General features: G+C 46.2%; 51 protein-coding genes, 1 tRNA gene and 2 pseudogenes (1 of these 54 running past the window's edge). 46 read left to right on the top strand and 8 right to left on the bottom strand.

All coding sequences use genetic code 11. The annotated features are described in order from the left end of the window. The 34 genes from HMPREF0106_RS12555 to HMPREF0106_RS27435 form a co-directional block, all read left to right on the top strand. Positions 1-729: the 3' portion of a tyrosine-type recombinase/integrase gene (locus HMPREF0106_RS12555; protein ID WP_009039969.1), read on the top strand. The gene continues 483 nt to the left of window position 1, outside the view; only the last 729 of its 1,212 coding nucleotides appear in the window; the start codon falls outside the window, past its left edge; its stop codon occupies positions 727-729. A gap of 560 nt (positions 730-1,289) precedes the next feature. Beyond that, a complete protein-coding gene (locus HMPREF0106_RS12560; RefSeq protein ID WP_009039968.1) occupies positions 1,290-2,345 on the top strand; it encodes a transcriptional regulator in 1,056 nt (351 codons plus the stop codon). 123 nt (positions 2,346-2,468) lie between these two features. Next, positions 2,469-2,906, top strand: a complete 438-nt coding sequence (locus tag HMPREF0106_RS12565; protein ID WP_009039967.1) for a hypothetical protein — start codon at positions 2,469-2,471, stop codon at positions 2,904-2,906. A gap of 286 nt (positions 2,907-3,192) precedes the next feature. Next, on the top strand, positions 3,193-3,621 hold the full coding sequence (locus tag HMPREF0106_RS12570) for a BT0820 family HAD-type phosphatase (RefSeq protein WP_009039966.1): 429 nt from the start codon (positions 3,193-3,195) through the stop codon (positions 3,619-3,621). A gap of 60 nt (positions 3,622-3,681) precedes the next feature. Next, entirely contained in the window at positions 3,682-5,223 is a 1,542-nt protein-coding gene (locus HMPREF0106_RS12575) for a lipopolysaccharide biosynthesis protein (RefSeq protein WP_009039965.1), read from the top strand. Further along, positions 5,220-6,422, top strand: a complete 1,203-nt coding sequence (locus tag HMPREF0106_RS12580) for a Coenzyme F420 hydrogenase/dehydrogenase, beta subunit C-terminal domain (RefSeq protein WP_009039964.1) — start codon at positions 5,220-5,222, stop codon at positions 6,420-6,422. The genes HMPREF0106_RS12575 and HMPREF0106_RS12580 overlap by 4 nt, the downstream gene beginning before the upstream one ends. Continuing rightward, positions 6,419-7,579 (top strand): polysaccharide pyruvyl transferase family protein, encoded by a 1,161-nt coding sequence (locus HMPREF0106_RS12585; protein ID WP_009039963.1) that lies wholly within the window; start codon positions 6,419-6,421, stop codon positions 7,577-7,579. The genes HMPREF0106_RS12580 and HMPREF0106_RS12585 overlap by 4 nt, the downstream gene beginning before the upstream one ends. Before the next feature lie 30 nt (positions 7,580-7,609). Beyond that, positions 7,610-7,786, top strand: a complete 177-nt coding sequence (locus HMPREF0106_RS12590; protein ID WP_009039962.1) for a glycosyltransferase — start codon at positions 7,610-7,612, stop codon at positions 7,784-7,786. 10 nt (positions 7,787-7,796) lie between these two features. Then, complete coding sequence (locus HMPREF0106_RS12595; protein WP_085931308.1) at positions 7,797-8,741, top strand: glycosyltransferase family 2 protein; 945 nt, start codon at positions 7,797-7,799, stop codon at positions 8,739-8,741. Further along, complete coding sequence (locus tag HMPREF0106_RS12600) at positions 8,738-9,904, top strand: acyltransferase family protein (protein WP_009039960.1); 1,167 nt, start codon at positions 8,738-8,740, stop codon at positions 9,902-9,904. Before HMPREF0106_RS12595 ends, HMPREF0106_RS12600 begins: the two co-directional genes overlap by 4 nt. 23 nt (positions 9,905-9,927) lie before the next feature. Further along, positions 9,928-10,860 (top strand): glycosyltransferase family 2 protein, encoded by a 933-nt coding sequence (locus HMPREF0106_RS12605; protein ID WP_011107074.1) that lies wholly within the window; start codon positions 9,928-9,930, stop codon positions 10,858-10,860. 14 nt (positions 10,861-10,874) lie between these two features. Next, positions 10,875-11,300 (top strand): glycosyltransferase family 2 protein, encoded by a 426-nt coding sequence (locus HMPREF0106_RS0124645; protein WP_050427865.1) that lies wholly within the window; start codon positions 10,875-10,877, stop codon positions 11,298-11,300. A 64-nt stretch (positions 11,301-11,364) separates the two neighbouring features. Continuing rightward, on the top strand, positions 11,365-11,841 hold the full coding sequence (locus HMPREF0106_RS0124640; RefSeq protein WP_011107076.1) for a hypothetical protein: 477 nt from the start codon (positions 11,365-11,367) through the stop codon (positions 11,839-11,841). An 8-nt stretch (positions 11,842-11,849) separates the two neighbouring features. Next, a complete protein-coding gene (locus HMPREF0106_RS12610) occupies positions 11,850-12,785 on the top strand; it encodes an SP_1767 family glycosyltransferase (RefSeq protein ID WP_011107077.1) in 936 nt (311 codons plus the stop codon). Positions 12,786-12,787: 2 nt separating this feature from the next. Further along, entirely contained in the window at positions 12,788-13,768 is a 981-nt protein-coding gene (locus HMPREF0106_RS12615) for a glycosyltransferase family 2 protein (protein WP_225011882.1), read from the top strand. After that, positions 13,768-14,748, top strand: coding sequence for a glycosyltransferase family 2 protein (locus HMPREF0106_RS12620; protein WP_009039956.1), 981 nt, complete (start codon positions 13,768-13,770; stop codon positions 14,746-14,748). The genes HMPREF0106_RS12615 and HMPREF0106_RS12620 overlap by 1 nt, the downstream gene beginning before the upstream one ends. Next, on the top strand, positions 14,745-16,037 hold the full coding sequence (locus tag HMPREF0106_RS12625) for a hypothetical protein (protein ID WP_232286779.1): 1,293 nt from the start codon (positions 14,745-14,747) through the stop codon (positions 16,035-16,037). Before HMPREF0106_RS12620 ends, HMPREF0106_RS12625 begins: the two co-directional genes overlap by 4 nt. Beyond that, a complete protein-coding gene (locus HMPREF0106_RS12630; protein ID WP_009039954.1) occupies positions 16,037-17,161 on the top strand; it encodes a glycosyltransferase family 4 protein in 1,125 nt (374 codons plus the stop codon). The genes HMPREF0106_RS12625 and HMPREF0106_RS12630 overlap by 1 nt, the downstream gene beginning before the upstream one ends. 52 nt (positions 17,162-17,213) lie before the next feature. Beyond that, the gene (locus HMPREF0106_RS12635) at positions 17,214-18,335 is read left to right on the top strand and encodes a glycosyltransferase family 4 protein (RefSeq protein ID WP_009039953.1); all 1,122 of its coding nucleotides are present in this window, start codon (positions 17,214-17,216) and stop codon (positions 18,333-18,335) included. Between the two features lie 7 nt (positions 18,336-18,342). Further along, entirely contained in the window at positions 18,343-19,458 is a 1,116-nt protein-coding gene (locus HMPREF0106_RS12640; RefSeq protein ID WP_009039952.1) for a glycosyltransferase family 4 protein, read from the top strand. A 20-nt stretch (positions 19,459-19,478) separates the two neighbouring features. Then, positions 19,479-20,501, top strand: coding sequence for an MraY family glycosyltransferase (locus HMPREF0106_RS12645; RefSeq protein WP_009039951.1), 1,023 nt, complete (start codon positions 19,479-19,481; stop codon positions 20,499-20,501). Continuing rightward, positions 20,491-20,778, top strand: coding sequence for a PqqD family protein (locus tag HMPREF0106_RS12650; RefSeq protein ID WP_009039950.1), 288 nt, complete (start codon positions 20,491-20,493; stop codon positions 20,776-20,778). The genes HMPREF0106_RS12645 and HMPREF0106_RS12650 overlap by 11 nt, the downstream gene beginning before the upstream one ends. Positions 20,779-20,849: 71 nt before the next feature. Next, a complete protein-coding gene (locus tag HMPREF0106_RS12655) occupies positions 20,850-21,980 on the top strand; it encodes a nucleotidyltransferase family protein (protein WP_009039949.1) in 1,131 nt (376 codons plus the stop codon). Further along, entirely contained in the window at positions 21,977-22,918 is a 942-nt protein-coding gene (locus HMPREF0106_RS12660) for a hypothetical protein (RefSeq protein ID WP_009039948.1), read from the top strand. Before HMPREF0106_RS12655 ends, HMPREF0106_RS12660 begins: the two co-directional genes overlap by 4 nt. A gap of 38 nt (positions 22,919-22,956) precedes the next feature. Next, positions 22,957-23,742 carry a polysaccharide biosynthesis/export family protein gene (locus HMPREF0106_RS12665; RefSeq protein WP_009039947.1) on the top strand — a complete coding sequence of 262 codons (786 nt, stop codon included), beginning with the start codon at positions 22,957-22,959 and terminating at the stop codon, positions 23,740-23,742. Between the two features lie 15 nt (positions 23,743-23,757). Further along, positions 23,758-26,097, top strand: a complete 2,340-nt coding sequence (locus HMPREF0106_RS12670) for a GumC family protein (RefSeq protein WP_009039946.1) — start codon at positions 23,758-23,760, stop codon at positions 26,095-26,097. Positions 26,098-26,147: 50 nt separating this feature from the next. After that, complete coding sequence (locus tag HMPREF0106_RS12675; protein WP_225011880.1) at positions 26,148-26,306, top strand: hypothetical protein; 159 nt, start codon at positions 26,148-26,150, stop codon at positions 26,304-26,306. Between the two features lie 52 nt (positions 26,307-26,358). Then, complete coding sequence (locus HMPREF0106_RS12680; RefSeq protein ID WP_009039944.1) at positions 26,359-26,559, top strand: hypothetical protein; 201 nt, start codon at positions 26,359-26,361, stop codon at positions 26,557-26,559. Between the two features lie 26 nt (positions 26,560-26,585). Next, entirely contained in the window at positions 26,586-28,754 is a 2,169-nt protein-coding gene (locus HMPREF0106_RS12685; RefSeq protein WP_232286778.1) for a hypothetical protein, read from the top strand. 69 nt (positions 28,755-28,823) lie between these two features. Further along, entirely contained in the window at positions 28,824-31,361 is a 2,538-nt protein-coding gene (locus tag HMPREF0106_RS12690) for a fimbrillin family protein (RefSeq protein ID WP_009039942.1), read from the top strand. Positions 31,362-31,475: 114 nt separating this feature from the next. Continuing rightward, positions 31,476-32,678 (top strand): OmpA family protein, encoded by a 1,203-nt coding sequence (locus HMPREF0106_RS12695; RefSeq protein ID WP_032851338.1) that lies wholly within the window; start codon positions 31,476-31,478, stop codon positions 32,676-32,678. Between the two features lie 338 nt (positions 32,679-33,016). Further along, on the top strand, positions 33,017-33,268 hold the full coding sequence (locus HMPREF0106_RS12700) for a hypothetical protein (RefSeq protein ID WP_009039940.1): 252 nt from the start codon (positions 33,017-33,019) through the stop codon (positions 33,266-33,268). A gap of 27 nt (positions 33,269-33,295) precedes the next feature. Further along, on the top strand, positions 33,296-33,562 hold the full coding sequence (locus tag HMPREF0106_RS27440; RefSeq protein ID WP_015532628.1) for a hypothetical protein: 267 nt from the start codon (positions 33,296-33,298) through the stop codon (positions 33,560-33,562). 102 nt (positions 33,563-33,664) lie between these two features. After that, positions 33,665-33,994 carry a hypothetical protein gene (locus HMPREF0106_RS27435; RefSeq protein ID WP_009039939.1) on the top strand — a complete coding sequence of 110 codons (330 nt, stop codon included), beginning with the start codon at positions 33,665-33,667 and terminating at the stop codon, positions 33,992-33,994. Between the two features lie 66 nt (positions 33,995-34,060). Here the strand turns inward: HMPREF0106_RS27435 and HMPREF0106_RS27820 are convergent, their stop codons facing one another. Next, positions 34,061-34,942 carry a transposase gene (locus HMPREF0106_RS27820; protein WP_032851336.1) on the bottom strand — a complete coding sequence of 294 codons (882 nt, stop codon included), beginning with the start codon at positions 34,940-34,942 and terminating at the stop codon, positions 34,061-34,063. Continuing rightward, entirely contained in the window at positions 34,915-35,538 is a 624-nt protein-coding gene (locus HMPREF0106_RS27815; protein ID WP_011107083.1) for a transposase, read from the bottom strand. Before HMPREF0106_RS27815 ends, HMPREF0106_RS27820 begins: the two co-directional genes overlap by 28 nt. A 117-nt stretch (positions 35,539-35,655) precedes the next feature. Between HMPREF0106_RS27815 and HMPREF0106_RS27065 the strand changes: the two genes are divergently transcribed. After that, positions 35,656-36,057: a RagB/SusD family nutrient uptake outer membrane protein gene (locus HMPREF0106_RS27065; protein ID WP_032851334.1), complete on the top strand. Its 402-nt coding sequence runs from the start codon at positions 35,656-35,658 to the stop codon at positions 36,055-36,057. Positions 36,058-36,267: 210 nt separating this feature from the next. Continuing rightward, on the top strand, positions 36,268-36,438 hold the full coding sequence (locus HMPREF0106_RS27060; protein WP_015532627.1) for a hypothetical protein: 171 nt from the start codon (positions 36,268-36,270) through the stop codon (positions 36,436-36,438). Between the two features lie 118 nt (positions 36,439-36,556). Here the strand turns inward: HMPREF0106_RS27060 and HMPREF0106_RS12705 are convergent, their stop codons facing one another. Together HMPREF0106_RS12705 and HMPREF0106_RS12710 are read right to left on the bottom strand one after the other, a co-directional pair. Next, entirely contained in the window at positions 36,557-38,224 is a 1,668-nt protein-coding gene (locus tag HMPREF0106_RS12705) for an ABC transporter ATP-binding protein (RefSeq protein ID WP_032851328.1), read from the bottom strand. Further along, the gene (locus HMPREF0106_RS12710; protein WP_225011876.1) at positions 38,215-38,592 is read right to left on the bottom strand and encodes a S24/S26 family peptidase; all 378 of its coding nucleotides are present in this window, start codon (positions 38,590-38,592) and stop codon (positions 38,215-38,217) included. Before HMPREF0106_RS12710 ends, HMPREF0106_RS12705 begins: the two co-directional genes overlap by 10 nt. A 568-nt stretch (positions 38,593-39,160) precedes the next feature. Here HMPREF0106_RS12710 and HMPREF0106_RS28270 point away from each other — a divergent pair. The 3 genes and pseudogenes from HMPREF0106_RS28270 to HMPREF0106_RS12720 all read left to right on the top strand — a co-directional run. After that, positions 39,161-39,406 (top strand): annotated as a pseudogene (locus HMPREF0106_RS28270) (DDE transposase); the annotation flags it as partial. A gap of 232 nt (positions 39,407-39,638) precedes the next feature. Continuing rightward, on the top strand, positions 39,639-39,929 hold the full coding sequence (locus tag HMPREF0106_RS12715; protein ID WP_009039935.1) for a helix-turn-helix domain-containing protein: 291 nt from the start codon (positions 39,639-39,641) through the stop codon (positions 39,927-39,929). Positions 39,930-40,180: 251 nt separating this feature from the next. After that, positions 40,181-40,268, top strand: a tRNA-Ser gene (locus HMPREF0106_RS12720). A gap of 88 nt (positions 40,269-40,356) precedes the next feature. Here HMPREF0106_RS12720 and nuoE read toward each other — a convergent pair. Genes nuoE through nuoF form a run of 3 tightly spaced genes read right to left on the bottom strand, consistent with a single transcriptional unit; the run spans position 40,357 to position 44,540 of the window. Beyond that, a complete protein-coding gene (gene nuoE / locus HMPREF0106_RS12725; protein ID WP_004305841.1) occupies positions 40,357-40,833 on the bottom strand; it encodes an NADH-quinone oxidoreductase subunit NuoE in 477 nt (158 codons plus the stop codon). A 19-nt stretch (positions 40,834-40,852) separates the two neighbouring features. After that, positions 40,853-42,619 (bottom strand): NADH-dependent [FeFe] hydrogenase, group A6, encoded by a 1,767-nt coding sequence (locus HMPREF0106_RS12730; protein WP_009039934.1) that lies wholly within the window; start codon positions 42,617-42,619, stop codon positions 40,853-40,855. Positions 42,620-42,632: 13 nt separating this feature from the next. Further along, entirely contained in the window at positions 42,633-44,540 is a 1,908-nt protein-coding gene (nuoF, locus tag HMPREF0106_RS12735; RefSeq protein WP_008774971.1) for an NADH-quinone oxidoreductase subunit NuoF, read from the bottom strand. 163 nt (positions 44,541-44,703) lie between these two features. On the opposite strand from nuoF, the gene HMPREF0106_RS12740 reads away from it, so the two are divergent. The 7 genes from HMPREF0106_RS12740 (at position 44,704) to HMPREF0106_RS12770 (ending at position 57,192) form a co-directional block, all read left to right on the top strand. Further along, entirely contained in the window at positions 44,704-47,457 is a 2,754-nt protein-coding gene (locus tag HMPREF0106_RS12740; protein ID WP_009039933.1) for a heparinase II/III family protein, read from the top strand. Between the two features lie 240 nt (positions 47,458-47,697). Then, complete coding sequence (locus tag HMPREF0106_RS12745; protein WP_004305849.1) at positions 47,698-48,243, top strand: DUF3575 domain-containing protein; 546 nt, start codon at positions 47,698-47,700, stop codon at positions 48,241-48,243. A gap of 26 nt (positions 48,244-48,269) precedes the next feature. Further along, positions 48,270-50,303, top strand: coding sequence for a tetratricopeptide repeat protein (locus HMPREF0106_RS12750; protein WP_009039932.1), 2,034 nt, complete (start codon positions 48,270-48,272; stop codon positions 50,301-50,303). 24 nt (positions 50,304-50,327) lie between these two features. Continuing rightward, positions 50,328-52,694, top strand: a complete 2,367-nt coding sequence (locus HMPREF0106_RS12755) for a hypothetical protein (RefSeq protein ID WP_009039931.1) — start codon at positions 50,328-50,330, stop codon at positions 52,692-52,694. Positions 52,695-52,913: 219 nt separating this feature from the next. Continuing rightward, positions 52,914-54,284, top strand: coding sequence for a DUF5690 family protein (locus tag HMPREF0106_RS12760; RefSeq protein WP_009039930.1), 1,371 nt, complete (start codon positions 52,914-52,916; stop codon positions 54,282-54,284). A 13-nt stretch (positions 54,285-54,297) separates the two neighbouring features. Beyond that, entirely contained in the window at positions 54,298-55,443 is a 1,146-nt protein-coding gene (locus HMPREF0106_RS12765) for an OprO/OprP family phosphate-selective porin (protein ID WP_004305856.1), read from the top strand. Between the two features lie 336 nt (positions 55,444-55,779). Further along, positions 55,780-57,192, top strand: a complete 1,413-nt coding sequence (locus tag HMPREF0106_RS12770; RefSeq protein ID WP_004305858.1) for a glycosyl hydrolase family 28 protein — start codon at positions 55,780-55,782, stop codon at positions 57,190-57,192. 219 nt (positions 57,193-57,411) lie between these two features. On the opposite strand, the pseudogene HMPREF0106_RS12775 reads toward HMPREF0106_RS12770, so the two are convergent. Beyond that, positions 57,412-57,671, bottom strand: a pseudogene (locus HMPREF0106_RS12775) (ISAs1 family transposase); the annotation flags it as partial.

Genomic DNA, 57,671 nt, shown 5'->3' with positions numbered 1-57,671 from the left:
TACGAGGCATGGCTGGAATCGGGCGGGGTTTCCATGAATACCATTTCCTTTTACATGCGTAACTTGCGGGCGGTATATAACCGTGCCGTGGAGAAGGGGCTTACTGTCCAGCGTTTCCCTTTCAAACATGTCTATACCGGAGTTGAGAAGACTACGAAACGGGCGGTACCCCTGCATGTGATAAAGCGGCTCAAGTCATTGGACCTGTCATTTGAGCCCGCAAAGGCTTATGCGAGGGACATGCTACTCTTCAGCTTTTATACAAGAGGAATGTCCATGGTCGATATGGCGTTCCTGAAAAAGAAGGATCTTAACAACGGCATCCTCTCATACCGGCGGAAGAAAACCGGCCAGCAGCTCCTTATAAAATGGGAGCCGTGCATGCAGGAAATCGTGGACCGTTACAACATCCCCGGATCCCCGTACCTTCTTTCCGTTATCGACAGACCGGGAACAGATGAGAGGAAACAATATATCAACGCCTCCCACCGTATCAACAGGCATTTGAAAGTTCTTGGGAAGGAACTGGGGATGTCCGTCCCCCTGACCCATTACGTGGCGCGCCATTCCTGGGCCAGCGCGGCCCGGAGCAAGAACATCCCGATTTCGGTGATCAGCGAGGGTATGGGACACGATTCGGAGACAACAACGAGGATCTACCTGGCCTCGCTGGATACCGCCACCATTGACAGGGCAAACAAGTTGATTTTGAAATCCTTGCAGATATAATAGAATATTGAACAAAAGGATATTCAGGAGGAATTGGAGTTGACTCCGTTAAAACCATAGACTTTGTCATATCATTATTAATGTATATGCCGCAAAATTAGGAACTTCTAATCTGGTATACTATGCGTCATCGCGGAGACCTTTACAATAATGTTGAGTAAAAATTGTCGTCTCTTCATAAGAGATGTATAATTGAATGCAAAAATACACAAAATATTGAGAATAACCACAAAAATGAACAAATAATGGGAATAAAATATGGACTGATCCTTGAAACTGCCAAACAGGCTGTTGAGCAAAGAGTTTCCTAGAAGAAAGCAAAGTGCTTATTATCAGATTGTTTTATTCACATGTATCACATTATACATCTCTTATGAAGAGAGGGAGCTATAGAACACTTGCTCAAAAAAGAATGGGACGGTTCTGTTGCACATTTTTTACACTTAAACGGATACATTTATGGACGGAATATTAAGTTTTGTTTATAAATTAAAACTGATCGGGCGACAGCTGCCAGATGGCACAACACGGATCAAAGACATAAATTAGTTTGAGCGACGATGTCACTGTATAGTACAGAAACTCAACCTAACGCCATGGGGGGCAAAGCGGAGAACGGACCAGAGACGATTTCTGATCCGGAGGTAAAGAAATATACCGGAAACAAGGAGATAACATCCTGGTGCTATTTGTTTATCCATCATGCCAAAGTAGAAACTGTGAGCAAGAAATTGCAAACAGAACAATACCGTATCTTTGTTCATAAGAGTATCGTCTATAAACGTGGGAACAAGCGGATAAAGAAAGAGGAACAGGCAACCATTTCCGGCCTTGTCTTTATCCAAGGTGACGCTAACAGGATTCAAAAATTCTTAAAAGAGAACTTTTTCAATTTATATTTAGTGAAGGATTGCAGTACCGGAGAAATAGCCGCCATACCTGACAGTGTGATGCAACCTTTCATGCGGGTGTCGGAAGTTATTCCCACCCGTATCCGTTTCATGCCCCACTCCTTTGATTATTATTCTGTGGGGAATCCTTTAGTCCGGATTACTTCCGGTATCCTTTCCGGCCTTGAAGGATATCGCATCAGAATCTCTCGTGACAAGTGCCTGGTCACTTCCATTGGAGGAATGACAGTGGCCATTGGAGGCATATATAAGGAGAGTTTCGAGAATCTGGACGAATATGTCCGTCTGCGGAGGAAGCAGCTGGAAAAAATCAGGCAATCATCGTATGTCACATTCACACCGCTTCAAAAGGAAATAGACGGCTGTTTTTTTACACCCCAAAATCAATTGGATATAATGGGCATGGCGGAAAATCTCACGCCGTGGGTTACAAGGATGAAATCCGATATGGTAAAAAAGAACTTTGATGAAGCGGTGGAAATAGCGTTCTTCCTGCTTGAAGAAACAGGAAGCTATTTCCGGAGTATATATTACGATTCCCATATCGGAGACATGAAAGACATGATGATAATATGTGAAAAAGCGGATCAAATTCTGGTGTCTGTTATAAACTGCATGGATATATCTGTGGATTTGAAGGAAATTGTAGAAACCGGACGGGAGTCGCTGGCTATTCGATATCCGTTTCTGCCGATAGAATTGTAGATGGTAATTATAAGTAAAGTTTTAAGTACTACATTTTTTTTATTTGATGTCAAAAAGTAGTATAAACTGTTATTGGTATACTCGAAAAGTATTCATGTTTCTATTGACAATTCTTTTAAACATATGAAAAATGACTCATTTTTAGATAAAGTTATTGGATCACTCCTTTCACAAAATTTTCAAGTAGATTCAAATGCTTATACTTATGGTTTAGTAAAGGGTAAAAATGATTCCTTCTCTGGGAAAGTGATTGACGGCATAGATGTAGCCAAAAGCATACTTGCTATAGCTCAAATTTTTGGTTCCCCAATTGATTCTGATTGTGCTGATTTTAAAACGATTTTTAATGGAGAAGGTTTTAAGAAAGATTTAAAGGCTTTGTATTCTATGACAGATGCCGTGCTTTACAAATTTATATTAGGACAACCTTTAATTGTAGGAGTAGTGAAAGCAGACAGTTTAACGCATAATGAAATCTATGATATTACTGATAAATTCGATAAAGCAATTCTTGGTTTTAGGAAATACACAGCGCGTATGAAATGGACTAAATGTCGGTAACCGGAATACTTTTGTTTTTATTTTACGATAAAAATAAAGCAAATAGCTATTGTTTATGTGCACAACAGAATTGTAAAAGATGGCATTTCTGGAAAAAAACATAGACACTAGGTTGGGCGATCGATATTAATAGTAAGAATATTATAAAACATAAAGGAATTCCTTTCCTTATAGGCCCTATATTGGATACAAAAAAATTTCAGAATGACTTGTTTGGAAAATAAAAAAGGATGTTCACCAATGTTGTTTCTTGCTTATATTTTAACAATGATGACCAATTCAACTAATGAGGATAGCTATAGATTTTGACGGAACGATTGTGGAACACAGATATCCGCGGATAGGGAAAGAGATTCCTTTTGCCATTGCCACCCTGAAACAGTTGCAGACCGAACGGCATTTGCTTGTTTTATGGACGGTGCGTGAGGGGAAACTGCTTGACGAGGCGGTGGACTTCTGCCGCAAGCGCGGATTGGAGTTTTATGCTGTCAATGCAAATCATCCGGAAGAAGAAGTGAGAAACGATATGACCAGCCCTTGCAGGAAAGTCGTGGCCGACTTGTACATTGATGACTTGAATGTGGGGAAACTGCCCGACTGGGGAGCTATCTATGAGATGATACATAATCGGTGGAGTTATGAACGCTATTTGAATGAAATTCATGGCTTTGAGAAACAGAAAAAGATTTCCATTTGGAAACGGATATTTAGGTAATAATTTACAGATTGTAGATTCGTCGTCAGATAAGTTCTTTCTGCTGTCATTTAGATGCTAATGACCACACAATCGGAAAACACGAGGCGCATAGCCAAGAACACGCTGATGCTCTACGTGCGTATGCTATTCAGCATGTTGGTATCGCTTTATACATCGCGAGTGGTATTGAACGCATTGGGAGTGGAAGACTATGGCATATATAATGTTGTAGGCGGGTTTGTGGCCATGTTTTCATTGGTTTCCTCCTCCTTGTCATCGGCAGTAAGCCGTTTTCTCACTTTTGAGTTAGGCAGGAAAAATGTGGAACGGCTTAAATTGATGTTCTTCACTTCCTTGTCCATTCACATCATATTGGCACTGGCAGTAGTCCTTGCGGCGGAAACCGTCGGTTTGTGGTTCTTGAATACCCAAATGACCATACCGGCCGATCGGCTTCATGCAGCAAATTGGGTATTTCAGGCCTCCGTCTGTTCATTTGCACTGGGATTGTGCAGTACGCCGTTCAACGCCTCGATCGTATCGCATGAGCATATGGGTACTTTTGCCAAAGCGGGAATCATGGATGTGATGCTGCGTTTGCTGGTGGTATTGTTTATAGCCTGTCCTTCGTGGCATTTTGACCGTCTGATAATCTATTCGTTGCTATTGGTTCTTGTCAGTATCTCTTTGCAGTGCTTTTATTTGTATTATTGTGGCAGACATTTTGAGGAATGCCGGTGGCGTTTCAGTTTCGACCGTCCATGTTGGAAAGAGATGAGTTCGTTCGCGGTATGGAACTTTATTGGTTGTACCGCCGGATTGTTGAAAGGGCAGGGTGTCAATGTGTTGCTCAATATCTTTGTCGGTCCGGTACTGAATGCCGCCCGAGGCATAGCCGACCAGGTAAATGCTGCGATCTGCTCGTTTTCCGGCAATTTCATGATTGCCCTGAATCCTCAAATCACGAAATCATACGCTTCCGACAATCGGGAGTATACAATGTCATTGGTAGAGCGCGGTTCCCGCTTCTCGTTCTATATCATGTTTATTTTGGCCTTGCCAGTCTTGTTGGAAACCGATTTTATACTGAATCTTTGGCTGAAGCAATACCCTGACCATACCGTAAATTTCGTCCGGCTGGTTTTGCTGCTGTCACTTAGTGATATACTGTCGAACACCTTGATCACACTGCAGAACGCGAACGGTAATATCCGCAATTACCAGATTGCGGTCGGCGGAATGCTGATGATGAACTTTCCGCTTTCTTATTGTTGCTTGAAGGCCGGTTTCCCTCCGGAATCCACATTGGTGGTGGCATTGTTCGTTTCCGTTTGCTGCCTGATACTCCGTTTGCTTTTTTTGCGCCGCATGGTTCGTCTTTCCGTCAGGCGATATATACGGAATGTATGTCTTAACACGTTCACTGTGGCTGTGACCGCTTCCTGTTTGCCCATATTGCTCAGTCGGCAAATGGAAGACGGTTGGATTCGTTTTATAGTCGTGTGTGTGGCAAGTGTGTGTTGCGTCGGAGTCTCTTCCTATTTTATAGGGTGCGGCTCGTCCGAACGCGCGTTCATCGTACAGACGCTCCACGGAGTAAAGACTAAACTGCTGAAATGATAAAAGTGGAAGATAAATCGCGTTGCTGTGGTTGCGAGGCTTGTGTGTCAAGTTGTCCCCTGCAGTGCATTGAGCTTGTAAAGGATAAGGAAGGCTTTATGTATCCGCAAGTAGATACGGCACGTTGCATTGATTGTGGCAAATGTGAGAAAGCCTGCCCCGAATTGGTTGAAGCCAAGGGAAGCGGGGGCGTCACTGTTTATGCGGCCGTCAATCCGGATAAGGAAGCCCGTCTTGCCAGTTCCTCCGGTGGCATTTTCACTCTTCTGGCAGAATCGGTTCTCGCGGAGAATGGTGTAGTGTTTGGCGCACGGTTTGACAAGGATTGGAATGTCATCCACGATTATACTGAGACTAAAGAGGGACTGGAAGCATTTCGGGGAAGCAAATACGTACAAAGCCGGACAGGCGAAACTTTCAAGCAGGCGGAACAGTTTCTGAAAGAGGGTCGTAAGGTGCTTTTCTCGGGTACTCCCTGCCAAATCATGGGGCTGAAGAGATATCTTCATAAAGAGTACGACAACTTGCTGGCTGTCGATTTCGTTTGTCACGGTGTGCCGAGTCCATTGGTATGGAGGAAATACATAGAAGAAACACTCGTCCGTCAGGACGAAAAAATTCAGTTTCGTCCCACCTTAAACCACTTGTTCTTGGACGAGATGCCCCTTATAGAGGGTATCTCGTTCAGAAACAAATGCTTAGGCTGGAAAAAATACAGTTTCGCTCTCATCCTCTCCAAGGTGACAACCGCCGGAGAGAAAAATACAGTTTCGCTCTCACGTATATTCTACGACAATGCCTATATGAAGGCATTTTTGGCGAATCTCTCCTTGCGCCCCGCTTGTTACCGCTGTCCCGCGAAATCAGGGAAGTCCGGTAGTGATATTACGCTGGGTGACTTCTGGGGCATTGAGAAGATTGCTCCCGAATTGGATGACGACCGTGGCTGCAGCCTGTTGATTATAAACAATCCGAAGGTGAGGGATGAGTTACGAAAGAAAGGCTGTTTGTTGGCGGAATTTCCCATTTCGGAAATCTTGCCGTATAATCTGAGCACAGCTTATTCGGTGAGCATGCCGAATAACAGGAAATTTTTTTGGTTCATGTTCGATAAAGCCGGCTTCCATAAGGCTTTAATGTTGGCAACAAGCACAACGTTTCCCATTCGTGCGTTGAGAAAACTTTTCAGGCTAATATGAAAATAGGAATATTGACTCAACCGCTGAGTAACAACTATGGTGGCATATTACAGGCTTTGGCTCTGCAAACCGTGTTGCGGTCGATGGGGCATGAGACAGTTATTCTCAGTCGTGAATATGACTATCCGCCATTCCGGCTTTGCCTGATGCGTATATTGAGCGTGTTGAAGTGTATTGTTCGTAAGTATATATTAAGGGACAACCGTGCTATTATTGCCAATCCCTTTTTACACTTCTATGCAACAGATAAGACACAGGTTTATGACGATAACGAAATACAAGCGTTTATCCGGAAGAACTTGAAATGTTCCGTCCGGCTACAGAGTACTTGGATATTGAAGATCTATGTACGACTGCATCATTTTGATGCTTTTTTAGTGGGAAGCGATCAAGTATGGCGCGAGTCTTTTTCTCCTTGTATCACTAATTTCTTTTTGGATTTTCTTTCACAGAAATGCAGAGCCAAAAGAATAGCCTATGGGGCTTCATTTGGAGTGGAACAGAATCCTATCTCTGTAGCTTCATTGAATCAATGTGTAGAACTAGCCAAGCGGTTTGATGCCATATCGGTACGTGAACAGTCCGGAGTAAAAATAATGAAAGAGACCTTTCATCTGTCGGCTTGTCAGGTATTAGATCCGACTTTGTTGCTTCCTGTTGATTTTTATCGTTCTTTCATGCAGAAATCCGATATGGATTCATCGGGTTTGGTGAGTTATTTGCTTGATGGTAATGAAGAGAAAAGAAATATCATTGCTGTTGCACGAGAGCAATTGCAATTGTCTCAGACCGAATTATTACTCTTTCCATCTCGATACAAAGATGAAGTGCCTCGATTTTCTTCTGTTTCTTCTTGGCTTTCCGCTTTTGCTAATGCGGATTTTGTAGTGACAGATTCATTTCATGGTTGTGTGTTTTCTATTATTTTTCGTAAACCGTTTGTGGTAATATCTAATTCGGGCAGAGGAAATGAACGTTTTTTTTCCTTGCTTGATACTTTCGGGCTAAATGATAGATTAGTGTTCTCGTATGAAGAATTTGTTGATAAAGAAGAAATTTTGCTTATTGAACAAGATTATACAGAAGTAGAACGAAAATATGAGAATTTAAAAGTTAAGAGTCTTGAGTTCCTGTTTCAAGCGTTAAATGAGAATTAAGATTATAGAAATCTGTATAAATTTAACAAAATGCTTTTTCCTTTTGTACTCCCAGCATATAAGGCTACTTATTTAAAGGAGGTAATATTAAGTATATTGTGGCAAACTTATACCAATCTTGAGCTTGTCATTGTTAATGATGCTTCTCCAAAATATTTGGATTCCATCCTCAATGAATTTGATAATGATAGAATATTAAAGGAATAATATGAATTTAATGCCACAAATTACTATCATAGTACCGGTTTATAATGCGGAGCGGACCCTTGAAAGATGTGTACGTTCCATTCAAGCACAAACAGTTGTCAATTGGGAGTTGCTGTTGATTGACGATGGTAGCGAGGATTACTCGAGCAAATTGTGCGATGAATATGCGATACAGGATTCGCGGATACGTGTATTTCATCAAGTGAACGGGGGAGCGAGTTCTGCAAGAAACGTGGGATTGGAATATACAAAAGGTGAATGGGTCGTATTTTGTGATTCCGATGATTGGGTTGATAGCAACTGGTTGGAACTATTTAAAAATCAAATTGATAATGGCACGGAATTAATTGTACAGGGATTTATTCCTCATGGGAATTTGTGGCAGAGCCGAACCGGCATAAATTTTCATGGCAATGTAAAAACTGGTATATTGAAATTGCAGGAGGAGAACATATTGGGTTTTATGTGTACTAAAATGTATAAACGTGAAATTATAGAACAATGTGGCTTGCGTTTTGATACCGAACTCGTATTGCGTGAGGACGAATTGTTTATGCTTCAATACGCAGAATACATTTCTACAATACAATGTATGGAGGAAGGTGCCTACCATTATGATATGCCTGATTTTTCAACCAAGTATGGCAATATAGATTTGTTTAATATGTTTCTCAAAATATATGTGGTTCTGAAAAGAATATTTTCAGGAGAAGACAATTTGTTACTTCAGAATTATGAAAATGATTTGACTCAATCACTTTTTCATTCTTTTGTAATGCGTCATGACGATAGATGCAAAAAATTGGAAAACTATCGTAAGGAGGTTGGAAAACGAGTATTGGGCGTGAAATCATTGTCGCAATTCTCGAAATATATATTGGCTTATGTGTCTTCTTTTCAAGTGGCATATCTGTTACTTGAAGCTAAAGCAAAAATCGTTAAAAGTATGCAATGAATCAAAGGTGGCCTGATTATAATTCAATAGCGCATAAGGATTTCCAATTCTTATGTATGGACTATGTACGTTTTGTCCTTGCCCTATTGGTTGTTTTGTTTCATGCATTTGCTCTAAGCAGTATATCGGCATTTTCCGATATAGAATATCCCTTAATAGGATTGGTAAGCCGTGTGTTGGATGCATTCTTGGCACATACAATCGTTCCTGTTTATTCCTTCATATCCGGTTATCTTTTTTTTCTTGTTAAGGAATGGAACAAAAAGGTTTATTTTGACAAAATCAAAAAGAGGATACATACGCTTTTGATACCTTACCTGTTATGGAATGGTATAGGTATTATACTTGTAGCCATTAAACAATTGTCCTGCTTTGACACTTTTATTTCAGTATCAGGTACTTGCATAGACTTTTCATTTCAGAATATCCTGTCTTGTTTTTATATGTATAATGGCAAACTTAGTGTCCCGTCTGCTATAACAGATTATGCCCAACTGGTGCAAACACAATATTATCCAATTAATACAGCATTGTGGTATGTCCGTGATTTGATGGTAGTGGTTGTCTGCACTCCTGTATTATATTTCTTGTTAAAAAAAATAAAAGCATATTTGATTATCGTTCTGGGGATATTATACTTATTGTTTGGTTTTTATCATATTGATTGGCATCTCTATCAGTTGGCATCCGTTTTCCTCTTCTTTTCATATGGAGCCCTTATAGGTCTACAGAGGATGAATTTGGTTGATGTATTCAAAAAGTTCTTTAAAATCTCTATCATACTTTATCCTCTTTGTTCACTTTGTTATTTGTTTGTACAAGGTTATTATAGTAATGTGGCTGTCTTAATAAGAACGGTGAATATGTTTGCATTTATTGCATTTGCTTTTAATGTTACAAGTTGGATGTTACATTGTGTTCCACAATGGCTGACATTTAAAAATATAGGCGCATCAGGTGTTTTTATTTATATGGCTCACTGTTTGGTCTTGTCAAGAATGCTGAAGATACTATTCTTTATCATTACTCCAGATACGGGTATGGGGATGGCTAATTGTTATATTTGTGCAGCCCTTTTCACAATTATACTGTTGATTGGTACTTATTTTTTGCTCCGTAAATATATGGTCTCTGTATTGAACATATTGATAGGACGAGTATGATGTAGAATGAAGAAATGTCGGTAATGAGAAAAATATCAATCGTTATTCCGGTTTATAATACTGAGAAGTATCTGAAATTGTCCGTTGATAGTGTTCTGTCTCAATCTTATCAGGATTGGGAATTGATATTGGTGGATGACGGAAGTAAGGACGGCAGTGGAGCCATTTGTGACAAGTATGCGTCGGAGGATTCCCGTATAAAGGTATATCATACTGTTAATCAAGGCGTGACCGCTGCCCGTGGTTATGGCGTGGAGCAATCTACCGGAGAATGGATTTGCTTCCTTGATGCCGACGACACGCTTGCCGACGATGCACTTCAGGTGATGCTGGGCAAAAGTGCTGATTGTGACATTGTGATAGGCAACAAGCGGATTGTTTCCGGCAATGATGTGACAGAAGAATGGATGAACCAGGACGACAGGCAGTTGCAAGCAGTGGAATTTTTGGACGGGTTGATTAGAAACAAAATATCCCAATACATCACCGGTCGGATATTTCGCAGAATCTTGTTTGATAACGGGACAATCTGTATTCCCCGTGAACTGATTATGGCGGAAGATTTCATCATGAACGTACAGTTGGGCAACAAGGCAAAGAAAATTGCCGTTATCCGGGACATGGTATATGGGTATCATGTATATGGAGAGTCGGTATCGCACACCTTCCGCACCAACTTGGAATATGAGAGCCGATTCTGTGATTGCCTTTTTTCAGCATTGAAGACTGGCGGATACTACGAAGAGGTAAAAGAAGCGTTTACCTTTCAAAAAGTAAGGGCTTTGAAGTCGGCATTCATGGCTCAGCAGGGGCGAGTGAATTTACGCCACCCTTTTTTGCAGGAGGTACGCAAAGAGGCTAAAAGCATCGGGCTGTCGAGAGGATGGAAGTTGTTCTTGTACCTACTCCCCCTGAAATACATCGGCTACATCTTTTTTAGATCATTGAATAAATAATCATTTTAATAATTATGCCATTCGTATCAGTTGTATTACCGGCTTACAAAGCTACTTGTCTGAAAGAGGCTGTTCATTCGATTCTTTCACAGACTTATAGAGATTTTGAATTGATCATAGTCAATGATGCATCTCCCGAAAATGTGAAGGAAGTGGTTGCTAAATTCCAGGATGAACGTCTGGCATATTATGAGAACGAGTATAATGTCGGCGGTAAAGATTTGGTAAAGCAATGGAATGATTATTGTCTCCCCAAAACATCGGGCGAATGGGTGGTAATGGCTTCGGATGATGACATGTATGCGCCAACTTATTTGGAAGAAATGGTGAAACTTACCGAGAAATATTCCCAATACGACTTATTTCATTGTCGTGTTAATAAAATTAACATTTTTTTTGGGAGGGGTAATCGGTACGTCTGCACCTTCAGCAGAATTTGAAAGCTGTTTGGATTTTATTTCCCAGCGTTTGTGCAACCATCGGCTCCAAACTGTACAAGAATTTATGTTTAGACGAAAAGCTATGATCTCAACGGGGGGCTTTGTCGCTTTTCCTTTGGCTTTCTTTACCGATGATGCAACTTGGAGTAAGTTATCGGGAAACGGTGTAGCTTGCAGTATGCAACCTTTGTTTATGTTTCGTTTCTCTGGCATCAATATTTCTTCAAACAAAGAGACTTCTGACAGAATGCTTCTAAAACTGAAAGCTTGTTTCTTATATGCTGATTGGATGAAGACCTATTTGAAAAGAATAGAATGTAAAAACGAGCAAGAAAAAGCTTTTATGCAAAATATTCTAATGGGATTGAAATATAAGCAGCTAGAATGGATAAACTGGACTACTTGCCGTACTAATTTTAAGGATTTCATGAAAGTCTATCGGAATAAGGAGTATAGAAACATATGCGGGACAGCTAGATGGTTCGTGCTTCTGCTCAGGAATATCAACGAACGTTTTTTTGTAAGAAAGGATTATTATTAAACAATACTATGACTTCCGTATTGAATTCATTTTGGCTGGGTATCAAAGTGCCTTTGCGAAAAGCGGTGTATTGGCTTCAATATAATTTGTTGAAGCGGAAAAGGAATGCTTTCAATATCCTTATGGCTGAGGAAACCATCGACTATATCGTTAAACACGAATGTTCCGTTTGCCGATATGGTGACGGAGAAATTGACATGATCACTTGTCTGAAAGAGGGGTTTGATGAAAGTCGTAAAAGTGATTTCCAAACATACGATGAAAAATTAGCATGGCGTTTAAAGCAAATTTTGGGAAACGGATCGGACGAAGAGCTGAATTTGATAGTGTGCATTCCCTATGTATGGAAAAGCCATCGAAGCCTCTCTTTTACAGCCAGACGGTTCATCGAGCGGAGCTTTGTAAATAACCGGGAAATGATATTTGCTTCCATTCATCCTACACGACTCTATGGAGACTCCTATTTTACCCGGTTCTATATAGACGCTCGTAATAAAAAAAAGAAGGGGAGCTATATACAGCATTGCCGCCAAATATGGCAGGGACGCGATCTCTGCATCATAGAAGGTGAACAGAGCCGGTTAGGTGTCGGCAATGACTTGTTCGATAATGCTCAGAGTATAGAACGCATACTTTGCCCGGCATTGGATGCTTTTGCCAAGTATGATGAAATAATGAAGGCAGCTTGTACCGTGAATAAGGCAAAACTCGTTTTGATTGCTTTGGGACATACCGCTACGGTTCTGGCATATGATTTAGCTGAAGTGGGATACCAGGCTATTGATATTGGGCACATTGACATCGAGTATGAATGGTTTCTGATGAGAGCGCCCAAAAAAGTACCTGTCCCGCATAAATACGTGAATGAAGTGCCGGAAGGCAGACAATTTTCGGAGGAGCGGAACAAGGAGTATCTTTCTCAGATAATATACAGTGTGAAATAGAGATGAAAGAAATGTTGCAGGGTAAAGTTTCGGTTATTGTTCCGGCCTACAATGCTGCTCGGTTATTGGAGCGTTGTGTACGAAGCATAACGGGCCAGACATATCCGGCTTTGGAGGTGATAGTTGTGGATGACGGCAGCAAGGATGATACGGGTAAGATAGCAGATCAACTCGCAGCGGAGGATAGTCGTATCCGGGTGGTTCATAAAACCAATGGTGGAGTAAGTGCTGCCCGTAACGATGCATTGAAATTAGTAGAGGGGGAATGGATTACTTTCGTGGATTCCGACGATTATCTGGAACCGGATTTCCTGCGATCCCTACTTGACGGTGAAGTTGCGGATTTGGTGATAGGTGGTTATCATACGGTAGGGGCCAATGAAATACCAAGTGCAAATTATCCGACTGACACAGCTCATTCTCCGGAAGCTATTAAGAGAGCATTGGAAGCCCGGCTTACTGATATGACGTTTTTGTGTCCGTGGGGGAAGCTGTTCCGCACTTCTCTGGTACGGTCGTTAAGGCTGATTTTCAATACGGAGATGAAGGTGGGCGAAGATGTGGTATTCGTGTGGAGTTATTTGGCTCATTGTTCTTCATTGGCTTTCAAACAGGGACAGGGATACGACTATTATACTGAGCCGGGAGCGGATTTCAAGTATGCGTTGGATGAAACTGTTTCTTTGCAGACCATTGAACGGATTTTGGGTGTATTGGACGGATTGAAACGGAACTTCGGCATGGATACAGAGCATGCCCGTTGTCATGTCCTGAACTATTATATATGGTTGTTCAAACTTTATGTAAATCGTAATTATCTACTAAGGGATTTAGCGCGGATGAAGAATTTTTTTTACTATCCGTTGATACTCGATTATTATAAAACTTACCGCCGGACATCTAAAGACAAATTGTTAGTGTACTTGCTTTTGAAATTGCGGTTGTCCGGTGTCCTGTATCTAATGATAAAGCTTTATTATTAATGGTTGTTAGTATCATCACACCACTTTACAAGGTAGAGGACTTCATTGCACGATGTGCCGATTCGCTTTTCCGACAAAGTTATACGGAGATAGAATATATATTCGTAGATGATTGTAGCTCGGACAGGAGTGTAGAGGTGCTCTTGCAGGTGGCCGAACGCTATCCGCAACTTCAGCAACAAATCAGAATACTTCATCACGAGTCTAATCGTGGTGTAGCTGCTGCACGGGAAACAGGGTTGGCTGCCGCAACGGGAGAGTATGTGTATTGGGTGGATGCGGACGATTGGATAGAGCCGGATGCGATAGAGAAGATGGTGGTGCGATCGGAACAGGGGCAGAAGGATATTATAGCTTGCGGGTGGTATCTCTGTTTTAGGCAAAATGAGCGGCGAATGCCCATGCCTTGTTATGCTGATGCAGAAACAGCTCTGAGAGGAATGTTATCAGGAACGATGCGTTGGAACTTGTGGCTCTATATGATAAAACGTGACTTGTATTTAATGAATGATATTCATTTCATGGAAGGGGAAAATGTAGGGGAAGATATGCTGGTACTTATTAAATTATTCTCACATGCGAAGAGTATTGGATTCGTAAAAGACGCATTCTATCATTATGTAAAACAAAACGAGAATAGCCTCACCAGGCTTAGTCCTGAACAACAGATGAAACGTCAAATGCGTAACTTGCAGGCTGCGACGGACTATCTGGTCACCCATTTTATCGGGAAGTATGAAAAGGAAATCAACTTCTTCAAGCTCAATGCCAAGATGCCGCTACTCATCAGTAACGATAAAAACTCTTATCGGACATGGACGGCCTGTTTCCCCGAAGCCAACAAATACATTATGGCGAACAAAAGGCAGACCCTGCGTATGCGATTGGTGCAACTGATGGCTGCGAAAAGGCAGTTTTGGCTGGTGGAACTTTATTACCAGCTGGTATTTAAATTTGTTTACGGAATACTATACAAATGATTCATTTTATAGCTATTATATTAACGGGGATTGCCTGTTCCTTGTATATGTTCCCGTTTTCATTTACTTTCTTACCGGTTGGTAATACTAAGATTTATTTGGCGGTGTGCGGGTTGGTATTGTTTTTTCTGAATCAGATCCGTAACAGGCAACAAGTGTCCAGCCATTTCATGGTGACGGTTTCCCTGGCTGCTTTTGTCGTATCGCTGATCTGCATTGTGTCGCTGTTATACAACGAGACCAATGATACCACCTATGCAATCTATATCATACAGATGTGGGTATGGACAGGTGGAGCCTATTTCGTTACTCGATGTATGAAGTCAGTGCATGGCAACGTGACGGTAGAATTGATAGCGTTTTATGTTGTAGGTGTTTGCGCCATTCAATGTTTTTTTGCCTTGATGAATGAGTTCATTCCGGTATTTAAAGGATGGGTGGACACATACGTGGAACAGGAAACGGCTAACTTGAACAGATTGGATCGTATGTATGGAATAGGAGCTTCCTTGGACACAGGAGGTAGCCGGTTTGCTTGTGCGTTGATATTGCTATCGCATATATTGATGAGATATGCGAATAAAAACAATGGACGGATTATTCTGTTAGCATTCTTATTTATTTTCATATTTATTACGGGTAATATGGTGGCCCGTACTACTTTAGCAGGAGGCATAATTGCCATTCTGTATCTATTATATTGTCTGAGAGAAGGGATTAACGGTTCTGCTCAAAAGGTTTTTTTGTTATTTGCAGCTGTGTTGGCAGTAACAATTCCTATTCTTACTTCTTTATACTATTCTTCTGTGGAAGTCAAGGATATGTTTCGCTTTGCCTTTGAGGCATTCTTTAACTTGTCGGAAAAAGGTAGCATCAAGACCGGTTCAACAAATGACTTACTGTTGATGTGGCAACAGGTTCCGCAAGAGTTAAGGACATGGATTATCGGTGACGGTTATTTCCTTTCTCCACATTTTACAAATCCTTATTATACCGGGCATTTGTATGGGGCATACCACATGGGCACGGACGTGGGGTATCTTCGTTTTATATTTTATTTTGGCATAACGGGATTATTGGCTTTTGCCTATTTCTTTGTGTTGTGCACACGCGAATGTCGTAAAAAATATCCGGCACATAAGGTGTTATTCATACTCCTGCTGGTGATGAATTATGTATTGTGGATAAAAGTGGCTACCGATCTCTTCTTTATTTATGCTCTGTTCTTGGTGGCAGATGATTCTATGGCAGAAGAAGATGAATGTTCAACAGTCAGACAGGTTGCATAATGAGAATCGTATATTGCATATCCGGCACCTGCAATTCCGGTGGTATGGAGCGTGTATTGAGTAACAAAGCCAATTATCTGGCAGCACATGGTTATGAAGTAACCATTGTGACCACAGACCAGAGGGGACGCAGACCTTTTTTTGCTTTGGATGGGCGGATTGAGTGTGTGGATCTGGATGTGAACTATGAGACCAACAACGGAAAATCCTTTTTCAATAAGTTGGTTCATTATCCGTTCAAGCAACTCAAACATAAACGTCGTCTGACAAAGGTATTGAATCTCATCAAACCGGATATTACTGTTTCCATGTTTTGTAACGATGTCGCTTTTTTGCCTTCCATCCAGGATGGAAGCAAGAAAGTGCTTGAGGTGCATTTCTCCCGCTTCAAGCGTTTGCAGTACGACCGCAAAGGACTTTGGAGGCTGGCTGATAAATGGAGAAACCGGAATGAGCAGAGGCAAGTGGCTTGTTTTGATAAATTTGTGGTTCTCACGCATGAGGATAAGGATTATTGGGAAGGGCATGCAAATATAGAGGTTATTCCTAATGCACAGACATTTGCGTGTGATGTTCCCGCCGCTTTGGAGAGTAAAACGGTGGTGGCAGTAGGCCGTTACACCTATCAGAAAGGGTTCGATATGCTGTTGCGAGCATGGAGACGGGTGTGCGACTCAATCGATGATTGGCAGCTGCATATTGTGGGTGAAGGGGAAATGAAAGAAAGCCTGCAACAGCAAATTTTAGATTTATCGTTGGAAGATCGTGTCGAGCTATGTCCTGCCACCAGCGATATTCAAAGCGTTTATCGGGAAGCTTCCGTGCTAGTTCTGTCGTCCCGTTACGAGGGCTTTGGTATGGTATTGCTCGAAGCGCAGACCGCAGGTGTACCTACGGTCAGCTTTGATTGCAAGTGCGGCCCTTCCGATATTGTTGCCGACGGAGTAACCGGTTATTTGGTGCCGGCAAATGACATACCGGCTTTGGCAGAGAAACTGCTTGTATTAATGCGTGATGAAACCTTGCGCAAACAGATGGGACGTAATGCTTTTGCCGACGCATCCCGCTTTTCGGAAAAGGCTGTCATGCAACGATGGACGGATTTATTTGAAAACTTCCGGTAAATGTACAGTCCGTTACAACGAAAGTCTTTTATATTTTCTTTTTTATTCTAATATGGGAAACAATGCAAAACTCATAGTCGTGTCTGCTGTCGGATTGCGTCAGGGAGGTACTTTGACTATTCTGAAAGAGTGCCTGCAATATCTTTCTACCTGTGTACGTGAGGGGCATGTACGTGTGATAGCCATTGTACACGACAGAAGGCTCGCGGAGTTCAACGGCATTGAGTATATTGAATTGCCGGATGTCATCAAAAGTTGGACTCGCCGGTTATGGTGCGAATATATAACCATGCACCGCATTTCTCAACGATTACCCGGGATTGATTTATGGCTTTCACTGCATGACACCACCCCTCGTGTGATAGCCAAACGACAGGCGGTCTATTGCCAGACTTCTTTTCCTTTTTATAAGCGGACGTGGCGTGATTTTTATTTCAACTATAAGATAGCCCTATTTTCACTGTTCACCCGTTATGCTTACAGGATTAATGTTCACCGTAATCAGTATATGATAGTACAGCAGTCATGGCTAAGGGAGGGACTTAGCAGGATGTTAGGCGTGGGCAAAGAGAAATTTATCGTAGCACCGCCCCGACGTATGGCAGTCAAAGTGGAAACGGAGAGCGTGAATTTGCCTTGTTTCACATTCCTATATGCTTCCGCACCGGACTGTCACAAGAATTTCGAGGTATTATGTCAGGCCGCCAGGCTTTTGGAGAAGGAAAAAGGAAAAGGCTGTTTTAAAGTGGTGGTCACGCTGTCCGGAAAAGAAAACCGTTATACCCGCTGGCTTTATAAAAACTGGCACGATGTGAACTCAATCGAGTTTGCCGGATATATGAATAAGGAAAAGTTATATGGTTACTATCAGGCCGCACATTGTTTGGTACATGCTTCCAAAGTAGAAACCTGGGGCTTGCCGATTTCCGAATTCGGTGAAACGGGCAAACCCATGTTACTTGCAGATCTTCCTTATGCTCATGCTACAGCTTCGGGCTTTCATGCCGTAGGCTACTTCAATGAACACAAACCGGAAGAATTGAAAAGACTTATGAAAGAAATGCTGGAGGGGGATCATAGGTCTCTATCATCCCAACCTTCGACTGCCATAAAGGGACTCTATGTGTGTTCATGGCGGGAACTGTTTGAAAAATTACTGCCTGCTTCCATTTGAATCTGCTATGAAAATTCTACATCTAGGAAAATTCTATCCGTTGAAAGGAGGAATGGAGAAAGCCATACTGGATATTGTAAGAGGTATCTCAATGCAAGGCGTCACGTGTGACCTGTTATGTGTTTCAACAGAAAAAGCCGGTGTGTTTCCGTTAAATGAACACGCCCATATTTATGCCATGCCTTCTGTTTGTAATGTCAATTCAGTGAGGATTTCCCCCTTATTGATACCCACACTCAGAAAGCTTTGCCCGAATTACGACATTATCCATATTCATTGCCCGAATCCTATGGCCAATCTGGCACTTTATCTGTCCGGTTACAGAGGTAAGGTCGTATTGCATTGGCATAGCGACATATTGAAACAGAAATATGCCCTGAAACTTTACAAGCCGTTACAGACATGGTTGATAAGGAGGGCGGATGTGATAATCGGCACGTCACCGGTATATCTAGAGAATTCACCGTTTTTGCGCGGAATGGAACACAAGTTCAGAATCGTTCCTTTGGGGTGTGAGGCCATAGTTCCGTCAGCAGATAGGGTTAGCGATATCAGAAAACAATATAAAGGGAAAAGAATCATATTTGCTTTAGGACGTCTGATTGCCTACAAGGGGTTCCGCTTTCTTATAGAGGCCGCTAGGTATTTGGATGACGGTTATGTTGTGTTGATCGGTGGTACCGGGCCTCTATACAACAAATTATTGAAACAGATAAATGAGGAGAATCTTCAAGGGAAAGTTTGCCTTTTAGGATATGTTACCGATGATGAAGTGGCGCAATATTATGGTGCCTGTGACGTGTTCTGCCTGAGTTCCGTATGGAAAACCGAAGCGTTCGGTTTGGTACAGATCGAAGCCATGTCGTGTGGTAAGCCTGTGGTGGCGACCAATATAGAAGGTTCGGGAGTTCCCTGGGTGAATAGAAATGGATATTCCGGCCTTAATGTGGAACCGGAGAATCCGGAAGCCTTGGCAAAAGCCATTATGAAGATTACAAGCTCGGAAGAGGCATACCGCACTTATTCCCGTCAGGCACGTGCACATTATAACAAGATGTTCGTCAAGGAACGTATGTTGGCCGGATATGAACAAGTGTACGCTTCCCTGTATCATGAAAAGTAAACTCTAAAATCTAAAGATATATGTTTATAGAACGATTAGTTGCATTGTTGTTGCTGTTTGCCGGTGAATTCGCTTATCTGAGAATTGCGGACAGATTCAACATCATAGACCGTCCCAACCAACGCAGCTCACACAAGAAGAACGTATTACGGGGAGGAGGTATCATCTTTCTGTTAGGAGTCTGGATGTATGCCTTTCTGAATACGACCGGTTATCCTCTGTTCATAGGAGGAATGACCTTGATTGCGAGTGTGGCTTTTATAGACGATGTATGTTCCCTGTCTCCCAGGTTTCGCTTTTTCGTCCAGTTTGTGGCAATGTTCCTGCTATTACAGGAAGCCGGAATGCTTGTAGAAAACAAGGTTTGGTTTTTACTGCCTACCATGATACTGGGTGTTTGCATCATCAATGCCTACAACTTCATGGACGGAATCAACGGTATGACCGGAGCATTCAGTCTGATGGTATTGTTCACTTTCTGGCTGCTCAACAGGGAAATGGCTTTCATAGATGCCACATTGATAGAATTGCTGATGATATCCGCTTTGGTATTCTGCTTCTTTAATTTCAGGAACCAGGCCATCTGTTTTGCGGGTGATGTCGGTTCTGTAGGAATGGCGTATTGTGTAATCTTTATTTTGCTGAAACTGGTGCTTTTCACCGGGAATGTCACTTATCTGTTATTTCTGGTGGTATACGGTATTGACACGGTGTTGACGATTTTCCATCGTTTGCTGTTGCACGAAAACCTGCTTCAGCCGCACCGCAAGCACCTGTTTCAGTTGTTGGCTAATGAAGGGGGACATTCACATGTGACAGTCTCTATTACTTATGTGCTTTTGCAATTGGCCATATCGTTAGGCTATATATACCTGCCGATTGACAAGTGGCTGTACTCCGTAATTGTTACCATCGGTTTGGTTACGGCATATCTGATTATAGAACGAAAATTATATCCGAAACATAAGGAGTATCTTAAATCATTGTCATGTGCAGTTATGGATGAAGGGTACTCAGAAAAATGCTTGCGTAATGAAAATTAAATCAAACCTGAAACTCCGCAGGATAGGCAACCGCCACATGATTGTGGAAGTCTCCGACAGTTGCGTGAACCTGACGAACGTGTACAGCTTGAACGGGACCGCCGCCCGGCTCTGGGAGATGGTCTGCAACGGGGAAGGCCGTACAGCGGGGGAACTGGCGGAGGGACTCTGCAAGACGTATGATGTGGAATACGGGCGCGCCCTGCGCGATGTGGAACGCCAGATAGAGGAATGGGAGAAGATGGGGCTGCTGTCCCGGCGGGGCACCGGCGATTGAATGCTTACACTGAAAGGACAAAGGCATCTTGTGATCCCTTACCGGAGTGCCTGCTTTAGAAAACGGATTCCATGGAGCTTTCTTCGGAACATAAGGCGTTGTTCAGCCTGCTGCGTGCGGGGCTGTGGGAGAGGGAGCCGGACGACCTGTCACCCTTCCCGCTTACGGACGCGCAGTGGTGGAACGTGTACCGGATGGCGGTGCGCCAGACCGTGACGGGCATTGTCTGCCGCGGCCTGCACCACCTGCCGGAAGCGCTGCTGCCCGGCGACGCCCTGATGATACGTTGGGTGGCGGAGACCGACCGCATCGAGCGGAAGAACAGGAGGATGGACGCGGTGGTATGCCTGCTGGCGCAACGGATGGGCCGTAACGGCCTGCATCCCGTACTGCTGAAAGGCCAGGGCGTGGCCGCCTTCTATGAACATCCGCTGACGCGCGAATGCGGGGACATCGACCTCTGTTTCCTTTCGGAAGAGGAGGAACGGGAAGCCGCGGAGCTGATGCGCCGGGTCGGGTGCCGGACGGAGAAACAGCCGGACGGAAGCAACTGTTACAGCTGGCAGGGAGTGGAGGTGGAACACCATACCCGGCTGTTCGACCTTCATAACCCGTTGCTGAAAGTCTACCTTTCCGCACTGGTCAGGGAACACGGGTTCACGGAGTTCCGTCCGGGCGGAAGGGACGGGCTGCCGGAGGGCAACCAGTCCGGGGAGTTCCCAGCGACAATCTCCGTGCCGTCGCCCCTGCCGAACCTGCTGTTGCTGAACGCCCACCTCCTGAAACACCTGCTGGGGCACGGTGTCGGCCTTCGGCAGTTCTGCGACATGGCGCGGGCCTACCACACCCTGTGCGGAAGCTACTCCCCCGAGGGTCTGGAAGCCGTTTACAGGCGGACCGGCTTGCTCAGGTGGAGCGCGCAGCTCCATACATTCCTGACGGAATACCTCGGGCTGCATCGCGCCGAACTTCCTTATGCGGATACGGATGCATGTTCCTCTCCCGAACTGCTGTGCATCGTGCTGGAGGGAGGGAACTTCGGACAGTACGGCGGCACCAAGGGCAAGGCTTCCCAGGCAAGGTGGGAAAGGAAACTGCGTACCTTCCTCTCCTTCTGGAAACACCGCGGCTTCTCCAGCGCCTACGCCCGCAAGGAGGCGTTCTGGATTTCGGTAAGACTGATAATAGGAAACCTCAGATGAGAAACGAATATTTTTTCAGGGTGGCGGGGCTGACATTCTCCGTCATCCTTCCCGGTGGGCTGGACGCAGAGACGCTGCTGCCCTCCTTCCGTCCGTTCCGGTGCGGGGAATGCCCGGAAGGGGAACGGATTTTCCGGCTGCTTGCCGACACCCGTCCCTTTGCGGATGACGGGAAACGCGCGGAGCTGCTGGACGAGTCGTCCAACGACATGGGGCATGTATGCCTTCTGCGCATTCCCGGCGGTTACCGGACGGAGATAAGTTACGGCCCTATGGATGGTGGCGCACATCTCATGACTGTGGACACTGCTTTTGACGATGCCACGGCCTTCCTCCGGGTGGAGGACCCGTCCATGGGGGAGGTACTGTCGTCCATGCTCCGCATCCTCTACGCCCAGGCGGCACTCGGGCGGGACGCCGTTTCCGTCCATGCCTCCTGCGTCAGCCTGAAAGGCAGGGGCTACCTTTTCCTCGGCAAGAGCGGCACGGGCAAGAGCACGCACTCCCGGCAATGGCTGGAGGCCTTTCCGGACTGCCGCCTGCTGAATGACGACAATCCCGTGCTGCGGATAGAGGACGGCATGGTATCGGTCTACGGCACGCCGTGGAGCGGGAAGACACCCTGCTACAGGAACGAGCGCCGTCCCGTGGCCGGAATCGTCCGCCTGCAACAGTCCGGCACGAACCGGTTCACCCCGCTTGAGGGGCCGGAAGCTTTCGCCGCATTGCTGCCCTCCTGCTCCGCCATCCGTCAGGACATCCGCCTGCATGACGAACTTTGCCGTATCCTGATACGGGTAACCGAACAGGTGCCCGTCGGACGGTTGGAATGCCTGCCCGACCGGGAGGCCGCATGGCTCTGTTTCGAGAGCCTGTACGTGCGGGATGCGAAAGCCCGGGAAGTACGGGACGGCCTGCCGGAGAACGGCGGACTATGAACGATGATTGATAAACCCTAAATAAAGCAAAGAAAGCAATGAAAAGAAAAGACTGTTTTTGGATTGTGGCGGTGGCAGTGCTCCTGCTCTCCTCCTGCAGTTCGTCGAAGAAATTCGTCTACCTGCAGGACATGGAGATGGGGCTCGGCTATCCGTATGACACCAGGTATGAGGCGGTGGTGCATGCCAACGACCGCCTGGACATCACCGTGAGCAGCAAGAACCCCGAGCTGTCCATCCCGTTCAACGCGGGCGGCGGGGCCTTCTCGGTGGGTGCCAACGGCGCGGTGACGGAGTCCGCTGCCGTGAAGAAAGGCTACCGTGTGGACGTGGAAGGGAACATTAGTTTCCCCATCCTGGGCAAGCTGCATGTGGAGGGGCTGAAGGTGAGCGAGGTGACCGCCCTGATACGCAACCGCATCATCGACGGGAAGTATATCAAGGACCCGCTGGTGTCGCTGGAGTTCCTCAATTTCAAGTATTCCGTCCTGGGCGCGGTGGGCAACACCGGCACCTTCTCGGTGGAGGGCGACCGCATCACCCTGCTGGAGGCCATCGCCAAGGCGGGCGATGTCACCCAAAGGGGCCGGGTGAACCGTGTGGCGGTCATCCGTGAGGAGGACGGGCAGCGGGTGATGTACCAGCACGACCTGCGCAGCAAGGAGCTGTTCGAGTCGCCCTGCTTCTACCTGCAACAGAACGACATCGTCTATGTCGAACCGAAATACCGCAAGCAGGACCGCGAGGACAAGGGCTGGAAGTACACCACCGGAATCCTCTCGTTCATCACGGCCGTCTGCTCCGTCATCTGGGCCATCAAGTAAACACATCTCTGAATTATGCAAAACAACAGTTTATCCAACAAGAACGAACAGGGCGTCAACTTAGTGGACCTGTCCGTCTATCTGCTGTCGAAGTGGAAGTGGTTCGTGCTGTCCGTGCTGCTTTTCGGGGGGATGGCGTGGTACCACTACGCCAAATCCCCGCTGGTGTTCTTCCGCTCCGTCACGGTCATCATCAAGGACCCGTCCAACAAGACCTCCACGGCGGGGCTCGACCGCTACGACAACTATATCAACAAGGTGAACGTGGCCAACGAGATTCTCCAGTTCCGTTCCAAACGGCTGATGCGCGAGGTGGTGCAGCGCCTGCACGCCGACGTGGACTACCGTGTGGAGAGCGGGCTGCGTATGAACGAGCTCTATACGCTGTCTCCGGTGAACGTCTCCTTCATCAACGTGCTGCCCGAACGGCACATCTCGTTCGTGGTGACGCCCAAGGACGATGCGACGGTGACGCTTTCCGGGTTCGGGGGGCTGCCTGCCGCCAAGGATAGCTATGACGTGCGGCTGAACGACACGCTGGCCGTCGGCGGCGAGCGGATATTGGTGACGGGTACCGACCACTGGGGCAAGTCGTGGACGGGTCGCGAGATCCACGTCGTCAAGAACCCGCTGAACGCCGTGGCGGGACGCCTCCAGGGCAGCATGGGAATCCGGCAGGAGGAGGACGAGTCGTCCATCCTCGTGCTCTCGCTGAAGGACGGCTCGCCCCTGCGTGCCGAGGACGTGCTGAACACGCTGGTGAACGTGTATAACGCGGAAGCCGTCAACGACAAGAACCAGGTGGCGGTGAACACCTCTGAGTTCATCAACGAGCGCCTGCTCATCATCGAGCGGGAGCTTGGCGGCGTGGAGACCGAGCTGGAATCGTTCAAGCAGCACAACCAGGTGATGGACATCGGCTCGCTGGCCGGCCGCTACATGGGCGAGGCACAGGCCTACAGCGCCGACGCGCTGGAGCAGGAGACCCAGCTGAAACTGGCGCGGTTCATCAAGGAGTACCTCACCGACCCCACGAAAAGCCGTGACCTCATCCCCTCGGGGACGGGCATCAGCGACGCCGCCGTGGAGGGGCAGATAAACCAGTACAACGCCCTGAAGCTGAAGCGCGACAAGCTGATAGCCGACAGCAGCGAGAGCAACCCCGTGGTGGAGGAGCTTAACAACAGCATACACGCCCTGAGGCAGAGTATCATCCGTGCGGTGGACAACATGATTGTGGGGATCAACATGAAGCGCAACGACGCGCGCAGCCGCCAGGAGCAGGCACAGGCGCGGTTTACCACCGTGCCCACCAAGGAACGGCAGATGCTCTCCATCGAGCGGCAGCAGAAAATCAAGGAGGCGCTCTACATGTTCCTTCTCAACCGGCGGGAGGAGAACGCCCTCTCGCAGGCGATGGCCGACAACAACGCGCGCACCATCGACAGCGTGGACGGACCCGCGGGACCCATCTCACCCGTGCGCAACCGCATCCTGCTGCTCGGGGTGCTCGTCGGCCTGGCCGTCCCCGGCGTGGTGTTCCTCATGATCCTCTTCATGGACACCCGGGTACACAGCCGCAAGGACCTGAAGGGCGCGGTGAGCATTCCTTTCCTCGGCGAAGTGCCGCAGGACAAGGAGGCGGCGAAAGCGGGTGTTGCCGTCGGCGAGGAAGACGGCATGCTGGCCGAGAGTTTCCGCATCCTGCGCACCAACATGACATTCATGGTGAAAAAAGACAAACCGATGCAAGTCGTCACCTTCACTTCGTTTAATGAAGGTGCGGGAAAGACGTTCATTTCCCGCAACCTTGCCATGAGCCTCGTGCTCACCCGGAAACGTGTGGTGCTGGTGGACCTCGATATCCGCAAGGGCACCCTGAGCCGCCACTTCCATAAACACCCGGTGGGCGTGACCAACTATCTGGCCGACGACTCCATCCGCCTGGACGACATCATCCACACCGACGGGAAATTCGACAACCTTGACATCATCTCATCTGGTACGGTGGCACCCAACCCTGCGGAGCTGCTCATGGACGAACGGCTTGACGCGATGGTGGAGGAACTGCGCCAACGCTACGACTACATCATCGTGGACAATGTCCCCGTGGGCATCGTGGCGGACGCCACTATCACCAACCGCATCAGCGACCTCACCATCTTCGTGGTGCGCGCCGGCCGCCTGGACCGCCGCCTGCTGCCCGACATGGAGGAGCTTTACCGCGATAACAAGCTCCGCAACATGGCAATTATCCTCAACGGGGTGGGCCCGCACCGCCGTGGCTACGGTTACGGATATGGATACGGGTATGGCTATGGTTACGGATACGGGAAACACGGGAGAAGGAAATGACCGATATACTTCAAGCATTTACGTTTAATCTTTTTAAATATAATTACATTATGACACAAGAAATCAGGTATCAGATTAACGGGTGGCCGGAAAAGACAATCCATGCCGGCACAGCCCCGTCAAGAGGTCCCGGGACAAGTCCGGAGGCGATGACGGAACCTCCCTTACAGATACGGGGGCGTATGCTGCCCTATACGGAAGCCGTATAAGGCAGCTTATCACTAAATAAGGATACATTAACTTTTTAAAACATTAAAGTATATGGACGAAAATGAAAACAAAGGCTTAAAAACTTACGAGTCTCCTTCCACGAAGAAAACTCAGGTGGAATTGGAAGGAAACCTGTGCGGCTCTACTAGTCACACGGCTCAGTCGCCCGGTACAACAACTACGGCTCAGGAAGTCAACCAATCTTTTGGAACAGCGAATGACTTTACTAATGATTCTTGGGATAATAACTAATGAATAAGAACATAATCTGAATGAATATGAATAAGAGATTTTTGATTCCGGCTCTTGCTTGGTCTTTGCTGGCTTTAAGCTTTGCCGGTTGTACAGATGACAATATGTCGGGTAGCGATCCCCTGCCGGAAGGTACGGAATTCGATTTCGGCACCACGGTTGAGTCTAACCGGACGCGCACCTATTACGATCCCGCGGATGTGGCGGATCCGGACGCTACCTCCTGGAAGATTTTCTGGAACTATGAGTCTTCTTTGGACCACATCTACATCTATTCCCCCCAGGCGTTGGCAAGCGCCAATCAGGCTTCGTACACCGTCCAGGCCACGAAGGACATGGTAGGGCCGGCTCCGGTTGCCAAGGACGGCGATGTTGGTGTGCAGACAAGTGGCGTTTCGAATTACGATTTCTATGCCATGTATCCGGCAAAGGCTGTAAAGTCGGGTAGCGGCAAGGACACATCGCTTTCTGCCACAATGCCCGACAGACAGACGGCTTCCACCACGGAAGTGATGACGGACGAAGCGGTTGGTGAGTTCCAGACTACCGCTGACATGGACTGCGCGCTGATGATCGCGAAGAAAACGGGTTATAATCCCGCTACCGAGAAGACCGTGAATCTGGAGTTCGAACCCTTCGCATCGATGGTTGACATTACCGTGAACGGCACCATCAAGAACAATACGCAGAGTGATGTGCGCGTCACCTCTGTCATCATCGAGGCAGACGCTCCTATTGCCGGTAGCTTTACGTACGATTACAAATCAAAGGAATTTACCTTCGGCGACGACGCCTCGAACAGCATTACGATCGATACTAAATTCGCCGATGAAGCTGGCGACAGGGTGGGTGTCATGATGGACGATGGCAGCCAGCTCAAGGTGAGCGCCTTCATGATTCCGAATCCGAATGTCACGTTGTGTAAGGTAACGGTCGTGACTGCAGATGCACGGACTCTGACCAAGAATTTGAATATGACCAACTTCGAGCCGAGGCAGATTCACTTCGTGAAACTTCCGAAGATTAACGTTAAAGATTTGAAGTTCGATTACACGATTTGGCTGTCGCAGCTCGATCCGAACATCTACCTTTCCGAGATTTCGTTGCCGGGTTCCGTGCTGTCGTTCAACTATCTGATGTCGGACACATACAAGAAGACTCAAACAATGGAATTGAAAGACCAGTTCAATGCCGGTGTGCGTGTGTTCCAGTGCCATGTCAATACCATCGCTCAGACCTCCTCGATAGATGGCGGCTCCACGTCGGTGGGTATCGCTGATTCTGATGGTAATAGCGTATTGAAATCTGACAACAGTGGTTACTGGACCCTCGGCGACGTACTGATAGCACTGCAAAAGGAGATGTCCGGAACCCACAAGGATGAGTTCTGCGTGCTCGCCATCTCCGACTGGATTAGCGGCATAACTACGGCACAGTTGTCCACTTTGTACAGCCGCCTGAAAGTCGTGCTTGACAAAGTCGAAGACATGGGACTGATTGCAACCGGTATCAATCCCAACACCACCATCGGTGACGTCAAGGGGAAAGTGATTGTCAAGGTGCAGCTTAACGACGGATACACCGACGCATGGAACCAACTGTCCGGAGCCAATGTATGGATGAATACCTTTAATGAGGTTGCTGAAGAAAATGTGTATTATTCGCCCATGCCTTATGGCGCTCAACCTAATAAGAATGCCGGTGGCACATCGGCTTCGGCTCTGACCGAGAACATGAATATCATCTACTCTGATTGTGCCAATCCGATAAAAAAATCTAAGGGTTTATCTGGTCTTGAGTGGCGAAGCGGCATTCAAGACAACGCAACAGCCGTTCTTGCCGCATACAGCGATAATTACGAATCAACCAAACATAATAACTTCTCGATGACCTATTTGGGAGGTTGCGGCGCTATACGTGAACATTTCGTCACTGACGATGAATATTACTATCCTTCACAAGTTGCTTCTACCCTTAACAACCTTTGGCTTCACAACAACAACAAACCGGCAGCGAAGCCATGGGGTTGGGTAATGTTCAACTGCGTAGGCACTGAGGCGACTACCACTCAAGGCATCCAGGCCGTGATTGAGCACAATGCGGATCCGGAGTTCAAGCTCGCCCGCCGTTCCGCTGCCAAGGCAAAGCCTTCGGGTGACACGAAGGGTATTGCCAACGGTGGTACTGTATTCTGATTCCTTTTTACCTGCAAGGCTGCACGGCCCGTGCAGCCTTGCAAACTAATTCTATAGAAAAGAAAATAGATGAAAAAGATATCAATTGCAAACGCAATAACCGTGCTGGCCGCATCGGCATTCCTGATAGCTTGTAATGCCTACGACCAAGATTTATCACCGGGAGGCAACACCGTAATCGAGGCTGTTTGCCCAGCTCCTGCACTTGAAGAGCCAGCGACACGTACGGCTGTCGATCCCACAGCGTATACATCCGGAGAGATTGGCATCAACTGGCTGCCAGCCGACCGGATCGGCGTGTACAGCGCCACGACTGCCAATGCCTGCTTCACCAACCAGAGTGATCAGGAGACCGACAAGACCTCCTTCGCAGGTAATCTCCAGAACGGTGAGACTCCCCTGTATGCCTACTATCCCTATACGGAGACGGCGGGCACCGCTCCCACGGCTTTCAAGGGCACGCTGCCGCTGACCCAGCACTATTCCACCGCCACCCGCGAACTGGAAGGCGACTGGAAGGTGGGCACCCCCCAAGGCAGCTCCGCCTCAAGATTCACTTTCGAGCACATCTTCGCCTTCTTGAAGTTCGACATCAACGCCGGTGGCACCGACGTGGCGGGTGAAAGGCTGCTGAGCGTGTCGCTCACCGTCCCCGACAAGCAGCTCGGCGGCGGCTTCACTTGTGACCTTTCCACCCGTGCCGTCACCTTCACGCCGGCCACCGATGCCTCCACCGTGACCATGGAATGGACGGATACGCCGGAACTGTCCGCCTCCACCTTCCACGGCTACATGAACGTGGCTCCCGTCACGGGCATTGCGGGGACGGAAATCAGCATTCAGATCAAGACCAACCTGCACATCATCACCTTCACCGAGACGATGAAAGCCGATGCGTTCAAGTCCAATACCTATTACACGGTACCTCTCACCCTGTCGCGCTTCAAAGACAAGTGGACGATGGAGGAGAATCCCGATGCCAAGGAGGAGAACGCCGCTTGGGTGACCGGCCTGCAGAGCCGTCTGGCATGCGCCAACACCGTTTTTGCCATTGCGGGGCAACCCTTCATGCACAAAATCCGCGTGCCGCAAAGCACCTCGCAGCAATATCATGCGGTTGTGCCCGTAAAGAATGGCGTCAAGCGTGTCTACAACCTGCCGGAGGGACTGACCTGGAACGCCGGCCGCTGCCTTGTGGAAGGTAAGGCTCCCGCCGCCGGCGACTATGTCTATTCGGTGGAATTCACCGTAGGGGGCGCTACCTATAAAGAAGGCATCAAGCTCCACGTGGCCGTCCGGGCCGCCGATCTCCAGTCACCCACCCCCATGATGGGTTGGCAGACCTGGAATGTCTTTAAAGACAAGATTGGCTACGACATCCTCGCGAGCCAGCTTGTAGGAATGAAGGAAAAAGGCCTCATTGACGCCGGTTACAGATACTTCGGCGTAGATGACTGCTGGCAGGTGAAAAGTGAGAACGACAACGGCCACCAGATTCCCGATGCAAGCAAGTTTCCCACGGCGAATGGCGTAAACGGCATGGCGCGCATGGCGAACCTGATTCACGACTACGGTCTGAAAGCCGGTATCTACACCGATTGCGGAACCAAGACCTGCGAGAAGTACTTCGCATCGTACGGCTACGAGGAACTCCATGCACAGGACTATAAGGGCTGGGGCTATGACTTCGTGAAAGAAGATTGGTATTATGACCTTGATATGGCTCCTGTCGGTGCGACTCCATCGACTTTCGTTGATGGATATGCCGGTCTGGGTAGCTATTGGAACACGTCCGAAATGGCGCAGGAACTCTACACCAAGATGGGCAAGGCGCTTAACGACCGCGGCCTGATGCTGTACGTGTGCGAATGGGGTATCCACGACCCATGGAAGTGGGGTGCCGAGACCGGTGCTACCTGCTGGCGCATGACCTATGACCACCGTGACGGCTGGTGGGGTAAAATCGACAGTGGTCTGTTTGGTAAAAAGAATGACGGCGATGAGAATGCTAACGGCGTGGGTGTGCACAACACCATCGTACTGATGCGCCACCTTTGGCCGTATGTCGGAATCAACCGTTACAATGATGCCGACATGATTTGCGTCGGTATCCGCGGTAGCGGCCAGTCGTCGAGCGACTGCGTTTACAATCAGGCGGGTGGACTCACTTCAACCGAAGCCGAGACCTCGTTTGCCATGTGGTGCATGTGGAGTTCTCCTATCCTTCTGGGCTTCGACATGACCAAGGATATGAGTTCGGCCGACTTGGCACACGACCTCGCGCTTGTCAAGAACGAGGAGCTTATCGCCATCAACCAAGATGCCTTAGGGCAGGGCGCCGAGTATATCAAGAGTGCTGACGGCATTGATTACTATCAGAAAGACCTCGCTGACGGCGATGTGGCGATTGCCGCTGTCAACCTCAGCGATAATTCTGCAACTTACACCATTTCTATGGCCGACTACGATGCTCTTGACCTAAGTGAATCTTATTCGGCAAGAGATCTTATCGGACAGAAAGACGCAGGAACCCTTTCTGCTTCGTCATCGTTGACCGGCTCGCTTGCGGCACACGGCACCTTTGTCGTAAGGCTGAAAAAGCAGTAAGCCTGGCTCTTGCTTCTAAGCAAGAAATTTTCTTATTCTTGGCATCAATACTTTTCGGAGGCTATCAGTGCCAAGAGTAATATAAAGAAACAAATCATTAACAGTTGATTGAATATGACTAAGAAAATCTTTTTGACCGCCTTGTGCGCAGTGGCTCTTTGTCCGGCCTTCGCACAGACTTCCGATACGAAAGAAAAGGTGGAGTACAGTACGGACAAGTATAAGGTGGAAACCAACCGTTTTTGGGACAACTGGTTCATCAGCGTGGGTGCCGGTGGGCAGGTGTATTTTGGTGACCATGACAAGCAAATAGACTTCGGCGACCGCATTGCCCCGGCACTGGATATTGCTATCGGCAAGTGGTTCACTCCGGGAATCGGTATCCGCTTCATGTACAGCGGACTGAAAAGCAAGGGCGCCACACGTGATGACTGGGAATGCGACATCACCCACGGGACAGGCGAACATGTGCCCGGATGGGCCGGCGTTCCGGGCGACGACCTCCAATATTCCAAATACAAGATGAGCAACCTCCACGCCGATGTGCTCTTCAATGTGCTGAACCTTTTCGGTGGTTACAACGAAAACCGTAAGTGGGACCTCAGTCCTTATGCCGGCCTCGGCTGGGCACGTGTCTATGACTCTCCATCTTCCAAGGAGGTAAGCGCCAACCTCGGTATCCTGACCTCCTGGCACTTCTGCGACGTACTGGCCCTGAACCTCGACGTGCGTGGCATGTTCGTCAACGACCGTTTCGACGGTGAGGGCGGCGGCCGTTTCGGTGAGGGGAACCTTTCCGCCACCATCGGCCTGACGTATAAGTTCAAGCAACGCAGCTGGGACCGCAGCAAGACCGTTTACCGTTACAATTATGGTGATCTGGAAAGCATGCGCCGGAAACTGAACGACATGAGCGCGGAGAACGACCGCTTGAAGAAAGCCCTTGCCGATGGCGACAAACAGAAGGCACAGACCATCGTGAAGAAGATTGCCTCCGCCAACCTCGTCACCTTCAAGATCAACAGGACGAAGCTGAGCAACGAGGCGCGCGCCAACTTGGGTCTGCTGGCCGAAATCATCAAGTTGGGCGATCCGGAAACCGTATATACCATCACCGGTTATGCCGATGCGGGAACGGGTAGCAGCAAGGGCAACGAACGCCTGAGCAAGGAACGCGCTGAGAACGTTTACGACTGCCTGGTGAAAGAGTTCGGCGTCAGCGAGAAACAGCTCCGCATCGACTACAAGGGCGGTGTGGACAACATGTTCTACAACGACCCGCGTTTGAGCCGTGCGGTTATCACACGTGGGGAATAAAACATTTGTTCATATAGGAACTTGTCCGATTCTGGTCAGCCGTCAGACTGGGCGAAAGCCTTGACGCGGATTTCGATACACAAGACCGGATTTCAGACAGACCACATATTTCCGTTTCCCGGTCGGAAAACAAATATAACCGGGAAAGTAAAAAGATGTTAAGACCTATGTCCTTTGTGAAAAGCGCGGGGATTGTAAGGAAGGCGGAAGACTCTGTCTTCCTTACATTTCTATTTGTCAGAAAAAAAATTATTAACCTGTCAATTGTCATTCCGGAAGGATTTCTTGACATGGTATTATGAATTATGATCTGAATACAAACCATCTGTTATACAATTATGATGAATATATGCACTTTTTTATGTTTCATGGCGTGCGCCTTTGTACTCGCTGCCTGCTCCGACTCCGACGAGGATGTTATCGTGCAGGGCGGTTTGACCGGAAACTGGTACAGCACCGAGAACGGAACGATTTATACCGTTGAATTTCACAAGGAAGGGACAGGGGAGTTGGTGACTTACACCTACTCGTCAATACCAGATGTGACCGGATATCATACGGGATGGACGGTGGAAGGCATGTCGTTCTAATACACGCTCGTAGAGAATCTGCTTACCATGAAACTCGCAGTAGGGGAAGTGCTTGTCGCGGTGGCAGGCATTACGGGCAACAGCATGTCGCTCACCGATGGTGATTCCGCCGTCATGCTTACCCGGTACGATGGAGGCGAGGAAAAAATCAACGAGCTGAGAAAGGAGGTGGAAAACAATTGTGATGTATTAGAACCGGCTCCGATCTATCCCAACGAGGAAGAAAGTTTCTGGGAAGAGGAAAGCTGTGCAAAATGCAATCCTTGGCATTTACAGCAACTTACGGAGTTATGAGTACAGGCAGTTGCTGCTGGAGAAGATAAGGCTTACGGGGAAAGACTTTGATGAACACCCTGCGTCCGTCATTACTCCGTATGACAGTCATGTGGCCGATGTGTGGAGTGCGGCCTACCTTGTCATCAGCAACGCCAATATGGTGATAAATGCCTTGAAGCCTTTGACGGCTCCTATGAGCGTACCGCTTACATCAACGAGGCGAAAGCCTTGAGATGCATGGTCTATTACAACCTGTCACAACTGTGGGGCAGTGTGCCTTACATTACGGTGCCCGCCACTTCCAACAATTACGATGAAATCCTGCATTCCCCCGTACGGTCACCGCAAGACCTTTGTTGGGGACTGCTCAATGAACTGCAAGACATCACCCGTTTGCCCGGAGGTTGTGTAAAAAGTAAGAATCAAGTGTTCTTTGACATATTGTATTAAAAAGGCAATGCTCTTTATCTCTTTATTTTGGTATTTCTATTGTTGTCCTTTGGCGAATGACCGCTATTAGGTATACTTAATACCCCAATAGTGGACTTGTTGCAATAGTACCTGTATGCTTTGAATGTTAGTCACTCTTCTTAGATTATAGCATGTTGCGTACAAATCTATTTCAGCCTGTACCTTTTCCTTTCCTCTGAGTAGGAGTGGTATTTGCCCCATCCAGTATTTAAGAGTTCCGAAGGGATGTTCTACCCATGTTTTTCGTAAACGTATAAGCGCTTTGTATTTCATCCCCTTACACTTCTTCATATACTGTCTTATGGGTTCGGCATCTGCCCTTCGGTAGATAATCCGGCCTTTTTTTGATGTGGTGCAGAACTTTATCAAGGGACAACCCTTGCAGTCTCTTCCCTGATATTTTCTATAAATCTTTCCATGTTTACGAACTTGCCTGTCTTTAATAGGTAATATCTTTTCTTGGGAGCATATATAATAGTCATTGTCTGCATCATAGGTAAAAAAGATTCCGTGCTCCCGATCTTCTTTAGGAGAATGGTCTCCTTCATTGAAAGGAACGGCAATCACTTTGCCTTCTTCTTCAAGGGCCAGAATCTGTTCTTCATTAGCATAACCGGTGTCGGCAACGGCTTGGGATACTTCTACCTGAAGGTCTTCCTGCATGGCATGAATCGAAGGTTGAAGGTCTTCAAAGTCATTCGGGTGGTCGGTAACCTGCATGGCACCTATCAGGTGATGTTGGGAATCTACCACTGATTGGACATTGTAAGCCGGAACAAAACCGTTACGGGTCTTCATCAGGCGAGCTTCGCGGTCAGAAGGAAAGCTTCTTTGGGAACCTTCATCCAGCATACGCTGTTTTTCCGCCTGAAGTTCTTCAACCTGTTGGCTCAAACGGGCTATCTTCTCCAGTAGGGAGCTCTCCACACCGGCTCGTCCGAGAGTTCGGATAATTGTTCCTGGGCTGTTTCCACCAGATCATTTTCATTAAGCTGGTGCAGATACTTCTCTAAACGGGTATCCAACAAGGCTAACTGTCGATTAATACCATCTAAAGTAAGACCGTCACGATTGGTATTGGCTTTGATTTTACTGCCGTCAACAGCTACCAGTTTGCCTGAAATATAACCGGAACTGACCAGAAAGCGGCGGAAATCAAGGCAACATTCATGAATGCCCGAAGTTTGTTTGGAACGGAAATCGGCAATAGTCTTATGATCAGGATGGAGATTACCCAGAAGCCAGATCAACTCCATATTACGCAGAGTCTCGCGCTCCAGTTTACGGGAAGAACTGATACTGTTTAAATAGCCGTAGACATACAGCTTGAGTAAAGTACCAAAGCTATAAGCCGAACGGCCCGTAGGACTGTTACCTTTATAAGATGAAAAATCAGGGTGCAATTTGATAAACTGATCGACAAAAACATCAATCAGACGAACAGGGTTCTCACAAGAGATATAAGAATCTAAAGACTCGGGAAGAGTCAGTTGATTACGGTCAAAAGGTTGAATATAGCCCATAAAATTAATCCTATTGTTAGCAGAGCAAAGATATAAAATCCTTTTTATACAATATGTCAAAGAACACTTGATTCTTACTTTTTACACAACCTCCCCGAAGGCGGGTGGCGCATCACTATGGAGACCGTCAAGGCCCTCCGTGCCGAAATCGCTTTGAGCCTGGGCTACAATGACGAGGCGGGATACCTGCTTCGCGACTGTCAGTCCGATTTCAGCATTGCGGTCGAGGAATCGTCCGAGCCCGAAATGTACCGCGTTTTCGGTGAAAGCCTTGCGAACTATACACCCGCGAAAACCGCCCTGCTGCTCAAAGAGGCCGGTATGGAGGACACTGCGGACAAGTCGGCCCTGCCGGACGAATGGAAAACGCGGAAGCAAGACTGGGGCTATTGGATCATGTTGAAACGGACCGGGCAGGCACAGGCCGTGGCCGGATGCGAAGCCTACGAGCTTCTCATGCCTTTTCCGCAATCCGAAATAAACCTTTTGCCCGCGCTTACGCAAAATCCGGGATATTGACAACAGGGAAGTGCGGCACAAGACATGGACAATTCCGCCCTGTAGGAACTGTATGAACCATGAATACGACACACTGTCAGAACAATATATACCCCTGGCGGGTTCATACCACAGCCGTGGAATGTGGTATTTCCGGCTGTACGAATTAAATCCGCTATCATTTGTTTGTTTTGTTTGCTTATCCATATCCGGGCCAGGCGTGGTTCGGATATGGATATTTGGAATACCGTATTTATCGGAATTCATACCGCGGCTGTCCGTCATCGGGAGGCGGCGTATCATCCGGATAAGGAATTATATACGAAGGGAAGCGGGCATGCGTGCCATAATTTCATCTCAACATCCAACCAGTTTGATATGGCAGTCGGACTGCACGCATAGCAATGATGCCGCCTCCCCGTCGGCAGGGAAGCCGGGATAAGCCCCGGACTTCCCTGCTTTTGTTTTATACCTGCGCGATCGGCCCCGTTCCCGGCCATCCCGCAGTCTCACGTAGGCGTCACTTGCCGGGGGAGCCCACCGGATGCATCCTGATAACGGCGTTACAGAGCCGTGCCGTCTGTTCCTGGTGGGTGATAATGATGAGGGTCTTGCCTTGAATGGTATGTGAAAGCCGTTCCAGCAGCGTCCGTTCGGTATCGGAATCCAGCGAGGAGGTGGGCTCGTCCAGCAGGACGATGTTACCGGGGCGGAGCAGTCCGCGCGCGATGGCTATGCGTTGCGCCTGCCCCTCACTTATGCCCGTTCCCATCTCGCCGCAGGGGGTGTCCAGTCCTTGCGGCAGTTCCCGTACAAAATCGGCCGCCGCCGTATGCAACGCTTCCCGCATCTGCCCGTCGGTAGCTTCGGGATTGCCCAACAGCAGGTTGTCGCGCAATGTGCCGCTGACGAGCGTATTCCCCTGCGGGACATACACGAAATTCCCCCGTGTGAGTGGAGAAACGGGCACGGGCCGGGTCTTGTCATACAGCGTGATGTTTCCCCCGTCGGGCTGCAACAAGGCCAGTATCAGCCGTACCAGCGTACTCTTCCCGCTGCCGGTCTCCCCGAGCACGGCGGTCAGGCTCCCCGGCTTGAAATCGTATGTGAAATGTTCCAGCACCTTACGTCTGCCGCCGGGATAGGTAAAAGTAACATTCTCCACACGGACACCAGCCTTGCCACCCAGGATGACAGGCTCGCCCTGTTCCTCCAGCGGCATGGAGTTGAGCTCGTCTATCCTCTCCACGGAAGTCAGTGCGCCGATAAACACCGGAACCTGCCGGGCCAGCTCCACGACAGGGCGTTGTACCTGCGCCACCAGTTGCAGGAAGGCGGCCAGCGTGCCGAATGTTACCGTACCGGTGTCCAGCCCGTATATTCCCCATGCGAAAGCGGTCACATAGCCGAGGGCGAACCCCGCCTGCACCATGATACTTGAAAAGATGGAAAATGAGTTGCGCCGCATCACCAGCCGTTTCAGCCCCGACTGGAGTGAGGACATCGTGTCCGCTGCCACCGGGGTGCATTCCAGGACGGAAATCAGGGTGCGGTGCTGCAGGTTCTCCTGCAGATGGCTTTGCACACGGCTGTCCGTCGCCCGTATCTCACGTGTCAGACGCCGCATCCGCTTCATGTAGAGCTTGCTGCACAGCAACGCCAACGGCATGATAAGCAGGATGACGACAGCCATCCGCCGGTCGAGACAGAACAGGAACAGCGCGGCGCCGGCCAGTTGGAACAGCGTGGTTCCGACCAAGGGGATGGAACCCGCCAGCAGGTCCGTCACGGTACGGACATCCTCCTCCATGCGGTTGAGCATATCGCCGGAATGGAATGTCTCGCGACCGTTCCACCGGCTTTTCAGGATATGTTCGAGCAGATCCTGCCGCAGTCTGTTGCGCAGGCTGATCTCCGTGTGCGCATAGAGACGGCTGACAAGTGCGGACAGCAGCAGTTGCAGGACGATGCATCCCGCCATGGCCGCCAGTCCCAGGATGATGTTCCCGTCCGCCTGATGGGTGGCGGTATCTATCAGGTGCTTGCAGAACCAGACGAACGTGAGGGACACGCCGATGCGAACTGTCCCGGCAAGAATACCCGCCAGAATGGGGGAGCGATATCCCCGTGAGGCGTTCCACAGCCATTCCGCTCCTTCTTTCATACTCATTCCCGCCTTCATATCCATACCCGTCTGTATATGTACAGCAAATACCGGCGAATAGGGAGCAGCCTGCCCCATATCTTCGCCTTGCACCGTTCACCCCCTGCGTCGCAGTCCACATAACGGCCGTTACGGATAATTCTTGTGACAACTCCCGTTATATCGGGAAACCGACAACTTTCCGTTTCCTTTAGATTCCCGTCGCCCATTAGGACAATCTCCGCGCCATGGATGCGGACGATACGGTGCAGCACATACCGGCTGTCGGGCAGGTGTGCCAGGGCGATTTGCCAGACCTGTAACGCCTGTATCCCGGAGGGACGCCGTACAAGCACACTGTCACGCCCTCCGACAATGAAGGGGAGCATGCTGTTTCCCGTAGCCTTCAGCATGACCGACCGTCCGTCGGCCAGCATGTTCTCCACCTCCCCAAGCAATGAGGCGTTGGGGAGCAGAAGCCTGTCGGCATGGGCATGATTGAATGTATCGTCTGTCTTCATTTTCATACTGCAAAAATAGTGAAAATAAACGGAAATAAGCGGCCGCAAACAGCCTTTTTGTAGGGCATCGAACAGAAAAAAGGAAAGGGAGTCTGTTGGTAAACGTCCCAAGTGATAATATAGGTGAAGCTATCAAATTATATGATGAAGCGACTCTGGAGCTTGGAAGGGCTAACGGTTTAACGGCGTAACGCGCTGTTAAACCGTCTGGTTTTCGTTTACCCAAAAGACAACTTGCTGTCCGCAGGAGCGGACCACGTATCTCCAATAATTATTGTGTATCAGACTATTGCGTGGCTATTTTCCTGTGATTTGTTGGGCATTTCCATCAGATATTAGCCGGCTGTTCTCCCCATTAAAGGGTAGATATCTCTTCATAACCATGTGACTTACGCCCATAATTCGAGAATAAGGAGGCGCATATACGGGAAATCTGCCCTTTAATGCCCTATTGTCCAAGCGTAAGGGCAGAGCCGCCAAAGATGAGCGATTTCGGAGAATCTTACGGTCGGAACTCAGCCGTGAAAGAGCTACCCGCCTGGAAGGAAGTTTTGAAACGCAGAAACAACATTATTCACTGGCCAGGATAAAAGCCAGAAACAGGAAAACGGAAGTACTTTGAGTTTTCTTTGGGATACATACAGCCAATGCGGTATGTATGATAGAAAAGGTCGAAAAGAAAAAAAAGAAAGGCAGCATAATCTGACTAAAATAAGAGGAAAAGAGGAGAGGTTTTAACTTCCCCTAAAAAAGATATGTACATAATGCATGGGTGGGAAGAAAAAATAAGAATATGTAAATAATGTTCTATGAAAAAGATAGAAGACTGGGAGAATTGAACGAAAAAATCAAGAGAAAAGCTCACGTAAAGTAAAACTTTTTTCTTAATTTAGAAGAAAGAGGAACATTTACTGAATATCCATAAATAGAGTTAGAGTATGGATGGGGTAATTACAAAACAATCAGAAGAATATATTATGATAATGAGGATGCTTAGAAAATGCTCAAAGGAAATTCTTGAATTTCAGAATTTGCAGGTTCCTGTAGCTAATGAGGTTTATATGACTGGTGAGCAGGTATGTAGTATGTTACATATATCAAGCAGGACTTTGCAAAAGTTGCAGGATGAAAAGGGGATAGCTTATACTGTTATAGGTGGCAAGTTCCTTTATCCTCTTTCCAAATTGCAATCGGTATTGGAAAAAAATTATAGAAGTTATCTTCGTTAAATCAAGTGATGAATTTGTATTTATACTGCTTTTTTCGTATATTTGCAAAAGTAAGTAAAAGTGTAACAGGAAGAAAGTTGCAGCATATATGCGGTGAATTATGCGGTGTCATAGGAATTGAGGATTTATGTAAGATGCTGATAATGAGTAAGGAACCTTAAAGTTAATCGTTCCCTGTCTCTCCGCTAGAAAGCAGCTTTTTGCTGCTTTCTGTTTTTATGGAGAGTTTTTTCTCTAGTTGGTAATTGTAAGGAGAGGTGCTCGAGTGGTTGAAGAGGCACGCCTGGAAAGCGTGTATACCCCTAAAGGGTATCACGAGTTCGAATCTCGTTCTCTCCGCATCATTTTTTTACATTTTAATATTAATGAACGGCTGTTTTGACTTATCAAGGCAGCCGTTTGTTTTATATTGTTTTCGGGAATTCGGTTATTCCAATTCTTCAATAATCTTCTTTACATCTACCGGTTGTAATCGACCATATACCTTCTCGCCGATCATCACTACCGGAGCCAGTCCGCAGGCGCCTACACAACGCAGACAGTCTAATGAGAACTTTCCGTCCGGGGTAGTGTCACCGACTTCGATACCTAATACACGTTTGAACTCTTCCAGCAGTTTTTCTGAACCACGTACATAACAAGCTGTACCCATGCAAACAGAGATGGGATGTTTTCCTTTGGGAGTCATGGTAAAGAAAGTATAGAAAGTGACGACACCATACACTTTCGATACGGGAATTCCAAGTTTGGAAGCGATAATCCGTTGCGTTTCCTCGGGTAGATACCCTTGCAAATGCTGTGCCTCATGCAAAATATTGATAAGTTCGCCCGGTTTGTTTCCATGCTTGTCGCAGATCGTTTTGATTTGCTCTGCCATGTCACAGGCTAGTTTGATATCTGACATAATACTCTTCATTTAAAAGTTAATCAATCGCTTTGTTGAAATAATGCGTATGCAGGAGAGTTTCCGATTTCTCACCTAGCGGTTTGCCGAGATAATCCTCGTATAATGTCTTGATATACGGATTCTCGTGCGATTTGCGCAAAGGTTTGTTGGCGTCTTCACGGTAAAGTGCGTTGGCGCGTGCATAGAGTATTTCCGAGTTGCCGTGATGCAAAGGCTGCCCGCCGCCACCGATACAGCCTCCGGGGCAAGCCATAATTTCGATTACATGATATTCGTTATGTCCGTTCCGTATATCTTCCAGTAGATGACGAGCGTTGCCTAGTCCGTGTGCGATGCCTACTTTTAATTCAAATCCGTTTAGGTTAATGGTAGCACGACGGACGCCATTTAGTCCGCGTACCTGTTCGAAATTTACATTTTTCAAAGGTTCTCCGGTATAGATTTCATAGACAGAACGGAGGGCGGCTTCCATTACACCACCTGTTGTTCCGAAAATGACACCGGCACCTGTCGATTCACCCATCGGGTTGTCGAATGGGCTGTCCAGTACGAGAGGGAACCCGATATTGGCACGTTTAATTAGTCGTGCTAGTTCACGGGTAGAGATAGAATAATCCACATCGGGGATACCGTTCACTTTGAATTCATCACGTGCACATTCGTACCTTTTAGCCAGACAAGGCATGATAGATACGACAACCAGTTTTTCTCTGGGTATGCCCATTTTCTCCGCCCAATAGGATTTGGCAATGGAACCGAACATCTGTTGTGGGGAGCGGGCGGTGGACGGAATGTCCAGCATGTCCGGGAAATGATGTTCGAAGAAGTTGACCCATGCCGGACAGCAGGAAGTCAGGATAGGTAATCGTACGGATTTATCTCCGTTGAGATAACGTGTCAGGCGGTTCAGAATTTCAGAACCCTCTTCCATAATGGTAAGGTCGGCTGCAAAATCAGTATCGAATACATAGTCGAATCCCAGTTCGCGAAGTGCATACACCATTTTCCCGGTTACCAGAGTGCCGGGAGGAAATCCGAATTCTTCACCTAGGGCCGCCCGTACGGCAGGTGCGGTCTGCACAATCACTACTTTGTCCGGATTAGCCAGATCGTCGAGCAGACGGTTGGTGTAGTCACGTTCTGTTAATGCGCCTACGGGACAGACAGCCACGCACTGACCGCAGTAAGTACATTCACTTTCCGTCATCATTCGGTCAAAGGCAGGAGCGATGGTTGTATTGAATCCGCGACGGATGGCACCCAATGCTCCGACCGTCTGTACATCATTGCAAACACTTTCACAACGGCGACAGAAAATGCATTTATCCATATTACGGACGATAGAAGCGGTAATTTCCCGTTTGCGGGGGGACAGCTCACCGCCATTGAAAGGCATTTCGCGAATGTTGAAACGCAGTGCTAACGTTTGGAGCTCGCAGTTGCCGCATTTAGGGCAAGTGAGGCAGTCATTGGGGTGATCCGAAAGGATCAGTTCAGCTACCACTTTGCGAGCGTTCATTACGCGCAGGGTACTGGTTTTTACTACCATGCCCTCCGTGCAACGGGTAGCGCAGGCAGGAGCCAGGTTGCGCCGTCCCATCACTTCAACCACACAAATACGGCAGGAAGCCGGATTATTTTTTATACAGGTTCCTTTCAGGTCGATATGACACAGCGTAGGTATATTGATACCGATTTTGATAGCGGCTTCAAGAATAGTGCTTCCCTCGGGCACAGTGATGAAATGACCGTCTATCTGGAGAGTAATTTGTTTTTCTTCCATAGTAAATAAGATTTTAGCAGACAAGAATAGCGTTGAATTTGCAGCGTGCCATGCACATGCCGCACTTGATACATTTATCAGGAGCAATGACATGTGGCTTGCGCACCAGCCCGCTGATAGCATCCGCCGGACAGTTTTTGGCGCATAGATGACAACCAATGCAACGTTCCGGACTGATGGTATATGTTAATAGTGATTTACATTGCTTGGAACGACAAGTCTTATCCCGTACGTGTTCCATATATTCATCGTAGAAGTTATCCAATGTGGATAAAACAGGATTCGGAGAGGTTTGTCCCAGTCCGCAGAGGGCCGTATCTTTGATGACTTGTCCCAAAGTGGCAAGTGTGTCCAGGTCTTTTTCTGTGCCTTTTCCTTCCGTAATCTTGTTCAGTAGTTCCAGCAGACGTTTGTTTCCAATGCGGCAAGGTGTGCATTTCCCGCAGGACTCTTCCACTGTAAAATCCAGATAAAAGCGTGCTACGGATACCATGCAGTCGTCCTCATCCATGACAATCATCCCTCCTGAACCCATCATGGAACCGGCCGAGAGAAGGTTGTCAAAGTCAATGGGAGTGTCCAGATGTTTTTCTGTCAGACAGCCGCCTGACGGTCCTCCTGTTTGTACAGCTTTGAATTTCTTTCCGCCTTTGATACCTCCTCCGATTTCGTAGATTACTTCCCGAAGAGTAGTTCCCATCGGCACTTCGATCAGCCCTACATTATTAATCTTTCCGGCAAGAGCAAACACTTTGGTTCCTTTGGAACGTTCTGTGCCAATCGTTGCAAACCAGTCGGCTCCTTTGGTTAGAATAATGGGAATATTGGCAAGTGTTTCCACATTATTTACATTGGTTGGTTTTCCCAGATAACCGGATTCGGCAGGGAAGGGAGGTTTCAGAGTCGGCTCTCCTCGTTTTCCTTCCATCGAATGAATAAGGGCAGTTTCTTCTCCGCAGACAAAAGCTCCGGCTCCGTATCGTATTTCTATGTCGAAACTGAAATCTGTTCCTAAGATATGATCTCCCAGTAATCCGTATTCGCGTGCCTGATTGATAGCTGTTTTCAGTCGGTTGATAGCTAACGGATATTCGGCACGGATATATACTAATCCTTTGGTGGACCCGATGGAATAACCGCAGACACACATCGCTTCTACAATCGAATGTGGGTCGCCCTCCATAATGGAACGGTCCATGAATGCACCGGGATCTCCTTCGTCGGCGTTACAAACCACGTATTTGACATCCGACTGTTGTTTGTTGGCAAATTCCCATTTCAGTCCCGTCGGGAAACCGCCACCGCCACGTCCGCGAAGTCCCGAACGTTTGATAATATCAATAACGTCCGTCGGCTGTTTGTTAAGCAGGCAATCGGCCAATGCAAAGTATCCTTCACGGGCGATATACTCTTCAATATTTTCGGGATCGATAAAACCACAGTTACGCAATGCGATGCGGAGTTGTTTCCGGTAGAAATCCATGTGCTTGGAGTCGCTGACGGTATGTTCCGTTTTAGGATCTACATACAGCAACCGTTCGATTCTTCGTCCTCCGATGATATGCTCGTTGATGATTTCTTCCGCATCTTCGGGAGTGACTTGGGTGTAAAAGGTATTATCGGGGATAATTTTCACGATAGGACCTTTTTCACAGAAGCCGAAACAGCCTACGGTGATGACTTCTACTTTGTCGGTGATTTCGTTCTTTTGGATGGCTTTTAGAAGATTGTCTGTAATACCCTGGCTGGAAGATGCCTTACAGCCTGTACCACCGCAAATCAGAATCTGAAGATGTTGCGCACCGGATGCCAGTCCGTAACACTTTTCAGTCACCTTTTCATTACTTTCTTCGCGCAATGAAAGATTGTGCTCTGCTCTCTTCCTGATTGTTGCCAAATCATGGATAGATAAAATTTTCATAAGTATCAGAATTGTTAGTCGGTTTTTTGCAAATATAATTCTTTGTTTGAAATAACAGCGTAGTCTCGTACAAATAAAATTGTTCTTTGACGGAGGATTTAGGTAAATAAATCTCTATCTTCGTATTTAATAGGTATCAAACCTAAAAAAAGAAAATTGAAGTATGAGACGAATTTTACTTGGACTATGTTTTCTATCCTTTCTGAACAGCGCATCCGGACAAGAGATTCCTTTGCCGGAAAAGATGCCGCAGACACATCCGCGGGTACTGACTACTCCGGCGGGAAAGCAGGAAACATGGAAGCTGATTAAAAAAGAAGAATGGGCGAAAGATGTTTTCAATAAATTGAAGGAACGGACGGAAGTATATACGAACCTGACGGATGCTCAACCGGCGTGGTTGCTGTCTCGTTTGGCAATGTACTGGAAGTCTCATGCCACGGAAGTATATGTGAAAGGTGAAACGTTCGACCATGCAGGTGGTGAAAGAGCTCCTTATCCCACTGTGCGCTACACGGGAACCCGTGGCACAGCTGCTACCCACGGCCGTCCCAAATTGGCGGATGTCGTTCCTTATGATGATGAGGATGGGAATGTCACTTTCTGCAATAATGCACTTCCCGACCGTCCTATGGAGAGTGTACACCCATCCAAAACAGGCCGGAATATTGAAAGCCTGAACTGCGAAATCCTGGGAATTGCCCGTGATGCCGCTTTCCTTTATTGGATGACGGATGAAGAGAAATTCGCTAAACTTGCCGCAGGGGTCTTTGATACATATATGACGGGTATTTATTATAGAAACGTGCCCATCGACCTGAATCACGGCCATCAGCAAACATTGGTAGGATTGACTTCTTTCGAAGTCATCCATGAAGACGCACTCCATATCGCTGTACCTTTATACGATTTTCTATATAATTATCTAAAGGCCAATTACCCGGATAAAATGGAAATCTACGCCGGGGCTTTTAAGAAATGGGCGGATAATATCATTGCGAACGGTGTACCTCATAACAACTGGAATTTGCTACAGGCACGGTTTGTTATGAATGTCGGATTGGTATTGGAAGACAATAAGGAATATGCCGACGGAAAAGGACGTGAATATTATATCGACTATGTGATGAACCGTTCCAGCATCCGCCAGTGGAGTCTGACGCAATTGGCAGATTATGGTTTCGATATAAATACGGGAATTTGGGCAGAATGTCCGGGATATAGCAGTGTGGTAATCAATGATTATGCCAATTTCGTGAATCAGTTTGATACGAATCTGCAATATGATTTGGTGAAAGCAATGCCTGTATTGTCGAAAGCGGTAGCAACCACTCCCCAATATCTGTTTCCCAACCGTATGATTTGTGGCTTTGGAGATACGCATCCGGGATATTTGAGTACGAACTTCTTTATCCGTATGATACAGAATGCACAGGCGAACGGGAAGAAAGAACAGGAAAACTATTTCACGGCTTTATTGAAATGCCTGAACCCGGATTTGGGAAATGATAAAACAGAAAAGAAGAATGTGCGTGTATCTGTCAATTCTTTCTTTGAAGATAAACCGCTGACGCTAAATCCCAAAGTGCAGCCGGGAAAGATAGAAGATTATGTTTCTCCTTTGTTTTATGCTCCCAATGTGTCATGGCTGGTACAGCGCAACGGTATGCATCCGCGCAACAGTTTGATGATTTCGTTGAATGGCAGTGAAGGGAATCACATGCACGCTAACGGCATTTCGATGGAACTTTACGGAAAAGGATACGTATTGGGTCCGGATGCAGGTATCGGGCTTTTCTTGTACAGCGGACTGGATTATGCGGAATATTATTCTCAATTCCCCAGTCATAATACAGTTTGTGTGGATGGAATATCGAGCTATCCGGTGATGAAAAGTAACCATTCTTTTGATTTGCTTTCCTGTTTCCCGGCATCAGCGGAACCGGGCAAAGCATTTACGTCCGTTACTTACAGTAACCTTTATTTTCGTGAACCGGAAAGCAGGGCGGATCAGACCCGTATGATGAGTATTGTCACTACCGGGGCGGAGACGGGGTATTATGTCGATGTATTCCGCAGCCGGAAAGAGAAAGGAGGCGATAAGATGCACGATTACTTCTATCACAACCTTGGGCAGACTTTGACATTGACAGCAGCAGATGGCAGCGACCTGAATCTCCAGCCTACGGAAGAACTCGCCTTTGCAGGCGCACATCTTTACGCTTATTCCTATTTATATGATAAGAAAGTGGCTGCAACCGCTAAGGATGTCAAGGCAACTTTCACCATAGATATGAAAGATAAGGACGGCGATGATATATACATGAATCTTTGGATGAAAGGCGAACCGGATCGTGAAGTCTTTACGGCTTTGGCGCCAATGACCGAAGGGCTAAGCCGTACACCGAATATGCCCTATAATATAAAGGAGCAGCCGACGCTGACATTTGTTGCCCGTCAGCATGGAGAAGCTTGGAATCGTCCTTTTGTTTCGATATATGAACCGAGTACAAAAAAGGAACCGTCTGCTATTCAGTCCGTCTCTTATTTTGATGTGGAAGGAGTAGGTTTAGAAGATTTTGCCGGAATCTGTGTGAAAAGCAAAAACGGACGTATAGATCATATCTTCTCTCTATCTGATGCTGCACAAACCGCTACTTATCAAGGAATGAAAGTGAAAGCGGATTATGCTGTTATTAGCAATGAATATGCAGGAAACCGGACGTTGTTTTTAGGGAATGGAACCCAATTGGTTGCACCCGGGGTAATGATTCAGACCGACAATGCCGCTAATGTATTGCTCGAAAAGAAAGAAGGGAAATGGTATATTATTTCTTCTGCTCCCTGTACGGTTGTTATCGGCGATAAGAAGATAAAACCCGATGCTGCGTCGGAGCCTATGTTGTTGCGTATCTGATGTTTCATTGGTAATAAAGAAAAATTGTATATCTTATCCGTAGTATGGTATATTATGGCCTAAGATGGAAATTGTTGCAATAAAAAACAAAAAAAGCGTGTTTAAACGTTTTTAATACTATATTTTTTCTAATTTTGTGGCTTTCTGTCCAAGTAGTATATAAAATGGACAGTAAGCCCTTTTTTGTGGGTAAATATTTAGTGGGAAATATTTAGTGGGAAATAAATGATGGTATATGTGATGAGAAATGGTCGCAGGGTAATAGCTGCGTTATCATTTCTGTTATTATGTTGTGGTGTACATGTGCACGCACAACGGGTGGCTGTAAAGACAAATGCATTGGGTTGGCTGACCGCCAGTCCGAATGTAGAAGCAGAATTTGTATTGGGTAGTCATGTCTCCTTAAACATGGGGATTGCTGCGAACCCAATCAGTACAGACAACTTTAAAACGACTTTCACGCATTTTCAGCCTGAAGTTCGTTACTGGCTAAATCGTCCGATGGTGAGTCATTTTCTTGGAATCACCGCTTTCGTGAATAATTTTGATATGATGGTAAAAGATGTGCATCACAAAGGCGATGCATACGCCGCTGGTTTGACCTATGGATACGCATGGGTGCTGGGCGATCATTGGAACATCGAAGCAACTGCCGGAGTGGGTGTGTTGCGCTACCGTCAGTTTAAGTATGATAAGGGTACTCCGAAACCGGGTGCGGTCAACGATAGTAAGACCACCATTGCACCTGTCAAACTGGGGGTATCCTTTGTTTATATTATTCGATAACGAACATTAGCTAGTCAGAAAAGAGAATGAAAATCAATTTGAAACGTGATAGATTAACAGGTATACTTCTCGTGGCGATGATGTTCGTCGGTATGAATGTATCCGCCCAACGGATCCGCGTGCAGGGGCATATCACAAACCCGCAGGGAAAAAGTGTTCCGAATGTAAATGTGTTGAATCCGGTCAATGACGAACGTATAGAAATGTCCGACGAGGATGGTCGTTACAGTGTCTTGGTTGAGAAAAACGGCTCGTTGAAGTTTACATGTGTCGGTTATGAAGACAAAACAGTGAAGGTGGCAGGAAAGCAGATTCTGAATGTAGTATTGAAAGATGCCGTCATCGAACTGGACGAAGTAACGATTACTTCCAAAGTGAAGGACAAAGTGATTCCGGAACCTACGGACATCGAAATCAAAGGCAATTATTTCCATCTGAAAACCCGTGTCCCGGTGCCTAAGGAGATGTTTAACTCACATCGTCGCTTGGTATTGCAGCCTTCCATTTATGATGTGACACTGAAAAAGCGTCTGTTGATGCGTCCTGTTGTATTCGACGGGGATACTTATAATACAACGCAAAATCGAATGTACGATTATGATATGGATAAAGATCCTTTGCACGATTACATCCGTGTGAAAACTACTTCTTCACGCAAGGGGGATATTATTGCTTACCATGATTCTATCTATATAGAATATCTGCAACATGACTACCGTGCAGATGTGCATCTGGCGATGGAAAATTACCGGAATATCATTTATCGTGACTCTTTCTCCATTGCACGCGGAACGGTCAACCCGCTTCGCTTCTTGGAGTATAAATTCTCCGCTTTCAGCCTGACGGACGAGAAATACCTTCCGAAACCCGTGATGCAGTTGCGGGATACGAAAGGTGAGGTAAACTTAACCTTCCTGGTAGGTAAAGCCGACCTGGATGATAAGAATCCACAGAATCAGGTGGAACTGAACCGGTTGAATCAGGAATTGCGTGGTATTGAGACGAACCCGGATGCCTCTTTGAAGAGTTTTCATATTACGGGGGTAGCTTCGCCGGACGGTTCTTACGCGACGAATCTTCGTCTGGCAAAATTGCGTACGGATAAAGCCCTGGAACGTATACTGGCACAACTGGACCCGGAAACACGTAAACTGTTGGAGGTGAAATCGGATGCATCGGTTGCCTCCTGGAAGGAGGTAGCTGAATTGCTGAAAAAAAACTCCAAGCCGGAACTGGCTAAAGAAGTAGAGGACTTAATCAAACAATATGCAGCTACTCCTTACCGGTTGAATGGGGTCTTGAAATCGAAACCTTTCTACAAGGAACTTGCGGCTACTTATTTGCCTAAATTGAGAAAGGTGCAATATACCTATGGTTATTCAATCTTCCGTTCCTTGACAGACGACGAGATTAGAGAACTTTACAGAAAGAATCCGAAGGAACTGACCCGTTTCGAATATTACCGTATGATTACGACAGCAAAAACTCCCGACGAAAGGGAAAAGTATTGTAGGGAAGCTCTTGAACTTTATGATAACTTTACGTATGCAGCCAATGAACTGGCAGTGGCAACGATACAGAAAGATACTCCGGATTCACGTATTCTCGAACCGTTTGTCAGTAAATCGGCACCGGCGGAGTTATTGTCTAATCAGGCTATTGCCTTGCTACACGAAGGGAAATATACAAAAGCGGATTCAGTCTTGACATTGGTTCCCGAAGAAGCGGTTTCTGAAGATTTGCAGGCCATCGTTCAGGCATTGGCCGGTTATTATAATGATGCTTTCGAAAAGGTGGCGGCTACCAGCCCTTTCAATGAGGTGGTGATGCTGCTCGCAATGAAGAAGAATCAGGAAGCATGGGATAAAATTTCTACCATAGATGTAGAGACCGCCCGCGAATATTATATAAAAGCGATTGCCGCCAACCGCCTGGAGAAAATAGGTGATGCGATTATGAGCATTGAGAAGGCCCTTGAACTTGATCCTTCCTTATTGGAAGTAGCGAAGGTGGACGGTGATATTATTGACTTGCTGCCGGAAGAGCAGAAAATTAAATAATGATATATACAACAAGAGTAAACGATGAATATCTTCAGAATCAACAATAAATATGTAGCAGTGGCAATCTTCCTGATGCTTGCTGTTACCTTACAGGCACAGGATTATGGTGCATTGCAATATATGTTACAGAAACGGCCTGCAAATGAAAAGTTCGAGAGCAATAAATTCAATGAACATCTCTTTTTCTCTGCCGGAATAGGGCCATACAGCTTGTTAACAAGTGGAGATAGTCAGGATGGAATGGGAATGACCGCCCATCTCTTTATGGGAAAGTGGATTACTCCGGTTCATGGACTTCGGATAGGGGTGAATTTAGGTTATCTGCCGTCGAGTATCTACGATTCTAAAATAAAAATGGGTGGCGGCAGCCTGGACTATCTGTTGAATATGTCCTCCCTGGCATACGGATACAATGCAAACCGTTGTTTTGAGTTAGTAGGGATTGCAGGTATAGAAGCCGGTTATTCTAAGGTGGGCGACAATAGCGATCGTTCCGAAAAGTATCCGGATTTGAAAGGCGGCGGTCAGCTTTATTACGGCGCTCATCTCGGTTTACAGGGAAATGTACGTCTTTCTTCTACATTGGATTTGTTTGTAGAACCGCGGATCGGATGGTATAATGACGGTTTTGCGTATACGGAAAGTTGGAGAAACTATAAAATGGCTGGTTCGGTTCTGGTAGGTCTGACCTATATGCCTGCTGCTCCGATGGGAACTAAGATTCATTTCGATGATTTCGATAAAAGTTCCTTCCTGAATCATATGTTTATCTCTTTATCCGGTGGTATCAGTACACTGAAAGTTCCGGGAATCAAGAATACGATTAAAGGATTAGGTCCCCAGTTCTCTGCCGGAATCGGTAAATGGTTCAGTCCTTCTTCCGGTCTGCGTTTGTCCGGGACGGTTGGACTTTCAGACACCCCTTCGGGCAGTGCAAGCGGCTACTTTAAACATGTCGATCTGCATGCGGACTATCTGTTGAATATCAATAATGTTCTTTGGGGATATGATGAAGACAGAATATTTAGTCTGATCGGTATTGCCGGAGTTAACCTGGCAGGTACGAAAGGAGTGGATAAAACCGCCAAGTATGCTCCGGGAATAGGAGTCGGTGTGCAAGGAAGTTTCCGTATCAACCGTTCTGTGGATTTATTTATAGAACCTCGCCTCAATGTGTATAATAAGAGATATGCAGGAGGTCGCGGAGTAGGTGGCAATACGGATCAGCTCGGAGAGTTGAATTTTGGTTTGACTTATCATACGATTGACCGTGCGGCACGTCCGAAGAACGGATTCTCAAGCAATCACATCGCAGACAATCTGTTTATGACTTCGGGAATCGGTGTGCAAATGTTCCTGAATAAGACGAATCTTGAAAACCTTGGTTCTTTAGGTCCGCAGGCTTCTGTCTCTATCGGTAAGTGGTTGAGCCCTTATTCCGGTTTGCGCCTGGTGGGTACGGGTGGATTCTTTACGAACTATGTAGTTCCGGGAAGTGTTAAAGCGGGCAAACTTAGACATGCCAGCGTCAGTGGTGGTCTTGATTACTTGTGGAACATAACGTCTACCATGAGTGGATATAATTCCGATCGTATCTTTGATTTAATAGGTTCGGTAGGTGTCAACCTTGCTTATACTTCCAAATCAGACCATAAGTTCCAACCGGGTATTAATGCAGGCATACAGGGATTATGGCATGTGAATGATTTTCTCGGTTTGTACATTGAACCGCAGATTCGCTTGTATGGAGATAAATTCATTGAAGGTAATCTGGGCTTTATGCAGAAAGACGTAATGGTAGGAGTCAATGCAGGTTTCCACTATCGCTTTGTTCCTTATTCAAAAGCAGCCAATCGCAGCGTGTTTGGTCAGGATGACAAGCGTTACTTCATCTCCGGTGCACTTGGATTGGGTAGCTTGCTCGTAGCCAACAAAGATTTGGTGAAGAATGCAGGTGTAGAAGCAAAAGGAAGCATAGGTAAATGGTACACTCCGTTATCTGCATGGCGGGTAAATGGAACAATTATGTACAAGGCCAAAACGTCGTCGAAGATGAATCTTCATTATGCCGGTTTGGGTATGGATTATATGATGAGTCTGGCCACATTGGCAAAAGGATACAGCCCCGACCATGTGATAGATGTTGTTCCTTTTGTGGGAGTTACGGCCGGACTGGTACGCCGTTACGGTAAGTTCCGAGCAGTGCCGGGACTGGATGCCGGTGTGCAGGTAAAGCTGAAAGTGGCTTCTTCTTTGTATCTGTATGCCGAACCTAAAGTCGGTATCCGTACCGATACATACGATGGCTCCGAACAGGGAAGACCTGACCGCGTAGCTTCCATGGTAGGTGGATTATTGTACAGATTCAAGATGCCTACTTTCCAATAAGAAGAAAAATAAGAAATCGAATAAAAAGGGTTGCGCAATACCGGATTAGTGATTGTGCAACCCTTTTTGTATTCCATTTCCAAGAAATTACGGTTACATAAACGTTACATTAATATTACTTCCATTTCTACCTGATAATGAATAAAATGAATCTTTAGAATTCATTTTCTCCCTTGCTATTCTCCTCTACTTTTGCTCCAGAAATTAAAACGAAAACGTATGAAAACGATTACTGAAGCAATATCGAAACAAAGTTCAAACAGAAGATTAGCCGATTTCCTCTTTATTCTATGGGCAGGTGGAGCAGCCCTTCTTTCTTACTCACTGGTTTATACATTGCGCAAACCTTTCACAGCTGCTACTTTTGACGGGATAGAAGCATTCGGCTTTGATTATAAAGTACTGGTTACTATCATTCAGATAGCAGGTTATCTGATAGCCAAGTTTATAGGTATCAAGTTGATTTCCGAATTGAAGAGAGAGAATCGCCTGAAGTTTATACTCGTTTCCATTGCCGTAGCGGAATTGTCATTGGTTGCGTTCGGAGCACTTCCCACTCCTTATAATATGTTTGCCATGTTCTTCAATGGATTGTCATTGGGCTGTATGTGGGGAGTTATTTTCAGTTTTATCGAAGGTCGCCGCACTACGGATATTTTGGCCAGTCTTTTAGGAATCAGTATTGTTATCAGTTCGGGAACGGCAAAATCCATCGGATTGTTCGTTATGAATACATTGAACGTCAGCGAATTTTGGATGCCGGCACTTATCGGTGCTTTTGCACTTCCTTTATTGGCTCTTTTGGGATATAGCTTAACCCGTTTGCCACAACCTACGGCACAAGATATAGAACAAAAAAGTAGTCGTGTAACTCTGAATGGCAAGCAACGGAAAGAACTGTTCATCGACTTTATGCCATTTCTTGTATTATTGTTTGTAGCTAACCTAATGTTGGTAGTGCTTAGAGATATTAAGGAAGATTTCCTGGTGAAGATTATTGATATGAACGGACAGTCCTCATGGATGTTTGCGCAGGTAGATACAGTCGTTACATTAATAATTCTGGCGTTATTCGGAGCGATGGCCTTTGTGAAAAGTAACATAAAAGTTTTGGTTGCCCTGCTGGGATTGGTCGTACTTGGGACAGCCACCATGAGTTTTATATCTTTCAATTATGATTCTCTGCAATTGGATGCAATCACCTGGCTGTTTGTCCAAAGTCTCTGTCTGTATATTGCCTACCTCTGTTTTCAAAGCATTTTTTTCGACCGCTTCATCGCTTGTTTCAAGATAAAAGGAAATGTCGGTTTCTTCATTGTGACCATTGATTTTATCGGATATACGGGAACTGTACTTGTCTTGATGTTCAAAGAATTTGCCCATGCAGACATAAACTGGTTGGAATTTTATAATATATTATCCGGTTACGTAGGACTGATCTGTACGGTTGCTTTCACCTGCTCCATGATTTACCTGATACAGCGCTATAAAAAAGAGAAACAACTGAAGAAAGCGAAAGAAGCCGAAATGAGCAACGGGATAAAATTTACGGGAGAAGGTATGGAGCCAACTACTTTTTCACAAATTTGATAAAAGGTGGACGATGAAAATAATAGGACTATATTTGAAATTCTCCTTCCTTCTATCTCTAATACTAACGACTTCCCGGATAACGGCACAGAATCTGCCCGATGGCATACAATATAAAATCACCGGGCGTCTATTAATGGATGGAGGAGTGTATCTGAAGAATCCGAATAACTTTGGCAACGGCACGGAATTTAATGACCTTCGCATCGGTGTAAAAGCTACCTATCAGAACTGGGGAATGAAACTGGAAATGGGATATGCCGGAAACAAAGTAGCCATCAAAGATGCTTTTGCCACCTATTCCTATAAGAATAGTTCCATTCAGATAGGACAATTCTATGAGCCATTCAGTCTCGATATGATTTGTAGTACATTTGATCTTCGCTTCAACCAATCTCCGGGAGCTGTGCTGGCATTGACAAATAGCCGACGTATGGGAGTAGCCTATTCCTATCGTACCCAATATTACTATCTGTGTGGCGGATTCTTTACCGATAATGATTTGAGCAACCTGAAAAACGCATCGCAAGGATATGCCATTGACGGACGTTTGGTTTACCGTCCACTTTATGAGCAAGCGAAACTGGTACATATAGGATTAGCAGCTATCCATCGTACACCGGACGGCACGCTTCCCGAAGATGAGAACAGGAATACGTTTACTTATAAATCTCCGGGCGTGAGCACGATTGATAATCGTACATTAATACAAGCAGATGTAGATCATGCAGCATCTCAATTTAAAATAGGAACCGAACTGCTAATTTACTATCATAAATTCTTTCTTCAGGGTGAATACATCCGCGCCCATGTAAAACGGGAAAAGGGTTTTGAGAACTATACGGCACAAGGAGCTTATCTGCAATGTTCCTGGCTATTGTTGGGACAGAATTATCTGTATGACGAAGAAGTAGCCTGTCCCGGAAGACCGGAAGGAAAAGCACTCGAACTATGTGCCCGTTTCAATTATCTCTCTCTGAATGATGCCGGAATAAAAGGCGGAACACAGAAAGACCTCTCCTTCGGATTGAATTACTATATCAATAAACACATTGCTGTCAAATTGAATTATAGCTACTTCATCCCCGGCTCGCATATCAAAGAGATCGAAAGCACAAACTTTAGTGTAGTACAGGGACGTTTTCAATTCATATTCTAGTACTTGGCAGTTCCGTTCGAATAAAGCTATAATAAAGAATAGGAAGGTGTATTGTATACTAGTTTTACTAAATGTTTCAAAGACATATCGAGAGCACTGCCGACTCAATATGCAGAACCGTATGTAAAAAGTAAAAAATAAGAAGACAGAAAAAACTGGAATGTTCTAGGTAAATCTCCTTTATTGTTCGTAATAGACAATAAAGGAGATTTTTTGCATTGGTTATTTTTTCTATAGTTTCTGTTACCAGTTTGCCAACCTGGGTGGAATAGAAAGTATAGTTTTAGAAAGAACTTCAATAAACAGAATAATTAAAATATAACATAGTTTAGTGATATGAATATAGTAGGAGTTTTATCAGGTAAAAGAAAATGTTTGTTAGCAATAGCTATTGCATTTTCGACATTCGGGAATGCCCAATTAGTAACCTATCCGGAAGGATTGAACACTGGTATGCCACATAATGATGATTATACAGTCAAAGTACGTGAAGCAGGCGGTGAATGGAAAGATGTATTCGAATATGAAGTCCAAGTAGATATGGATCGGGTACAATCTGCTTCAATGGTACAGTTTGATATAGGCAGTCCCGTAGAAGTGATGGTGAAAAAGAACAATGGCACCATTCAGGATGTGAAAATCCGTCCGTTAGCAATAGGTATACAACATACGGTAAACCACAATGCTATCTTTTTTACACTCACTAGACCTCAATGCCTGTCGATTGAGTTTAACGGTGATCGTTTGCATAATCTTCATTTGTTTGCTAATCCTTTGGAAACAGAAACTTATACTGAAAGCAGTGACAAAGTAATGTATTTCGGACCGGGTGTCCATCGTCCGAAAGATTTGCCGAACACACAGATACAGATTCCTTCCAATACTACTGTTTATTTAGCTCCCGGAGCTGTTGTAAAAGCTAAATTATTGATTGACAAAGCTGAAAATGTACGCATTGTCGGGCGTGGTATTCTCGACCATCCGATCCGTGGAATAGAAGTTACTCATTCTAAAAATATATGGATTGACGGTATTACAGTTATAAATCCAGATCACTATACAGTATTTGGTGGTGAGTCTACAGGGTTGACCATCAATAATTTAAAGTCTTTTAGTTGTAAAGGATGGAGTGATGGCATAGATCTGATGTGTTGCAGTGACGTATTAATAGACAATGTTTTTATGCGGAACAGTGATGATTGTATTGCCATCTATGCCCATCGCTGGAACTATTACGGAGGAAGTCGTAACGTGACTTTACAGAATTCAATCCTTTGGGCGGATATTGCTCATCCGATCAACATTGGAGGACACGGTAACCCGGACGATAAGGTTGGAGAGATTCTTGAGAATATAACTGTCCGTAATGTCGATATTCTGGAACATGATGAAGATGATCTTCTTTATCAGGGCTGTATGGCAGTGGATTGCGGTGATAAAAACTTGGTACGCAAAGTATTATTTGAGGATATCCGTGTAGAGAATATCCAGGAGGGAAGATTGTTTCATATTAATGTTCGTTTCAATTCAAAGTATGATAAGCAACCCGGCCGGGGAATTGAAGATATTATTTTTCGGAATATCATTTATAATGGAGTAGGGGAGAATCCATCTCTATTGAAAGGGTTTGATAAAGAACGTTCCGTCAAGAATATCATCTTCGATAATGTGATTATCAACGGCATGAAGATGAAAAATATAGATGATTTTATCACGAATGAATACATAAAGAATATCACAGTCAAATAGCATAATCTGGTATATGAAGTATGAATGGAAAAATCTCTTTGTATTAGGTGCAAACTTCTTTTCTTCTAATATCAAACTTTCTTTAGGTTAAACATAAACTATAAATGCAAGTTTCATTTATATAATTAGAACTTGCAATTATATAAATGAAACTTTCGTTTTTATAATCAAAGCTTGCAATTATAGATTTCTATTAGATAAGCAGGGAAAACGCACGAGTTAAAACGCTTTAATAAAGTTGTTTATCAAATTAGCTAGATACTCATCACTCCATCCAGCCTTCTTCCTTTTCCTATTGACAGAAGTCTTCTTGTCTTCATCCTGATAATTCTTCAAAATGGTCAATGCCATTTTAGTTAAAGTGGAAAAGTTTTGTGCCGAATTCATCATTTTTCTTCCATCATCTTCATTAAATGTAACATCCAACTGCCAATGCAATCCATTTTCTACCGCCCAATGCTTTCTCTTATATTTAAGAA

Source organism: Bacteroides sp. D22 (assembly GCF_000163675.1).
Lineage (GTDB): Bacteria > Bacteroidota > Bacteroidia > Bacteroidales > Bacteroidaceae > Bacteroides > Bacteroides xylanisolvens.
This window is presented reverse-complemented; position numbering and strand designations above follow the sequence as displayed.

Bases quoted from the DNA above. Each gene is read 5' to 3' on its own strand.
- HMPREF0106_RS12560 (WP_009039968.1), top strand. From the start codon at position 1,290: ATGTCACTGTATAGTACAGAAACTCAACCTAACGCCATGGGGGGCAAA.
- HMPREF0106_RS12565 (WP_009039967.1), top strand. From the start codon at position 2,469: ATGAAAAATGACTCATTTTTAGATAAAGTTATTGGATCACTCCTTTCA.
- HMPREF0106_RS12570 (WP_009039966.1), top strand. From the start codon at position 3,193: ATGAGGATAGCTATAGATTTTGACGGAACGATTGTGGAACACAGATAT.
- HMPREF0106_RS12575 (WP_009039965.1), top strand. From the start codon at position 3,682: ATGACCACACAATCGGAAAACACGAGGCGCATAGCCAAGAACACGCTG.
- HMPREF0106_RS12580 (WP_009039964.1), top strand. From the start codon at position 5,220: ATGATAAAAGTGGAAGATAAATCGCGTTGCTGTGGTTGCGAGGCTTGT.
- HMPREF0106_RS12585 (WP_009039963.1), top strand. From the start codon at position 6,419: ATGAAAATAGGAATATTGACTCAACCGCTGAGTAACAACTATGGTGGC.
- HMPREF0106_RS12590 (WP_009039962.1), top strand. From the start codon at position 7,610: ATGCTTTTTCCTTTTGTACTCCCAGCATATAAGGCTACTTATTTAAAG.
- HMPREF0106_RS12595 (WP_085931308.1), top strand. From the start codon at position 7,797: ATGCCACAAATTACTATCATAGTACCGGTTTATAATGCGGAGCGGACC.
- HMPREF0106_RS12600 (WP_009039960.1), top strand. From the start codon at position 8,738: ATGAATCAAAGGTGGCCTGATTATAATTCAATAGCGCATAAGGATTTC.
- HMPREF0106_RS12605 (WP_011107074.1), top strand. From the start codon at position 9,928: ATGAGAAAAATATCAATCGTTATTCCGGTTTATAATACTGAGAAGTAT.
- HMPREF0106_RS0124645 (WP_050427865.1), top strand. From the start codon at position 10,875: ATGCCATTCGTATCAGTTGTATTACCGGCTTACAAAGCTACTTGTCTG.
- HMPREF0106_RS0124640 (WP_011107076.1), top strand. From the start codon at position 11,365: ATGTTTAGACGAAAAGCTATGATCTCAACGGGGGGCTTTGTCGCTTTT.
- HMPREF0106_RS12610 (WP_011107077.1), top strand. From the start codon at position 11,850: ATGACTTCCGTATTGAATTCATTTTGGCTGGGTATCAAAGTGCCTTTG.
- HMPREF0106_RS12615 (WP_225011882.1), top strand. From the start codon at position 12,788: ATGAAAGAAATGTTGCAGGGTAAAGTTTCGGTTATTGTTCCGGCCTAC.
- HMPREF0106_RS12620 (WP_009039956.1), top strand. From the start codon at position 13,768: ATGGTTGTTAGTATCATCACACCACTTTACAAGGTAGAGGACTTCATT.
- HMPREF0106_RS12625 (WP_232286779.1), top strand. From the start codon at position 14,745: ATGATTCATTTTATAGCTATTATATTAACGGGGATTGCCTGTTCCTTG.
- HMPREF0106_RS12630 (WP_009039954.1), top strand. From the start codon at position 16,037: ATGAGAATCGTATATTGCATATCCGGCACCTGCAATTCCGGTGGTATG.
- HMPREF0106_RS12635 (WP_009039953.1), top strand. From the start codon at position 17,214: ATGGGAAACAATGCAAAACTCATAGTCGTGTCTGCTGTCGGATTGCGT.
- HMPREF0106_RS12640 (WP_009039952.1), top strand. From the start codon at position 18,343: ATGAAAATTCTACATCTAGGAAAATTCTATCCGTTGAAAGGAGGAATG.
- HMPREF0106_RS12645 (WP_009039951.1), top strand. From the start codon at position 19,479: ATGTTTATAGAACGATTAGTTGCATTGTTGTTGCTGTTTGCCGGTGAA.
- HMPREF0106_RS12650 (WP_009039950.1), top strand. From the start codon at position 20,491: ATGAAAATTAAATCAAACCTGAAACTCCGCAGGATAGGCAACCGCCAC.
- HMPREF0106_RS12655 (WP_009039949.1), top strand. From the start codon at position 20,850: ATGGAGCTTTCTTCGGAACATAAGGCGTTGTTCAGCCTGCTGCGTGCG.
- HMPREF0106_RS12660 (WP_009039948.1), top strand. From the start codon at position 21,977: ATGAGAAACGAATATTTTTTCAGGGTGGCGGGGCTGACATTCTCCGTC.
- HMPREF0106_RS12665 (WP_009039947.1), top strand. From the start codon at position 22,957: ATGAAAAGAAAAGACTGTTTTTGGATTGTGGCGGTGGCAGTGCTCCTG.
- HMPREF0106_RS12670 (WP_009039946.1), top strand. From the start codon at position 23,758: ATGCAAAACAACAGTTTATCCAACAAGAACGAACAGGGCGTCAACTTA.
- HMPREF0106_RS12675 (WP_225011880.1), top strand. From the start codon at position 26,148: ATGACACAAGAAATCAGGTATCAGATTAACGGGTGGCCGGAAAAGACA.
- HMPREF0106_RS12680 (WP_009039944.1), top strand. From the start codon at position 26,359: ATGGACGAAAATGAAAACAAAGGCTTAAAAACTTACGAGTCTCCTTCC.
- HMPREF0106_RS12685 (WP_232286778.1), top strand. From the start codon at position 26,586: ATGAATAAGAGATTTTTGATTCCGGCTCTTGCTTGGTCTTTGCTGGCT.
- HMPREF0106_RS12690 (WP_009039942.1), top strand. From the start codon at position 28,824: ATGAAAAAGATATCAATTGCAAACGCAATAACCGTGCTGGCCGCATCG.
- HMPREF0106_RS12695 (WP_032851338.1), top strand. From the start codon at position 31,476: ATGACTAAGAAAATCTTTTTGACCGCCTTGTGCGCAGTGGCTCTTTGT.
- HMPREF0106_RS12700 (WP_009039940.1), top strand. From the start codon at position 33,017: ATGATGAATATATGCACTTTTTTATGTTTCATGGCGTGCGCCTTTGTA.
- HMPREF0106_RS27440 (WP_015532628.1), top strand. From the start codon at position 33,296: ATGAAACTCGCAGTAGGGGAAGTGCTTGTCGCGGTGGCAGGCATTACG.
- HMPREF0106_RS27815 (WP_011107083.1), bottom strand. From the start codon at position 35,538: ATGGGCTATATTCAACCTTTTGACCGTAATCAACTGACTCTTCCCGAG.
- HMPREF0106_RS27065 (WP_032851334.1), top strand. From the start codon at position 35,656: ATGGAGACCGTCAAGGCCCTCCGTGCCGAAATCGCTTTGAGCCTGGGC.
- HMPREF0106_RS27060 (WP_015532627.1), top strand. From the start codon at position 36,268: ATGGATATTTGGAATACCGTATTTATCGGAATTCATACCGCGGCTGTC.
- HMPREF0106_RS12705 (WP_032851328.1), bottom strand. From the start codon at position 38,224: ATGGATATGAAGGCGGGAATGAGTATGAAAGAAGGAGCGGAATGGCTG.
- HMPREF0106_RS12710 (WP_225011876.1), bottom strand. From the start codon at position 38,592: ATGCTGAAGGCTACGGGAAACAGCATGCTCCCCTTCATTGTCGGAGGG.
- HMPREF0106_RS12715 (WP_009039935.1), top strand. From the start codon at position 39,639: ATGGATGGGGTAATTACAAAACAATCAGAAGAATATATTATGATAATG.
- nuoE (WP_004305841.1), bottom strand. From the start codon at position 40,833: ATGTCAGATATCAAACTAGCCTGTGACATGGCAGAGCAAATCAAAACG.
- HMPREF0106_RS12730 (WP_009039934.1), bottom strand. From the start codon at position 42,619: ATGGAAGAAAAACAAATTACTCTCCAGATAGACGGTCATTTCATCACT.
- nuoF (WP_008774971.1), bottom strand. From the start codon at position 44,540: ATGAAAATTTTATCTATCCATGATTTGGCAACAATCAGGAAGAGAGCA.
- HMPREF0106_RS12740 (WP_009039933.1), top strand. From the start codon at position 44,704: ATGAGACGAATTTTACTTGGACTATGTTTTCTATCCTTTCTGAACAGC.
- HMPREF0106_RS12745 (WP_004305849.1), top strand. From the start codon at position 47,698: ATGAGAAATGGTCGCAGGGTAATAGCTGCGTTATCATTTCTGTTATTA.
- HMPREF0106_RS12750 (WP_009039932.1), top strand. From the start codon at position 48,270: ATGAAAATCAATTTGAAACGTGATAGATTAACAGGTATACTTCTCGTG.
- HMPREF0106_RS12755 (WP_009039931.1), top strand. From the start codon at position 50,328: ATGAATATCTTCAGAATCAACAATAAATATGTAGCAGTGGCAATCTTC.
- HMPREF0106_RS12760 (WP_009039930.1), top strand. From the start codon at position 52,914: ATGAAAACGATTACTGAAGCAATATCGAAACAAAGTTCAAACAGAAGA.
- HMPREF0106_RS12765 (WP_004305856.1), top strand. From the start codon at position 54,298: ATGAAAATAATAGGACTATATTTGAAATTCTCCTTCCTTCTATCTCTA.
- HMPREF0106_RS12770 (WP_004305858.1), top strand. From the start codon at position 55,780: ATGAATATAGTAGGAGTTTTATCAGGTAAAAGAAAATGTTTGTTAGCA.